Genomic DNA, 55,448 nt, shown 5'->3' on the forward strand with positions numbered 1-55,448 from the left:
TTGCCATCGTATCGAGTGAGGAACTGGCTGTCGCGGCGGGTGTCAATTCCGCCAAGTTGCGCAAGGACCTTTCCTTCCTCGGGCCCAATGGTGTTCGGGGTGTCGGCTATGACGTGGCGAAGCTGCGCAGCAGGATCGAGGATGTGCTCGGGCTGTCGCAGGGACATCGGGTGGTTCTGGTCGGCGCCGGAAATCTGGGCCGGGCCCTGGTCGGTTATGGCGGTTTCCAGCGCCGCGGCTTCACCGTCGTCGGCATGTTCGACAGTCATCCTGAGGTGATCGGCCTGCAGGTCGCCGGTTTGGTAGTGCGTGACGTCGCCGAACTCGCCGACGCCGTCGCCGTGCTGCAGCCGACCATCGCGGTGATCACCGTCCCCGACGACGCGGCGCAGGCGGTGTGCGACTGCCTTGTCGGTGCGGGACTGCCGTCGATCCTGAGCTTCGCCCCGTGCGAGCTGACCGCGCCCGACGGCGTCGAGGTTCGCCGGGTGGATCTGGCCGTCGAGATGCAGATGCTTTCCTTCGACGCTTCGCGCAACGCACCGCCGTTGCCCGAAGTGGCACGTGCCGTTTCGGGCCGCATCACCCATCGCGCGCATCCGGCACTCAAGCATTCGACCTCGCATTCGGCAACGGAGCCAAGCAGCAAGGGATCGGTGGTTACCCCATGAGTGTTCTTTTGGTCGGGATTTCGCATCGGAGCGCTCCCGTCTCGGTGTTGGAGAAGGTTGCCATCACCGATGCCGACCGCCCGAAGCTCGTCGACCGAATGCTCAGTTCCAGCCACGTTTCCGAAGCGATGATCGTCTCCACCTGTAATCGGGTCGAGGTCTACGCCGTAGTCGACGCCTTCCACGGCGGTCTCGCCGAGATCGGCGATCTGCTGACCAAGCATTCCGGACTGCCGCTGCCCGATCTGACCAAGCACGCCTACGTTCGCTACAGCGAGGCCGCCGCCGAGCATCTGTTCGCGGTCGCGAGCGGCCTCGATTCGATGGTGATCGGCGAGCAGCAGGTGCTCAGCCAGATCCGCAGCGCCTACGCCTCCGCCGATTCGCAGCAGGCCGTCGGCCGGACCATGCACGAGCTCGCCCAGCACGCATTGCGGGTCGGCAAGCGGGTGCATTCGGAAACCGGCATCGACAGAGCGGGTGCCTCGGTGGTTTCGGTGGCGCTGGATCGAGCTCAGCAGGTGCTGCGGGCGGCAACAGACGGCCCGCGGGCGTCAGTCCCGGTAACCACGGAGGACTTCGCTGCCGCCGCATCCGATTCCGCGCTCGCGGGCCGGACCGCTGTCGTGGTCGGCGCGGGCGCCATGGGCGGGCTTGCCGTAGCGCATCTTTCGCGTGCGGGCATCGGTCGCATCATCGTGGTGAACCGCACGATCGAGCGGGCGAGCAGGCTCGCGGAGACCGCGGCGTCCTACGGAGTCGAGTCCGCGGCGATGGAGCTGTCGCGGCTGACCGAGGCGATGGCCGCTGCCGATGTCGTGATCACCTGTACCGGCGCGGTCGGCGCTGTGGTGACGTTGGCCGACACCCACCGTGCCCTCGCTGATCGCGAACGCGGCGCCGAATCCGTTTCGGCCGAACGGCCATTGATCTTCTGCGACCTCGGCCTGCCCCGGGATGTCGAGCACGCGGTCGCCGGACTGCCCGGCATCACGGTGATCGACATCGAGACGCTGCAGCGCGACCCCGCGGCCGGAGCTGCTGCCGACGACACCGCTGCCGCCCGCGCGATCGTCGCCGATGAACTCGCGAAATACCTTGCCGGCCAGCGGATGGCCGAGGTGACGCCGACCGTGGCCGCACTGCGGCAGCGCGCGGCCGAGGTGGTCGAGGCCGAACTGCTCCGCCTCGATTCACGGCTGCCGAGCCTTGCCGACCCGGAACGCGACGAGGTGGCGCGCACGGTGCGCCGCGTGGTCGACAAGCTGCTGCACGCGCCGACGGTGCGGGTCAAACAGCTGGCCTCGACACCGGGCGGCGACAGCTACGCCGAGGCACTGCGGGAATTGTTCGAGCTCAAACCTGGTGCGGCGCAAGCGGTTGCCGCGCCGATGGAGATCAACGCGATCGGCGGCGAGCACGGATCCTTCCGGTTCGCGGGCGACGGCGACATTGTGCTGGCCGACGACTTCACGGCAGGCCACCTCGGCGAAGAACGGGGGCAGTCCGCATGACCATCGTGCAGGAAGAGGACAACGTGACCGCAGGCAGCATTCATGCGCCGTGGCGGATCGGCACGCGCGGCAGTCTGCTCGCGCTCACCCAGTCGGGCACTATTCGCGACGCGCTGATCGCGGCTGGGCACGCGGCAGAGCTGGTCGTGATCAAGACCGCAGGCGACAACAACGCGACTGACCCGGTCGCGAAGATCGGCGTCGGTGTGTTCACTTCCGCGCTGCGTGACGAGTTGGCCGCCGGATCCATCGATATCGCGGTGCACTCGTACAAAGATTTGCCGACCGCGTCCGACCCCCGGTTCACCATCGCCGCCATTCCGGTGCGCGAGGATCCGCGTGACGCTCTGGTCGCCCGCGACGGACTCGTGCTCGGTGAGCTGCCCGCCGGTTCCAAGGTCGGCACCTCCGCGCCGCGGCGCGCGGCGCAGTTGCGTGCGCTCGGACTCGGTCTCGACATCGTGCCGCTGCGTGGCAACCTCGACACCAGACTGCGCAAGGTCGCCGAAGGCGAGCTCGACGCGGTCGTTGTCGCTAGAGCGGGGCTCGCCAGAATCGACCGTCTGGACGCCGTCACCGAGGCGCTGGAGCCGGTGCAGATGTTGCCCGCTCCCGCGCAAGGCGCGCTCGCTGTCGAATGCCGTAGCGACGACACCGCATTGCACGCGGTGCTCGCCGGACTCGATGACGCCGCCACCCGGGCGGCCATTATCGCGGAGCGGGCCCTGCTCGCCGAGCTGGAGGCAGGCTGCACCGCGCCGATCGGCGCGCTCGCCGAGGTCGTCGAATCGCTCGACGACGACGGTCGGGTTGTCGACGAACTCTCGCTACGCGGATGCGCGGCCGCCATCGACGGTTCCGAGGTGCTGCGGGCTTCCGTGGTCGGCGCCCCGGAGCGGGCGGCCGAATTGGGGCAAGCACTCGCCCGTGAGCTGTTGGAGCTCGGCGCGCGTGAGTTGCTCACCAGCGTGGAACCGGAGGTGCCCGGTTCCCCCGCACAGGCGGTGAATCCGCCCGCCACAGACTTTGTCGATCCCAGCCCAATGGAGAACAGCCGATGAGCAGCCGAGCTACCAAGAAGCATCCCGGTCGGATCCTTTTCGTCGGGTCGGGTCCCGGCGACCCGGCATTGCTGACAGTGCGCGCCCGTGATGTGCTCGGCCGGGCGACGCTGGCGTTCACCGATCCCGATGTGGACAAGGGCGTACTCGCCCTCATCGGGACCGCCGTCCCGGCGGATCCGGACGGCGAGCGTCCCGTCGACGTGCGTCCGGCGCTCGGCGAACCCGCCGAGGTGGCCAAAACGCTGATCGCCGAGGCCCGCAACGGCCATGACGTGGTCCGCGTCGTCTCCGGCGACCCGCTGACCACCGATGCCGTTATCGCCGAGGTCACCGCGGTGACCAGGTCGCACATGGTCTTCGAAGTGTTGCCCGGTCTGCCCGGCGGCTCGGCGGTGCCGAGCTACGCGGGCATCGCGCTCGGGTCCGGGCACACCGAGGCCGATGTGCGCGGCGAGGTCGACTGGGCCGCACTCGCGGCCGCACCCGGCCCGCTGGTGCTGCACGCGTCCTCGGGACACCTGGCCGAAACCGCCAGTGCCCTTGTCGAACACGGTATGGCGCCGCAGACCCCGGTCGCGGTGACCGTGCGCGGCACCACGCGCCAGCAGCGCACTATCGAGGCGACTCTCGCCACGCTCAACAGCGCCGCCTCCGAGCTGGTCGGCCCGCTGGTGGTGACCATCGGCAAGGTGGTCGCGCAGCGCTCCAAGATGTCGTGGTGGGAGTCGCGCGCGCTGTACGGCTGGACCGTGCTCGTGCCGCGCACCAAGGACCAGGCAGGCGAAATGAGCGAGCGGCTGGTGACGCACGGCGCCATCCCGATGGAGGTGCCGACCATCGCGGTCGAGCCGCCGCGCAGTCCTGCCCAGATGGAGCGGGCGGTCAAGGGTCTCGTCGACGGCCGCTATCAGTGGGTGGTGTTCACCTCCACCAACGCGGTGCGCGCGGTGTGGGAGAAGTTCGCCGAATTCGGCTTGGATGCGCGGGCGTTCTCCGGAGTGAAGATCGCCTGTGTCGGCGAGGCCACCGCGGAGAAGGTGCGCTCGTTCGGCATCAACCCGGAGTTGGTCCCGAGTGGTGAACAGTCCTCCGAGGGCCTGCTCGCCGACTTCCCGCCCTACGACGACGTTTTCGATCCGGTGAACCGCGTGCTGTTGCCCCGCGCGGACATTGCCACCGAAACTCTCGCCGAGGGTCTGCGTGACCGCGGCTGGGAGATCGACGATGTCACCGCCTACCGGACGGTGCGCGCATCGCCGCCGCCGGCCGAGACCCGCGAGATGATCAAGACCGGCGGTTTCGACGCGGTCCTGTTCACCTCGTCCTCGACAGTGCGCAACCTGGTCGGCATCGCGGGTAAGCCGCATGCCCGCACCATCGTCGCCTGCATCGGCCCGAAGACGGCCGAGACCGCCATCGAATTCGGTCTGCGCGTCGATGTGCAACCGGATGTCGCTCAGGTCGGCCCGCTGGTCGAGGCGCTCGCCGAGCATGCCGCACGGCTGCGCGCCGAGGGTCTGCTGCCGCCGCCGCGTAAGAAGAGCCGCCGCAGCCGGTAATCGGATTATCGGACGAAACGCCCACCGCGCTGTGGGCGTTTCGTTTCCACCGGCCGCCGGGCAGCTCGGTGGGATCAGCGGCTGTAGCGCATCAGGGTGCGCACCAGCCTGCAGGTGGTGTCCGAGGGTGGACGAATGTCGATGAGTGCCGCGGTGCGCCGAATGCGCTCGTTGCTCGCCTGACTCGGGAGATAGATGCCCGAGTCGAGCAGTGCGATGGTCAGCCGCATGGCCTTGAGCCTGCGGTTGTGGCGGATGTACCACTTGCGCGGGCGGCCTGCGGGCAGCGGCCGCTTCTGTAGTGGCACATACGGCCGATCGATGATGACGGTCTTCGACTCGGTTGCGGTAGCGGGCATCGCCGGTCCTCCCGTAGTGGTGCGTGTTCGAGTGCGAATCTCTCGAACACTTCTTCGATTCTACCTCTGGGTACCGACAAAAACCGCTGGCCACAAGGACTTTCGCGGTCGGCGCGGTGATGGGAACAGCGCCGCCGAAACACCAGGGAGGCGACAGGCGTATCGTGCGGTTCATGACCGGAATGGACCGCCCGCGGCGGTTGCGCCGTACCCCCGCTCTGCGCCGCCTGGTTGCCGAAACGACTCTGCAGCCACGGCAATTGGTGCTGCCGATGTTCGTGGCCGATGGCCTGGAAGAACCGCGGGAAATCAGTTCGATGCCCGGGGTGATGCAGCATTCGATGGATTCCCTGCGCAAAGCCGCCGTCGAGGCGGTGACCGCGGGTGTCGGTGGGCTCATGCTGTTCGGGGTGCCGCGCTCGGAGGACAAGGACGCCACCGGCAGTAAGGCCAGTGATCCGGACGGCATCCTCAACCGGGGCCTGCGTGCGCTGGCCGATGAGGTCGGCGGTTCGACGGTGCTCATGGCCGATACCTGTCTCGACGAGTTCACCGATCACGGGCACTGCGGTGTGCTCGCTCCCGATGGCGCCGTCGACAACGACGCGACCCTGCACCGCTACGTGGAGATGGCGCTCGCGCAAGCGGAATCCGGTGCCGACCTGCTCGGCACCAGCGGGATGATGGACGGTCAGGTCGGCGCGATCCGGCGCGGGCTCGACGCGGTCGGGCAGACCGACACCGGCATCCTCGCCTACGCCGCCAAGTACGCCTCGGCCTTCTACGGCCCGTTCCGCGAGGCCGTCGGCTCCTCGCTGGAAGGCGACCGACGCACCTACCAGCAGGACCCGGCCAATCGCAAGGAGGCGATCCGGGAGCTCGAGCTGGATCTGGCCGAGGGCGCCGACATCGTGATGGTGAAGCCCGCGATGTCCTACCTGGACATCCTGCGCGATGTCGCCGACCGCGCGTCGGTTCCGGTCGCCGCGTATCAGATCTCCGGCGAGTACGCGATGATCACCGCCGCCGCCCAGCGCGGCTGGATCGACCGCAGGGGCGCGATCATGGAGTCGTTGCTCGGCATCCGGCGGGCGGGTGCGGACATCGTGCTCACCTACTGGGCTACCGAGGCCGCACACTGGCTGTCGTGACGAACCCGATAGGCCCGATGGGCACTGTGCCGCAGCCGTCCCCACCGCCGGAGGACATCCGGACCGCGCGTCAATTGTGGTGGGGCGTTGTCGGTTTCGGCATTGTGCAACTCGCGGGCTCGATGCTGGCCGCGATGCGGAATCGGCACGAATTCGCCAAGCAAATGTTCGACCAGATGCAGGAGAGCGATCCGAAATTCGCCATGGCCACCGCCGATCTGATGGTGTCCTTGGCGTACGTGGTCGCGGTGCTGCTCGGTCTGACCATCGCGGCGGTCGCACTGGTGCTCGCGCACCAACTGTTCCTCGGCAAGCTGTGGGCGCGAACGCTGCTGACCTTCGTCGGCGTCTGGCTGGCGCTCACGGCGGTCGGCACCATATTCGCGCTCGGGTCGGGGTCCGCGGGCGTGGCCTCGCTGGTGGCCGGCGGCGCCGGCATCGTGCAGGGTGTGCTCGCGGCGGGTGCGATCTACCTGAGCCACCGTCCGGACTCGACTGCGTACTTCCAGCTGAACCGCAGGTGAGCGGCCGACCGAGCAGGCGCTGAGTTTGTCGGGGAATCGCCGACATGTATCGTGAGGGTTGTCACAGTGGACTTGGGAACCGGTAGTTGCTTGTCAGGCGTTCGCTTGCGTTTCGTGAGTGCGTTGACCAGATGGCTCCGGGGGATCGGAGGCATAGATGCGTGTGGTTATCCAACAGCCGCAGAGCATTCGGCGAGAATTGCTCGTCCTCAGCCTGCTGATTCTGTTCGGTGTGCTCACCGTCGCTGTACTGCTGATTCCTGGCATCGTCGGCTGAATCGTCCGCGTTCGATGGTCCTGCCCGTCGTCGTGATCGGCGCGACCAGGAGCATGACGTGAGCTATGTGGGGGACGGCTCCGGCATTCTCTTCGCCGAACCGGGTGCGCGTTGGCGCTCGGTGTCCTATGGGCCGGGTCTGTGTTTGATCATTCTTTTCCTCGAAGTAGTGACCGCGAGTGCGGTGCACTGGTTCGCCCTGATTTTCTGTGCGGCGCTGATCGCGGGTTTCGTTGTGCTGCAGGTGATCGCGGGTCGACGTCATGTGAGCGTCGAACTCACCGACAGCATCCTGCGCGAAGGTGCCGAGACGCTCCCGTTGAGCGGCATCGCCGCGGTGCTGCCCGAGCGCGACGAAAACTCCTGGGACGATGAGGACTGGGAGTCGGCGCGCGCGCTCGGCGAGTTGAGCGGGGTGCCGCGCCGCCGTGGCGGGATCGGACTGCGGCTGGTCGACGGTAGCTTCGTGCAGGCCTGGGCCAAGGATCACCCTGGATTGCGGGCCGCGCTCACCGAGGCGCTCGACCGGCAGCGTGGCACCGCAGGCATCGATTCGACCGTAGGCACTACCGATAGCGTCGATGACCCCGACGGCACCGATGGCCGACACAGCGAGAACGGAGTGGAGCGTTGAGGCGAGGAATCGTAGTGTTCGGTGAGGTGGTCATTGCGGTGCTTTGCCTGGTTGTTGCGGTGCTCAGCTGGCAAAACGGGTTGGTCACCACGTCATTCGCCGCCGCGGGCGACCTCCCGGCCCACAGCGCGACCCGCTATGTCGGTCCATGGCTGCTGCTGGCGGCTTTTCTGGTCGCGATAGCCGGTATCGCCGGCATCGACGCAGGCGCACGGGCGCTGCGCGTAGTCGCCGAGCGTCCGTCGACCCGAGGCTGACCGAGCCCGGGCAACCACCGGCGATCGCCGCCGCAGCCGATTCGGCGCGTCGATCGCGGGAAAATCGAAGCCATGAAGCCGACAAGCCACGCGAGGAAGATTGTCCTGGGGTGACAGGCGGCACGATCGGCCTCACCGCGACAACTCCCGCCGCTGCCATCTCCGTCGAGGTCGCGCCGGTGCCGCCCGCCCTTTCGCCACCCCCGCGGGCACTGCACCGGCTACCCGCGTCGCTGATATGGCCGGCGACCACGGGCTCGACCAGGTGCTGCGCCGAGATCACCTGATGCGGCATGCTCTGGCGCGCAACCGCCGACTCGGGTTACCGTGCCAGTGCGGCAACGACTGCTGTGGGCGGGCGGACGGCGCACGACGCTGAATATGGCGAATCTTTGTGTGGCCGTTAAGATTTCGCTGTAATCACCTTGCGTCGATAAAAGGAATTCTTGTGATCGGATTTGTTGGAAAACTGGGTGCCGGGATGGCTATCGCCGCCGCGGTCGGAGTCGGTGCCGCGCCTGCGGGCGCCACCACCTTGCCGCTGGAGCCCGCGGCGGAGACCGCCATGGTCGTACCGGTCTTCGCCCCGGAGACCGGCTCCGCGGGCATCTACAACGAGATCATGTGCCGACTGCACACCCTCTCGGCCTCGGTGCCGTGTATGTACACCTGAGTCGGAGAACCGGCTCGGTGCGCGACCGGCGCTCGTTCAGTTCCACTGCTGGTAGATGTCCAGCACGCGACCGTCGCGGGTGCCGGGGGCGTTGATGTACAGCGTGATGGTGCCGTCCGGGTGACTCGCGGCCTCCGTCATGACCTGGCGCAGCGAGGCATGCACATTGCCGTTGCTGTCATGGTAGATCGCGGTGTCGCTCTTGAGGCCCGCGCCGATCCGGTTCGGTGGCACGAGCATGGAGACCAGTGCCGGCAGCGGCCCGTCGGCGATGGCCGCGGTCTCCTGGTGGCTCAGACGTACGCCGATCCGATCCGGCTGGCCGATCGGTTCCGCGGCAGCGGCGGTTCCCGCGCCGAGCAGTGCGGCAGTGGTGGTGAAGGCGGCGAGAACCGCGGCGGTGAAGACGGCAAACCGCATAGACAGACCCTTCTGACTGGTAGATGGTGCCCGAATGTGGTGTGAGACGCACCGAGATTACGCATCAGCAATCATTTGGCGACCGATTTTCGAGGAAACGTGCCCGGCGTGTTGCGCGGGAGCGCCGCGTCGGTGCGCGGCGCGCGCTGCGGTATCGATCACTCCACTACACCCTGTCGTCGACTCGATCGGATCGGGCTGAGAGACTGGACGTCGTGAGTTCTTCTCCGCGCGCGACCAGGTCATCGGTGCCGGTTTCCGCTCAGCTCTTCGAACGGGCGAGTTCGGTGATCCCCGGTGGGGTGAACTCCCCGGTGCGGGCGTTCCAGTCCGTTGGTGGTACACCGCGATTCATCGCCTCCGCCAACGGCTACACCCTCGTCGACGCCGACGGCAACGAGTACGTCGACCTGGTGTGTTCGTGGGGGCCGATGATTCTCGGCCACGCGCACCCCGCGGTGGTCGAAGCCGTGCAACGCGCCGCGACCGGCGGGCTGTCCTTCGGTGCGCCGACCGAGGCCGAGATCGAACTCGCCGAGTTGATCGCCGAACGGGTCGCGCCGGTGCAGCGGGTTCGGTTGGTGAACTCCGGCACCGAGGCCACCATGAGCGCGGTGCGGCTGGCCCGCGGCTACACCGGTCGCGCGAAGATCATCAAGTTCTCCGGCTGCTACCACGGGCACGTGGACGCGCTGCTCGCCGACGCCGGGTCCGGTGTCGCCACGCTCGGCCTGCCGACCTCGCCGGGCGTCACCGGCGCGCAGGCGGGCGACACCATCGTGCTGCCTTACAACGACATCGACGCCGTCACCGCCGCGTTCGCGGCGAATCCCGGCGAAATCGCCTGTGTGATCACCGAGGCGGCCGCGGGCAATATGGGTGCGGTCGCGCCGCTACCCGGATTCAACGCGGGCCTGCGCGCACTGACCGAAGAGCACGGTGCGCTGCTGATCATGGACGAGGTGATGACCGGGTTCCGGGTCAGCCGCGCGGGCTGGTTCGGCCGCGAGGGCGTCGCCGGTGACCTCTACACCTTCGGCAAGGTGATGAGTGGCGGCCTGCCCGCCGCCGCGTTCGGCGGTCGCGCCGAGATCATGAATCACCTGGCCCCGCTCGGCCCGGTGTACCAGGCGGGCACCCTCTCGGGTAACCCTGTCGCCGTCGCGGCGGGTCTTGCCACGCTGCGCGCCGCCGACGATGCGGTGTACGCCGCGCTCGACCGCAATGCCGAACGGCTCGGCAGTCTGTTCACCGAGGCCCTCACTACGGCGGGGGTCGAGCATCAGGTGCAGTTCGCGGGCAATATGGTGAGCGTGTTCTTCGCCGACCGTCCGGTCATCGACTACGCCACCGCCAAGGCCGCACAGACCTGGCGTTTCCCCGCCTTCTTCCACGCCTTGCTCGACGGCGGCGTGTACGCGCCGCCGAGCGCGTTCGAGGCCTGGTTTGTTTCCGCGGCGCTCGACGAGGACGCGTTCGATCGTATTGCCGCTGCCCTGCCCGCCGCCGCACATGCGGCCGCGGCCGCCACACCCGAAGGATCCCGCGCGTGAGTTCCGACCCCGATCAGCCAGATTCCGAAGAGCGCGAAACACCAGCCGCCGCCGATAGCGATCCCGGCGTCGAGACCATCGTGCACGTGCTGCGCCACGGCGAGGTGCACAACCCGAAGGGCATCCTCTACGGCAGGCTGCCCGGCTTCCAGCTTTCGGTGGCCGGCCGCGCGCAGGCGGGCGCGGTCGCGCGGGCGCTGTCGGATCACGACATCTCGCTGGTGATCGCCTCGCCACTGCAGCGCGCGCAGGAGACTGCCGAGCCGATCGCCGCGCAGCACGACTTGATCGTGCGGACCGACGAGAACCTCATCGAGGCGGGCAACACCTTCGAGGGCCTGCGGGTGTCGGTTGGCGACGGCGCACTGCGCAAGCCGCGGCACTGGTGGAAGCTGCGCGACCCGTTCACGCCGTCCTGGGGTGAGCCGTATCTACAGATCGCGCATCGGATGCTGGCAGCGGTGAACAAGGCGCGGGTCGAGGCGGCTGGACACGAGGCCGTGCTGGTCTCCCACCAGCTGCCGGTGTGGACGCTGCGCCGATTCCTGCAGGGGCAGCGGCTCTGGCACGATCCCCGACACCGGCAGTGCTCGCTCGCTTCACTGACTTCTCTTGTGTACCAGGGCGATACGCTCGTCGACATCGTTTACTCCGAGCCCGCGGGCGGTTCGGACCCCACGGTGCACGGCGCATGAGATCGGCCACCGTGTTCTCCCGGCCCGCGGCCCGGCGCCTCGCGCCGGTCCTGGTCGCCTGCGTGTGCCTTGTCGCCGCGCTGGCAGGCTGCTCGACCGGGACAGACGCGGTGGCCTCCGGCGGCACCTTCGAGTTCGTCTCACCCGGTGGCAAAACCGACATCTTCTACGACCCGCCGAGCGCACGGGGCACCATCGGCACCCTGGCGGGCCCCGATCTGATGACCGCAGGAAAAACCACCTCGGTCGAGGATTTCGCAGGCAAGGCGGTCGTGCTCAATCTCTGGGGGCAGTGGTGCGGGCCGTGCCGCGCCGAGGCTCCTGCCCTGGAAAAGGCCTTCGAGGCGACCAAGGACAAGGGTGTCGTTTTCCTCGGCATCAACGTCCGTGATCCGCAGCAGGACAAGGCCCAAGATTTCGTGGTGGACAACAAGATCGGCTATCGGTCGATCTACGACCCGTCCATGCGCACGTTGCTCGCCCTCGGCGGCAACTTTCCGACCAGCGTCATCCCGACGACGCTCGTTCTGGATCGTCAGCACCGTGTCGCCGCCGTTTTCCTCCGGTCGCTCCTGGCCGAGGATCTCCAGCCCGTACTCGAACGCATCGCCACAGAGGACTCTCAGTGAACCGCACCCGCACCCGCAGCCCGCGCGCCTGTCGCCCGCGGCAGGCCGCCCGACTCATCCGTGGAATATGGACCGTCGACGATCGCTGGGCGGGTGTGGCCTCGGTGCCGCGCAGCGCCGCGGCGGCATCGATGATGGATGTCAACTTGGCCGAGCTCGACCCGGTGCCGTCGGACACCGAACGGCAGGTGCCGGTGCGTCGCGACGCGGAGCAGGCCGAGGAGGTGCAGTCGTGAGCGGCGATCGCCGGATGCGCGGCCGCCGTGCCTGTCGTCCGCGGCAGGCCGCCCGGCTCGTGCGTGGCACCTGGCGGGTGGATGACCGCTGGGCCGGTGTCGCGATGGTGCCGCGCAGTGCGGCGGCGGAATCGTTGCGAGATGTCGCGCGCGACGATGTGCCGACGGTCTCCGCGGTGCCGGCTTCCGAGCATACGGCCGCAGGCGATCCGCGAGGAGCGGAGTCGGCGTGATCGTGCTTGCCGGAGTGGGGGAGTCGTTCCAGCAGACGGCGGCGACCGGACCGCTGCTGCTTGCCCTCGGCGCCTGCATGCTGGCGGGACTCGTGTCGTTCGCTTCACCGTGTGTGGTGCCGTTGGTGCCCGGCTATCTGTCGTATCTGGCGGGGCTGGTCGGTGCCGAAGCGCCGCCTGTCACTCCGGCTGAAGCCGAAGGTCGTGGCGGCAAGCCCGGTTCGGTGGCCGTTGCCCATCGGGCCGTCGTTTCGTCACCGCAGGTGGCGCGCGGTGGCCGGATGCGGGTGGCGGGCGCCGCCGGTTTGTTCGTTGCCGGATTCACCGTCGTATTCGTGCTCGCCACCGCGACGGTTTTCGGCGTGATCCAGACGCTGAACGTGAATCGTGAACTGCTGCAACGCATCGGCGGTGTGGTCACCATCGTGATGGGCCTGGTGTTCATCGGCCTGGTGCCCGCATTGCAGCGCGACACCAGGATGCAGCCGCGCAGGCTGACGAGCATCGCGGGCGCGCCGCTGCTCGGCGCGGTGTTCGCGCTGGGTTGGACACCGTGCCTCGGGCCGACCCTGTCCGGTGTGATGGCGGTGTCCGCGGGCACCGACGGGACGACCGCGGTGCGCGGGGTGGCACTGATCATCGCCTACTGCCTCGGCCTCGGCCTGCCGTTCGTGATTCTGGCCTTCGGTTCGGCAAGCGCGTTGCGCGGCGTCGGGTGGCTGCGCCGCAATTCCCGCACCATCCAGATCGTCGGGGGCATCCTGCTCGTTGCGGTCGGCGTCGCGCTGGTCACCGGCGCGTGGGACCAGTTCGTGGCCTGGGTTCGCGACGCGTTCGTCTCCGAGGTGACGCTACCGATATGACCGTGATCGACAGACCGGAGGCGCCGCACACTCCGCCGCGCCAGTCGCTGCCGGGCCGGGCGTGGGCGCTGATGCGCAATACCTGGCGCGGGCTCACCAGCATGCGCACCGCGTTGGTGCTGCTGTTCCTGCTCGCGTTGGCCGCGATCCCCGGGGCACTGCTGCCGCAGCGCAGCCTCAACGAGCAGAAGGTTGCCCAGTACATCGCCGACCGGCCGACCCTCGGGCCGTGGATGGACCGGTTCGAGCTGTTCGACGTGTTCTCCAGCTTCTGGTTCACGGCCATTTATGTGCTGCTGTTCATTTCGCTGGTCGGCTGCATCCTGCCGCGCGTGTTCGACCACTACCGGGCGCTGCGCACGCCGCCGGTGCGCGCACCGCGCAATCTGGCCAGGCTGCCGCACCACTACACCGGGACGGTCGAGCGGTCCGCCGACGAGGTGATCGCGCATGCCCGGCGGCAGTTGCGCGGCTGGCGCACCGAGGTGCGCGTCGGTGCGAGCGCCAGGCCCGGACGCGGCAGCGGGCCCAACCACGTGGGGTCGGGCGAGCGAAGCATCGAGCAGAGTGGGCGGGACGGGGAGATCACGCTTTCAGCTGAGAAGGGGTACACCCGCGAGCTGGGCAATCTCGTCTTCCATCTGGCTCTGGTCGGGCTGCTGGTCGCCATCGCGGTCGGCAAGCTGTTCGGTTACGAGGGCAGCGTCATCGTCATCGCGAACAACGGTCCCGGCTTCTGCACCACCTCGCCCGCGGTGTTCGACTCGTTCCGTGCGGGCAATGTGAACGACGGCACCGGTATGACCCCGATCTGTGTGCGGGTCAAGGACTTCAAGGCCGACTACCTGCAGAACGGCCAGGCCGAGATGTTCACCTCGAACCTCGAATACCAGGCCGGTGCCGACCTCGAGACCAACACCTGGCGCACCAGCACGATTCAGGTGAACCACCCGCTGCGTGTCGCGGGTGACCGGCTGTACCTGCAAGGTCATGGGTTCGCCCCGACGTTCACCGTCACTTTCCCGAACGGGCAGACCAGGACCGAGACCATCCAGTGGCGTCCCGACGACGCACGGACCTTCCTGTCCAGCGGAGTGCTGCGGATCGATCCGCCCGGCGGCATGTACGCGACCGAAGCCGAGCGTCGCAAGAATCAGATCGCGGTGGAGGGCCTGTTCGCGCCGACGGCCCTGCTCCACGGGAACCTGCTGACCTCGTCGTTCCCGGAAATGAACGATCCGGCCGTCGCGGTGGACGTCTATCGCGGCGACACCGGCCTGGACACCGGAAAGCCGCAGTCGCTGTTCTCGCTCGACGCCGAGCAGATCAAACAGGGCAGGCTGACCAAGGAGGCCAGGGTGAACCTGCGCCCCGGCGAATCCACCACCCTGTCCAACGGCGCCAAGGTGACCTTCGACGGCGCACAGGAATTCGTGAACCTGCAGGTGTCGCACGATCCCGCGCAGCAGTGGGTGCTGGTGAGCGCGCTGGCCATGATGGCGGGGTTGCTCGTTTCGTTGCTGGTGAAGCGGCGGCGCGTCTGGATCCGCGTCTACCCCGCCGATGCCGAAGCGGGTACCGTTGACCAACGACGCACCGTAGTAGAGATGGGCGGGCTCGCACGGACCGATCAGGCCGGCTGGGGTGGCGAGTTCGACACATTGCGTGCGCGCCTGCTGGATCAGCAGTCCGGCACCGAGAACACGGGAGAGTGACCATGCCGATCGACGAGAACATCGCGCACTACAGCGATCTCGCCTTCAAGTCGGCGATCGTGGTGTACGCGCTGGTGCTGGTGCTGCTCATCGTGCAGTACGCCTCGGCGCGGACGCTGAAGGTGGTCGAGCGCGAGCTCGTCACCGCGGGCGGTTCCGGCTCGGAACGGCCCGCTGTCCCCGGCCGCATCGAGACACCGCAGGCCAAACTGCTCTCGGAGCGCGCAGGCAATATGGCGTTCTCGGTGCTCGTCGTCGCGATCGCACTGCACGTGGCCTCGATCGTGTTGCGCGGCTTCGCGACCCACCGGTTCCCGCTCGGCAACATGTACGAGTTCGTCACCATGGCGACGGCGGCGGCCGCCGTTGTCGGCATCCTGTTCCTGCGTGAACAGCGCTACCGGGCCATGTGGGTCTTCCTGCTCGTCCCGATCCTGATCCTGATGTTCCTCGCGGGCACCATGCTCTACGCCGACGCGGCCCCGGTCGTCCCCGCCCTCAAATCGTTCTGGCTGCCCATCCACGTCACCATCGTCAGCATCGGCAGCGGCGTCTTCCTCGTCTCCGGCATAGCCAGCCTGCTGTTCCTGTTCCGCCTGCGCCAGCCCGACGGCCAAGAATCCGCCACCCTCCTCGGCACCATCGCCCGTCGCCTCCCCGACGCCCGTGCCCTCGACCGGCTGGCCTACAAAACCACCATCATCGGCTTTCCCCTCTTCGGTGCTGGGGTCATCCTCGGCGCGATCTGGGCCGAGGCGGCATGGGGGCGGTTCTGGGGCTGGGACCCGAAGGAGACTTGCTCGTTCATCGCTTGGGTTCTCTATGCTGCGTATCTCCACGCCCGAGCGACCTCCGGCTGGCGAGAAACCAAGGCCGCGTGGATCAATATCGCAGGGTTCGTCGCGATGCTGTTCAACCTGTTCATCATCAATATCGTGATCTCGGGGTTGCACTCGTACGCGGGCCTGAACTGAGCGCTTGCGCGGCTGCTTCGGAGGAGGCCGAACTGTACCCTGAGGAGCATGACCGCGGCCTTCGATAACATGAACCTCCGCGACCTCGTCGGCCTATTGACCGAAGAGGAGCAGCAGGATCTGCGACCTGTTGTGCTTCGCTTGGTGGCCAGCCATGGTCAGCCGGTAACCGACCGAGAAGCAGCGACCGAATCCAGACGTCTCTCGTTCGCTGGAACAGTCGAGGCCGAACCCGACTACGCTTCCACATCCCAGGAAGTGTTGTGGCGCGAACTCGGCGGCCGTGAGTGATCATTTGTGACACCGGGCCACTTCTCGCAATCGCCAACAAACACGACAGCGAGCACTCGGCTTGTTACGCCGCCTTGAGCGAGGAGCGGGGTTCGCTTGTTGTTCCCGCGATCATCGTCACCGAAGTCTGCTAGATGCTCGCCAAGCTCGGTGCACAAGCCGAGGCCAGTTTCCTCCGTTCGTTGGCGGCCGAAGAACTTCGGGTCGAACAACTTCTCCCCGCCGACTATGCGCGCATGGCAGACCTTGTAGTCCAGTACGGAAGTTTCCCGCTCGGTGCGGCAGACGCGTCGGTCATTGCCGTCGCGGAACGGTTCGGGATCAAGAGGGTGGCAACACTCGATCACCGTCATTTCCGTCAGGTAGTTCCAAAACACTGTGCCGCTGTGGAACTTGTGCCGGGCGAAGAGAAATTGACCAGGCGTCAACGGTAGTCACGTAGCTGGTCAGCGTTCCCGCATCGATCACGGGGCCAGGTAAAGGTGTTTCACACACGGCCCGCGATTCGGTCGATCCAACTCAGTACGCAGCATTCGCGCGCTAGCGGGTTGACCGGGCCGGATTCGCGCGCCGGCCGGCGCAACCGCGTGAAACCGTGAGGCAACCGCGGTGAAGCCGACGGCTTGCACTCTTTATCTCGACAGCGACCACGGGGTCGCGGATTCGAGGAGAGAGACATGATGACCAGCCCCCGCCCACCAGCCATCACGGCGACCGGACTGCGCAAGTCCTACGGTGATCACCAGGTGCTCGACGGCATCGATCTGAATGTGCCTGCCGGGACCATCTTTTCGTTGCTCGGCCCGAACGGGGCCGGAAAAACCACCACGGTGCAGATCCTTTCGACACTGATCGGCGCTGACGGCGGCGAACTGCGGGTCGCGGGACACGACGTCACCCAGGAACCCGATGCGGTCCGCGCCGCCATCGGCGTCACCGGTCAGTTCGCCGCGGTGGACAACCTCCTCACCGGCGAGGAGAACCTGGCGATGATGGCGACCCTGCACCACCTCGGCCGGGCCGAGCGCAAACGCCGAATCGCCACGCTGATCGAGCAATTCGACCTGATGGACGCCGCGAAGAAACCGGCATCGACCTATTCCGGCGGCATGCGCCGCCGGCTCGACATCGCGATGGGCCTGGTCGGCGACCCGCAGGTGCTCTTCCTCGACGAGCCGACCACCGGGCTCGACCCGCGCAGCCGACGCTCGGTCTGGCGGTTGGTCCGCGAGTTGGTCGCGAGCGGCACCACCGTCTTTCTCACCACGCAGTACCTGGAGGAGGCCGACCAGTTGGCTGACCGGATCGCGCTGATCGATGGCGGCAAGGTGGTCGCCGAAGGCACCCCGGAGGAGCTCAAGCGCCTGGTCCCCGGCGGCCACATCAACCTGCGGTTCACCGAGCCACGTGCCCTCGCCGTCGCCGCACAGATGTTCGGCGAGGTCGCCCGCGACGAGGACGAGCTCACGCTGCAGGTACCGAGCGATGGCGGCGTTGATTCGCTGCACGCCCTGCTGGACAAGCTGAAAGCCGCGTCGATCCACGCGGCTGAACTCTCTGTACACACCCCCGATCTCGATGATGTTTTCCTCGCCCTCACCGGCAAGCCGAAGGAGTCCGTGCGATGAGCACCACCATGAAGTACGCCGTGACCGACTCGATGATGATGGTGCGCCGCAGCCTGTTGCACATCGTGCGCTATCCGTCGATGACCTTGCCGCTGATCATCTCGCCCGTCGTGTTTCTACTGCTGTTCGTCTACGTCTTCGGTGGCACCCTCGGCGCCGGACTCGGCAGCTCGGGCGGTCGCGCCGACTACGTCAACTACGTGACCCCTGGCATCCTGTTGCTGACCGTTGCCGGTGCGGCGACGGCCACCGCGGTGTCGGTCTGCACCGATATGACCCAGGGCATCGTGGCGAGGTTCCGCACCATGGCCATCTTCCGGCCATCCCTGCTGACCGGGCATGTCGTCGGCAGCGTGGTGCAGACCCTGCTCAGCGTCGCGACGGTCATTGCGGTCGCCGTGGTCATCGGTTTCCGTCCCACCGCGAACCCGGCCGAATGGCTTGCCGCAGTGGGCATTCTGTCCCTGCTGATCATGGCGATCACCTGGGTCGCGGTCCTCATGGGCCTGGTCAGCGATAGCGTGGAAACCGCGAGCAACCTGCCGATGCTGCTCATGCTGCTGCCCTTCTTCGGCAGCGGGTTCGTCCCCACCGACTCGATGCCGACTTGGCTGGGCTGGATCGCGGGGCATCAGCCGTTCACCCCGGTCATGGAGTCGCTGCGCGGACTGCTGATGGGCACCGCGATCGGCAACAGCGCATGGATCGCTATCGCCTGGTGCCTGGCCATCACCGCCGCGAGTTACTTCGGCGCTAAGCGGCTGCTGAACCGCGAGCCCGGCCGCTGAGCGGCTGTGCCCATCAGGCCACCCGTTTCCGCAGTGCGGCAAAGGCGGCGGAACGCAAGCCGGGTACGTCCAAGGCGGCGTATGTCGAGACACCCTCGGCATACGCCGCCTCATCTGCGTCTTCGGCGCACTCTCTGGCTCGCTTACTCGACATGGTCGGATGGATCTGCCGCGGTGGATCGAATCGTTCGGCCAGCGCGATCAGGCGGGCGCCATCCGCAACCAGGCCACGGTTGATATCCACCACGGCCAATGCCAAAAGAACCGCGCCACAGGCCGTCAGCTCCGCCAGGTAGCCGCCTGGCTGGGTCGCTGGATGCTCCAGTAGCGCGATCACCTGCCAGGGCAGATCCTCGACGAGATCGGCAATCAGGTCCAGCCTGCCGTGGTAGGCGTGTGCCAGGACCATCGCCGACCGAGCCTCCAACGCCCACACCTGCACACCGCGCGGATCGGGGCGGTAGAAGGGATGTGAGGTGCTCACTACCAGCTCGGCAATCGCCCGCCAGCGCCGCAGACCATTGTCGATATCGCCACGGGCGAGCCGAATCTCGGCATCGGCGATCACCTTGTACGGCTGGGCGAACGGGTCGGCATGGTCGGCAACCTGAGCCAACCATTGTTCGGCGCTCTCGATATCCCCTAGCTGCAGTGACGCCATGACCAGTCCGACGATCAGATCGACGCGATCCGGCCTCGGCCCATGGTCCACGAGCTGCCGCAGCGCTCGTTCCACCTGCTGCCGCGCCAGCTCCCCGTGCTCCGACAACAGCGCGAGTTTACCGATCCGGCAACGCGCCTGGAATTGTATCCAGGTGTTGGACGTGCGCTCGAAGGCTGCGAGCATCCGCCGGGTCGCCGCGAGTGCCTCGTCGCGGTCACCTGTCTGCTCCGCGCGGAAGCTCGCGACGAGGTGGGCAACGCCGGCGAGCAGCGGTTGATCACTGGCGCACAACCGATCCAGAGCCGCGGAGTCCGGACCGAGCAGCTCGGGTCCAGCACGGAAAATCACCGCAACGGCGCGCACCAGGGTGTCCGGCGGCGCTGCGGGCAGGCGGCGCAGCACCAGCATCGATCGCAGCTCGAAACCGCTCTGGGTGACGGCACTCAACGCGCAGACGGTCGCCGCCGTTCGGGTTACCTCCACATAGCCGGGTTCGGGCCGGTAATGCGAGAGCACCCAGGCACATTCGCCCACCAGCTCTACGATCCGCGCGTAGTGCGCTCCGACGTACCACCAGGCACCCAACGCCGCCCAGGTGGCGGCGACGGTCGGCCCGTCCGACCGATCCAGGCCGAGCCGCAGGGCCCGCACCAGGTTGTCCTGCTCGGCGCGCACGGGGTTCTTTTCCCCTTGGTCGGTGAAGGCGGTCTCGTTCGCGCCGAGTCCGAATTCGCGGGCCCAGGCCACGAATCCGGCCAACGCGCGCTCGCCCTCACCCGCATCGGCCCGTCGAGCCGCACTGAAATCTTTGACGGTCTCCAGCATCCGGAACCGAGTGCCCGAGCTGACCTCGGTGATCTGTATCAACGAATGGTCGACGAGATGCTCGAGCATCTCCAATGTCTCCTCCAGGCCACCTGTTTCGCCCGAGTCGCCGTTGAGCAGTCGGTCCGCCGCCGTCGCGGTGAATCCGTTGGGAAAGATCGACAACAACCGCATCGCCGCCTGCGCGTGCTCGTCGAGCAGGTTCCAACTCCATTCGACCACCGCGTACAGCGTCCGATGACGTTGTGGCGCATCGCGGGAGCCGCTGCGCAGCAGTGCGAACCGGTCAACCAATCGACCCGAGATCTCGGCGACCGACATCACCCGCACCCGTGCCGCCGCCAGCTCGATGGCCAATGGCAGCCCGTCCAGCTGGGCACAGAGTGCCGCTACCTCGGCTGTCGGCAGCGCGATGTCCGGCCGCACCGCGCGGGCGCGCTGCCCGAACAACTCGGCCGCCGTCGCAGGGGCCAGTTCCGGAAGCAGATGAACCGCCTCCGAGGTCAATCCCAGCGGCGCCCGGCTGGTGACGAGGACGCGCAGGTCTGCTACCAGTGACACCAGCGGGCCGACCAGTGCGCTGACTCCCTCGAGAACCTGCTCGCAGTTGTCCAGGATCAGCAGGGTGGGACCGGACCCCAACGATTTGGCGATGGCCGAGATGACACTGTTGCCCGTCAATGGCCCGGCCTGCGACGCATCACCTGCCCCCAGCGCACTGGCCACCTCGGTGGTGACCATGCCGTCGTCCTGGACACCGGCGAGCGGGACCAGGTGCACTACCCGCTGTTCGGCCAGCCTGCCGACGGCATGGGCCATGCGAGTCTTGCCGAGACCGCCGGGGCCGATCAGGGAGACGACTCGCGCGGACCGCAGCAGCGCGGTCACCGCCGCGATGTCTGTTTCGCGGCCGAGCAACGGGTTCGGATCGTGCAGGATGCCATGACGAACGACAGGTTCGTTCGCTCTCAGCAGCTGTTTATGAATCGTCTGGAGTGCCGTGCCCGGATCCGCGCCGAGTTCCTCGCGCAACATCCGCCGGTAGGCGTCGTATCGGGCGAGCGCGGCAGCGGGCCCCGCGGTGTCGGCCTCCGCCCGCAACAGCTCGGCCAGCACCTCTTCGTTGCGTGGCTCGCTCGCCGCAGCGTCGGTCAGCGGCCCGACGGCTTCGGCGTACCTGCCCAACCGGGACAACGCCAGCGCGAACACGATCAGCAGCGTTCGGTACGCGGGCTGTGTGGCAATGCGCAACTCGGACAACGGATCCGCGCCCGAGGTGTGCTCGATGACCCCGTTCCACAGCGCGAGTCCGGCCGCTGCTCGATCGAGTGCCGCTGCGTGGTCGGCTGCCCTGGCATGGCGTTGCGCTGCCGCCGAGTGCACCTCCAGCGCTGTCGCGTCGATCTGCTCCGGACTCAGCGTCAGCCGATAGCCGGTAGGCGTGCTCGCGATAAGGTCGGCGCCCAGCTGCGATCGCGTTCGCGACACCAGGACCTGCAATGCCTTGGTCGGATTCTCGGGTGCGTCCTGCGGCCACACCCCGGCGATCAGCCGAGCGGCGCTGGACCCATTGCGTAAATCCATTGCCAGCAGGGCGAGCAACCCGCTCGTCCGCGCGCCGCTGATCTCCTGATCACGCAGCGCCACTCCCGACAGCAAGGTCATCTCGATACCCACCCGCATACCGTAATCGTCGGCGCGCCGGGTGGCGTGTCGAGCAAATCCGGACCCGCGACCAGGACGAACCAGGCTTCGCCTGCGGTATCACGGTGGTGCGGGTTCGCGGCGTGGTGGATCGGCCTACCCGTGTGCTGCTCCCAGCGGTGTCGAACCTGTGGCACCGCTCGGAGTTAACGGGCAGCATCCTCACATGCGGGCGACGCAGACCACGAATTTGCGATCGTGGTAGACGATTCCGCGGTCACCCTTCGAGCAGCGGTTGACATCGACGGTGTTGTGTTTGATCTCCACCACGCGACCACCGTTGGGGGTGCCTCGGGCGGCGCAGTCGATGCGCTTCGATTCGTTGGGGACGAGTTCCATGCAACCGCCCACCACCCAGTCGATGTCCAGGCAGAGGGCGGATTCCGGGGTTTGCTGGAAGGTACGGTCGGCGTCGCTCGGGCACTGGGCGGTCTTGTCGATGACCTTGTAGGTAGAGCTTCCGCCGCCGCAGGCGGCTTTGCCCAGGGTGGTGGTGTCGCCCGCGCCGGTGATTTCCACGCAGTCACCAGGATTGACCTGCAGCCGGATGAGCTGTTTGCCGGTCTCGCCGCGAGCTCCGACGGTGGTGGGCGGTGGTGTCGTCAACGGGAACTCTTCGATGGTCGGTGCCGCCGATGTGACTGCTGTGCTTTTGCTTTCGTTGGCCTGCGCCTGTTCTTTGACGTCGGGATCGTGTTCGTTCATCGACACCGCGATCATCGCGACGAGGGCCGCCGTCAACGCTGTCGCGGCAACGAAGACCGTCAGTACGACGGCGGCACGGATACGTTGGCGCGACACGTGAGATCCTCCAGAGCTGTTGCGCTTCGAACATACCCCGCCGAGGTTCGAAGTTGTGAAACTTGCAGTTTGCAGATCACGCAAATGCATACACCATTCGGCAGGTGCGCGTCGAGTTGTTGTCCGACATCGTATTTCGTCTGGCGCCACAATCTTCGCAAAATCGCCACACTGGTCAAATGATCAGGTCACGATGGGGCAACGATGACCTACGGTATGTATATCTATTGCCATGTATGGCAACAAGATACTGTCGCTGTACACGTCATCCGGCTGCACGAGCCGGAGGTCTCGTGATAAGGAAACACCTGAATGAAGTTCGGCATGTTCGCCGCCACCACTGTTTTAGCCGTCGCTGCGGTGGGAATCGCTGCGGGAACGGTTAATGCGAAGCCTGCGGAAGAAGTCATCCGAGAGGTTTCGGCATCGGGCGTCGAGCAAGGAATCAGCTACCGTACTGTCCTCTCCGATGTCGCGGGTGTGATCACCACTGCCGTCGACGGCGGCGCCTTCGAGCTTGTCGACAACGGTGCGAAGGTTGCGTTGAAAGCCGCAAGCGGCGCGGTTGTCGCCGAGGTGCCGCTGGCCTTCGACATCTCCGGAAGCCGGATGGCGGTGGCACACGAAATCAGTGACAACGGCCGAAAGCTTGCTCTCACACCGCAAGTGAGCGCCAAGAACATCGGCGAGATGCAGTCCATCAGCTCCATGTCCAGGTTCGTCACCGAGCTCAACAAGAATGTCGTCGGCCTCGTCGCGGGCGGGCTGATCGGTGGCCTGATCGGCGCTGTGATCGGCCTCGGTTTCTTCAGCATCATCACCGGCCCGATCGGCCTGCTGGTCGGCGCGATCGCCGGCGGCTACATCATGGGCGGACAGTCGTTCGTCGACGCCATGGGCGCGGTGGTCCGGGGCGAGCCGTGATCCGGAATGGCGTGCCTCATATCTGAGGCCGCTCGGGCTCGTGGTGTCCGAGAGTAGGCGGATTCCGACCGACGACATCCGGTGTGCGGGAGTGTTGGGTTGCCCGCGCAACGGTTGTCGGGTCGATGGCGCCGAGTGACCAATCCCCGGACCGTTGGAATCGCTGACCGGCACGGGCCGGTGGATTCCGAAGCCGTCTCCAGATCGACGCGAGACTTCCGCAGCTCGGGACGGACTCCCGCATGCGATGCTCAGTGCTCGGTGGGACCCGAGTCGCCGTCGCGATGCTGCCGCGACAGTCGCCAAAGGAATTCGGGGTCGTCGTCGGGACCCTTGATGGGCTTGCGCTGTGGTGATCGCGTGGATGGGGTGGTCGGACCCGACCTCTCCGGGCCGAACGCCTTCCAGCACAACACCGCGACAGCCACAACCGCGATGAGTGCCAACAGGTACGTCACGTCGCTCACCTCCTGATATCGAGGGTAGCCGTGTACGTAGTCTTCGGACACCGGGGGCACGAAATTGATGCGACGGCCTTGCACGGGCCCCTGAACAGCGGGCCCGAGCCGGGCCTGCGGGTCAGCGCGCGTTGACCGCGGTGCTGGTGGCCTCTGTGGTCAACGACCTGAGCAGTTGTAGAACTTCGGATTCACGGAACCGGCGATGTCCGCCCGGCGTGCGCAGCGACCCGAGACGCCCGGCGTGGGCCCAGCGGGTGACGGTCTTTGGATCGACGTGGAACATGGCGGCCACTTGGCCCGGCGTCAGCAGGGTGTCCTGGCCGCCGACGGTAAGCGCAGTCATAGCAAACCTCTCCGTTCTCGACAGTTCCCTCATCAGTGGCGCCATCGTCGCACTGCGACCCCTACGTAGTCGAACCACCTACAGTTGGTAAAGGGGAAGTAATAGACAAATCGGATACGCGGACCGCCTTCGGCGCGAGGTCTCGCTGAAGGCGGCCGATAGCTTCGCATAGGCTGATCACCGTGAGTGACGCAACTCCACCGGAAGGTGCAACTGGACAGCAAACCGCTGGCGCTGGTCGGCGGCTGGCCCGCAATCTGGCGTTCTACACCCTCGCGAGGCTGGGCCTGGTCGTCGTCATCACGGTGGCGATCATCGGGATCGCCCGGCTGGTGTCGGTGGACATTCCGCTGGTGGTCGCCGCCCTGTTCGCGCTGCTCATCGCGATGCCGCTGTCGCTGACGCTGTTCAAGAAGCTGCGCACCCGCGTCAACGAGGACATCGCGCTGGTGGACGAGAAGCGCCGCAGGGACAAGGCGCAGTTGCGGGCCAGGCTGCGTGGCGAGAACCCGGACGGGGACGGAGGCACGTCCGCGTGAAGCAGTGCGACCGCAGCACTCCGCGCGACTGGGTCGACAACGCCGTGCGGCTGATCGATGCCGACACCCAGCGCAGCGCCGACACCCACCTGCTGCGCTACCCGCTGCCCGGCGAATGGCGTGTCCAGCTGTACCTGAAGGACGAATCCACCCACATCACCGGCAGCCTCAAGCATCGGCTCGCGAGATCCCTTTTCCTGTATGCGATTTGCAACGGCTGGGTCGGCGAGGGCACCACGGTGGTCGAGGCGTCGTCCGGTTCGACCGCGGTGAGTGAGGCGTATTTCGCGAAGCTGCTCGGCCTGGATTTCGTCGCGGTGATGCCTGCGAGCACGTCGCCGCAGAAGATCGCGCTCATCGAAGCCCAGGGCGGCCGTTGTCATTTCGTGCGGCGACCACCGGATATGTACACCGAGGCGGCCCGCCTCGCGGCCGAATGTGGCGGCCACTACATGGACCAGTTCACCCACGCCGAGCGGGCCACCGACTGGCGCGGCAACAACAACATCGCCGAATCCGTCTTCGAGCAAATGGCTTTGGAGACCAACCCGGTGCCGGACTGGATCGTCGTCGGCGCGGGTACTGGTGGCACCAGTGCCACCATCGGCCGCTACATCCGCTATCGCAGGCATGCGACGAAGCTGGCCGTCGTCGACCCGGAGAACTCCGCGTTCTATGGCGGCTACGAAACCGGTGACGTGGGCTACGAGACCGGAATGTCTTCGCGTATCGAGGGAATCGGCCGTCCTCGGGTGGAGCCGTCGTTTGTCGGTCAGGTGGTCGACCGCATGATCGAGGTTCCCGATGCCGCCTCCATCGCGGCCGCGCGGCACGCCAGTGGTGTCATCGGCCGCCGTGTGGGTGGTTCCACCGGAACGAACCTGTGGGGTGCGTTCGCCCTCATCGCCGAGATGATCTCCGCCGGCCGCTCCGGCAGTGTGGTGACGCTGCTCTGCGACGGCGGAGATCGTTATGCCGGAACCTATTTCAACGACGAGTGGGTTGTGGCGCAGGGGATGAGCCTGGCCGAGCCCGGGGCGATCCTGGATAAGTTCCACAGCACCGGCGTCTGGAACGGATAACGCCGCGTTCGATTCCGGTCTTGTTCTCCCAACCCTGCCACCCGAGGTGCCTCGGCCGGCGGGGTTGTTTGTTTCTCCGGTAGCGAACCGTCGTTGTCCGACGTGGCGGATCGTCAATTTTTGTTGACAAGACTGATGGTCGTCAATAAAAATTGACGACATGACTGAGGCAACCACACTGGCGGCCGCCGCGGGCAGCCCCGACCCCAAGGTCGGGCTGCGCGCGGTGCTCGCACTGCGTCGGCTGCTCGAACGTCTCGAAGCGATCCAAGTGGCCAACGCCAGGGGGCAGGGCTGGTCATGGCAGCAGATCGCGGAGGCACTCGAGGTCAGCAAGCAGGCGGTTCATCACAAACACTCTCGGAGAGGCGGGAACCGCTGATGTTCGAACGGTTCAGTAGAGCGGCGAGAACGGCCATCATCATGGCGCAGGAAGATGCCCGTGAGCTGCGGTCCTCGACAATCGAGGTAGAGCACGTGCTGCTCGGCGTGCTGTCGCAGGGTGAGCCGGAGTTGCGGGAACTGCTGGCCGAGGCCGGCATCACCCACGAAGGGGTACAGCGCAGCCTGGCCCAGACGCACAAGAGTCAGCCGCTCGGTGCAGAGGACGCCGAGGCGTTGCGTTCCATCGGTATCGACCTCGACGCGGTGCGCGAGAGCCTGGAGGCCAACTTCGGCGAGGACGCGCTCGACCGGGCGATGCCGGAGCAGCAGCGGCGCGGACTGTTCGGCCGGAGCCGCGGTGGGAACTTCGGGCATATCCCCTTCGCTCGCGACGGGAAGAAGGTAGTGGAGCTGTCGCTGCGCGAAGCCCTCGCGCGCAAGGACAAGACCATCGAATCCACGCACCTGCTGCTCGGCATCCTGCGTGCCCCCAACGCCACGACCACCCGTCTGCTCGGTGGTTCCGGGGCGATCGACGAACTGCGACCGAAGGTCCACGCCTTGCTCGATCGTGCCGCCTGACCCGATGCGCCGCGGGCGCTGCCATCACGATTCGCGTTGTGGGGCAGCACGCGTGCGCCCGTCGGGCCTAGCATTGGGCCATGCAGCTTCTGATTCGGTTGATCATCAATGGCGTGGCCATCTGGCTTGCCGCGGCCTGGGTCGACAAGATCGAGATCCTAAGTCCCGACAACAGTACGACGCAGAAGGTCGTCACCGTGCTGGTGATCGCCGCGATCTTCACGGTGATCAACGCGCTGGTCAAGCCGATCGTCAAACTATTGTCGCTGCCACTGGTGATCCTGACCCTCGGCCTGTTCCTGCTGGTGATCAACGCACTGATGCTGTGGCTCACCGCGAAGATCACCGAAACCACCGAGTACGGCCTGCGCGTCGACGGTTTCTGGGCCGCCGTCTGGGGCGGCATCATCATCTCGGTGGTCAACTGGGTCCTGGGCATCCTGGTCCCGGACGGCGACGACTAACCCGCCGCGCCGAATGCTCGGGGCGGCTGACGGGTAGTGCCGGAGGGGGCCCGTCGGCGGCCGGGCGCTCGGATGAGCGCGGGCTGGAGCTCCGCTCAGCCCGCAATCCCCAGGGCGAGTGCGCTCGCCGCCGACCAGACCAGCAGCGCAAGCCCCGAATCGCGGAGGGCCGGAATGAGTTCCAGCCCGCCCTTGCCGGAGCGCACCGGCGCGTTGGCGCGGACCGCGAGCGGGATCGCGACCAGTCCGACCAGCGCCCACGGAGTCCTGGCCACCAAGATCAGCGTGGCGAGGAACGGGATCGCCAGCATCGCCAGGTGCAGGGTACGGGTGCGCGGGTCGCCCAGCTTGACCGCAAGGGTCACCTTCCCGGATTCGGTGTCGGTCGGGATATCGCGCAGATTGTTCGCGACCAGGACCGCGCTGGAGAACGAGCCGACTGCGACGGCGAGCACCACACCGGCCCAGTCGATCCGGTCGGCCTGCACGAACTGGGTGCCGAGCACGCCGATCAGACCGAAGAACACGAACACCGCGATCTCGCCGAATCCGCTGTAGCCGTAGGGCTTGCTACCGCCGGTGTAGTACCACGCGCCCGCCAGGCACGCGGCGCCGACGAGAATCAGCCACCAGGCCGACAGCGCGACGAGCACCAGACCGAACACCGCACCGATGGCCAGGCTGATGATCGCGGCGTTGCGGACCGCGGCGGGCGAGGCGAGCTGTTGCCCGACCAACCGCAGCGGGCCGACCCGCACGTCGTCGGTGCCGCGGATACCGTCGGAGTAGTCGTTGGCGTAATTCACGCCGATGATCAGTGCCAGCGAAACCAGCAGCGCGAGAATCGCTTTCCACCAGACCGCGCCATCGATGGACGCGGCGGCGCCGGTACCGGCAATGACAGGGGCGATCGCGTTCGGCAGGGTGCGGGGCCGTGCGCCCTCGATCCATTGCGCTGCTGTAGCCATGTCCGCAGCCTAATAGGTACCGGCGCACCGAGTCCGTCGAGCGCCGCGCGATCGGTTCGGCTACGCCTCGGCGACCGCCTTCAGCCGGCCGAGCCCCTTCTCGAAGTCCTTGCCGATCATGTTGTCGATCGGGAACACCTTCCCGATCAGCCCCATCAGGCCTTGGCGCTGACCGGTCATTCGCCACACCACCTCGGTGCCGCCATTGACCGGGCTCAGCTCGAACGTGGTCCGGTTGACGGCTTTGAACGGCTTCTCGAACGCGAGCCGGATACCGATTTCGTGATCGTCGCTGGAGGTGATCTCCATCGCGCCGCGCCCGGCTTTGCGGTTGCCGTCCCAGGCGTATTTTGCGCCGACACCTGCGTCGGACCCGGTATAGCTCCGCTGCAACTGCGGATCGATGTCCTCCCACGGCGACCATTTCGTCCACTCATGGAAGTCATCGATCAGCCCATGAATACGCGACGGCTCGGCCGTGATGACGGCCTGCCGAACTACCTCGAACTCAGCCATGCGCTCAGCGTAGGCGACCGACCGGCCGGAATGGAGGCGAAAAACCATGACGACCTGGTCGGCGTTGCTCGCTTACGATGACCACGGAATGTTTCCGGATCAGAACGGCCCCGACGGCCGAAGTCGGACTGTGACAACGCCCGCAGGCGCATCGGTCGTAGTGGCCCTGCTGGGCGAAATCGCGCTACGCAGGGACGGTGCGCTCGCGGCGCTGCCCGGCGCCAGGTCGCGGCTGCTGCTGGCCGCCCTTGCCCTGCAGCCCGGCCGCAGCCGCAGCGCGCAGGCCCTCATCGACGACGTCTGGGGTGAACAGCCGCCGCGCGCGCCGATGAACGCGTTGCATACCCAGGTGTCGCGGCTGCGGTCGGCGCTGCCGGACGGTGTGTTGGAGATCGGGCCCGCGGGCTATCGGCTCGTCCTGCGTCCCGATCAGGTCGATCTGACCTTGGCCGATGACTGGATACGCACGGCCCGCCGTCGACAGTCGGCGGGGGACCACGCCGCGTGCTTGGCCGCGGTGGCGCAGGCCAGGTCGTTGTGGCGTGGCGAGCCCGGCGCGGATCTGCCCGTAGGGGAGCTGGCAGACGAGCTGCGTACCGCGGCGGCGCAACGGTTCACCGATCTGGATGCCGTCGAGGCCTCGGCCCTGGTTTCGGGTGGTGACCTCGATGGTGCGGTGGCAATCACCCGCCGGAAGGCCGCAGCCAATCCCGTCGACGAGGCAGCGCACGCGATGTTGATGCGGCTGCTCGCCGCGGCTGGTCGGCCGAACGAGGCGCTCGAGGTGTTCGCGTCGATCCGGGGTCGGCTGGTCGAAGAACTCGGCGCGGATCCGGGGCCCGCGCTTGTCGAATTGAATACCGCGATCCTGCGTGGCGACCCGGTCCCCGGGCTCGCTGCCCCGCGCTCGGATCATGCGCCGCCATCGCCCAGCGATGCCGCGGTGGCCGGTGCTGTGCTCGACGGGCCGATGCGGGACGTGGCCGAACCGGCAGCCATCGGCGGACGAAATTCGGCTGCGCGGTCCGGCGGTTCGGTCCCGAATGCGGTGACCGCGATCGGGCTGCGTGCGGCACCCAACACCTTGCTCGGCAGGGCCGCCGACCTGGACGCCCTCGAGGAGCTGCTGCGGCGGTCGCGGGTGACCACGGTGCTCGGCCCCGGCGGCACCGGAAAGACCAGGGTGGCCAACGAATTGGGCGCTCGGGTGGCGCACGGCATGCCGGTGGTGCTGGTGGAGCTCGCGTCGGTGCGCACCGACGCGGCCGCTGATGCCCGCGCGGAGATCGAAGGCGCGGTCAGCACCACCCTCGGATTGGGCGAGATCGTATTGGAATCGGGTCGCATGCGCCCCGGGCAGCCGGTCGACGCGCGCAGACGGCTTCGGGACGCGCTATCGGCCCGTCCGATGCTGCTGATCCTGGACAACTGCGAGCATCTGATCGACGCGGTCGCCGAGGTCGTCGCCGACTTGGTCGGCAGCTGTGATCAGCTCGCCGTGCTGACCACCAGCCGCGCGCCGCTCGCCATCACCGCCGAGACGGTGTATCCGTTGTTGCCCTTGGCGATCGATGCGGCCGGATCGCCCGCCACCGATCTCTTCATGGCGCGAGCCCGTGCGGTGCGACCGGCGGTGCGACTGGAGCCGGAGGTGGTCGCCCGGCTGTGCGGCACGCTGGACGGTTTGCCGCTCGCCATCGAGTTGGCCGCTGCTCGCGTGCGCACGATGAGTGTGGAGGAGATCGAGTCCAGGCTCGAGCACCGTTTTGCCCTGCTGCGCAGCGGGGATCGTGCCTCACCCGCCCGGCATCGCACCCTGCACGCCGTGATCGCCTGGAGCTGGAACCTGCTCGACGAACCGCAGCAGGTGACGCTGCGCCGAATGTGTCGGATGCCGGGCGGTTTCACACTCGCGGCCGCCGAGACGGTGGCAGGCGGCCCTGAGGTGGATGATGTCGCCGCTGCCGTGGACGGCCTGGTCGGTCAGTCGCTGCTCACGGTGCTCGAGGACGACCACGGCGCGGTCGGCACGCGCTACCGAATGCTGGAGACCGTCCGTGAATTCGGTGAGGAACAGCTCGCGCTCACCAAAACCGAAGCGGCGGCAGGTGTTCCGGGCGCAGTCGACGAGGGCTCGCTCGTCATGCACCGGATGTCACGCTGGGCCCGCGATTTCACGGTTACCGCGGCCGATCGGTATCGGGCAGGCGAGCAGGTACCCACGGTGCTTTCGGTGGCGGCGGACCTGGACAACCTGGTCGCAGTACTGCGTTATGCGGTCGAGCGCCGCGACTCACGCACCGTGTACCGGGTGTTCCCGGTGGTCGCGTTGATGTGGGTGATGCGCGGGGCGCACATGGAGCTGACGGGTTGGGCGCGCAGGATCATGCAGCTGCCGCCGGAAAAGCAGCCGGTGCACGGTACGGTCGCCGATCTGCAGATGCTCGCCCACCTGGTGGTGGCCTTGCACATGTTGTACCTGAGCACCGACCTGCGCCCGATTGCCACCGTGCGAGCGCGCGCACGCCGATTGGCGCACAACGGCACCGATTTCAATGCGGGCATTCGCTATCTCGGCGAGCTCCTGTGTGTGGATCCGTCCGGGGCCAGGGTGGCCAGGCTGCTCGCCGAGGGTGTGCGTTCGCCCGACGACGATGTCCGCGCCTCCGCGCTGATCATGCGGATGAACGCGCAGGAGAATTCTGGACTGGTCTACGGCTCCACCAGAGATGCGCTGAAGGTCCTGAAAATCATGGACGGCCGTGATCTGTGGGGCACCTCGATGGTGAGCCAGCATCTGGGGCAATTGGCCGGGCAGACCGCGCAATACGCCGATTCTGTCCAGTATTACCGCAGGGCTGCAGATATCTTGCGGGAATTGCGTGCTTACGAAGAAATGCTGGAAATGAGTAGCTACCTCGCGATCTCGCTGATCGGCACCGGGCGGCTCGGGCAGGCGCGGCAGGTGCTGGACTCCGCACTCGGATCCGCGGATTCGGATCCTTCCTCTCGGTCCCTGGTCGACGACCCGTCCGTTCGGCGAAATCCGCGCTTGGCGGCCGTGGTCGGGGGGGTCGCGGAACTCGAACTCGCCGAGGGCGATATCGACGCCGGGATGCGCCACTTCTACCGGGCGCTCGACTTGCTCGGCTGGCCGGAGGACTCGCTCGCACCGGGACCCGGTGGATTGATGTTGGCCAGTGGGGCCGTCGATGCCCATATCCTGCACGGCCGTGCGGCGGCGGTGGCCGGATTGGTGCACGAGCTCGCGGGCAGCGCGGCAGTCCGTCTTCCGCAGTTCTTCGATCTGCCGCAGATCGGTGCGGTGGGCTGTGCGGTCGGTTCGTATCACCTCGCGATCGGCGAAGAACCGGACCGTGGTTTGGAGCTGCTCGCGCTGGCCACCAAGGTCGGTGCCAGACAGGACTATCCCTCGATGGAATGGGAGCGCCACATTCGGTTGCATCGAACGGTGACCGGTGACGAGCGAATGAACGCGGCCTTGTCCCGAGCGGCGGCGCGGCGGCGCAGGGACGCGGCGCGGCGCATCATCGAACTGCTGCGCGAACTGCCGGGCGTCGCAGCGGATTGAGCGCACACCCTGACCGATGATCGGCTACTGCTCGGAAGGCGCGCAAGCAGAATGCCGTGGTGAGTGACTTCGCGTCTCTCACCACGGCATTCGGCTCGTGGAGGCCTACCTCCAGTGCCGGGCGCTCACGCCCTGCGCATGTAGGCCTTGATACTCAGCGGGGCGAAGATCGCGATCACGACGACCGAGCCGAGCAGCGACCAGGCGAGGTCACTGCCGTAGTCGTTCCCGTTCATCAGCGCTCGAGCCGTATTCACCATGTAGTACACCGGGTTCGCATGATTGATGGCCTGCAACCAGCCGGGCATGGTGCTCACCTGAGCGAAAGCCCCCGACATGAAGGTAAGCGGGAACATCACCATCATCGAGATACCCTGCACGCCCGCGGCGCTCTTGCCGGTGACGCCGACCAGCGCCCAGATCCAGCTGACCGCGAACGAGCACACCACGATGACCAGACCCGCGACCACCACACCGATCACGCCGCCTTCGGGCCGGTAGCCGAGGCAGAGGCCGACCAGGATGGTCAGGGTGGTGGCGAGGACGTAGCGCACCATATCGGCGATCAACGCGCCGGCCAGCGCCGAAATACGGGCGATGGGTAGCGATTTGAACCGGTCGAAGACACCCTTGTCCATGTCCTCACGCAACTGGGTGCCGGTCACCACCGAGGTCAGGATCACCGTTTGCACCAGAATGCCGGGGATGAGGATCGGCAGGTAGTCGTGCACGTTGTGAGAGATCGCGCCGCCGAAGATGTAGGCGAACAGCGCGGTGAACAGGATCGGCTGCACCGTCACATCGAACAGTTGCTCGGGGTTGTGCTTGATCTTCAGGATGCCGCGATAGGCCATGGTGAACGAGGTCGACGCGGTCTGGCGGAGGCTGATCCGATTACTGGCCTCCGGGATCGAGAGGGGCGCCGCGTGCCGCCCGGCCGCGGCCGTGCTCGGTTCGGTGATGGTGGTCATGCCGCGCTCCGTTCGGAATCGTTGTCGTCGTCGGCCGGGTGGCCGGTAATGGTGAGGAAGACCTCGTCGAGGGTCGGCTTGCTCACGGTGATCTCGTCGACCGCGATCTCCCACTCGCGCAGGCGAATCAGCAGATCGGCGGTCATGCCCGCGTCCGCGAGTGGAGCCGTGAGCTTGCCCGCCTCCGGCGTGATCAGGGCTTCGGCGCCGAGGAAATCGCCGACGATGCGGCGGGCCTCGTCGAGCTGGGCTCGATCGACGAGGGTCAGGTGCAGCGAGGAGCCGCCGACCGAGGCCTTGAGCTCGTCGGCGGTGCCGTCGGCGATCACCCTGCCGTGGTCGATGACGGCGATCCGGTCGGCCAGCTGATCGGCCTCGTCCAGGTACTGCGTGGTGAGCAGCACCGTCGCGCCCGCACGGACCAGCCTGCGGATGGTCTCCCACATCTGGGCGCGGGTGCGCGGGTCGAGGCCGGTGGTCGGCTCGTCGAGGAACAGCAGCGGCGGCGTCGCGATCAGGCTGGCGGCCAGATCGAGGCGGCGGCGCATGCCGCCGGAGAAGTTCTTCAGCGGCTTGTTCGCCGCCTCGGTGAGGTCGAATTCTTCGAGCAGTTCGGCGGCTTTGCGGCGCGAGTCGATCCGGCTCAGACCAAGCAGGCGGGAAAAGATGATCAGGTTCTCGGTGGCCGACAGGTCCTCATCGACCGAGGCGTACTGGCCGGTGACACCGACGAGGGAACGCACGGCCGTCGGTTCGGCGACGACATCACGGCCGAAGATCCGGGCGCTGCCACCGTCCGGCCGCAGCAGAGTGGCCAGCATCTTGATGGTGGTGGTCTTGCCTGCGCCGTTCGGTCCGAGCACGCCGTATACCGAGCCCTGCGGAACCGCCAGGCTCACACCGTCGACGGCGCGCTGTTCCCCGAACACCTTGACCAGGCCGTCCGCCTCTACGGCGAGCGCTGAAGTTGGTGCGAAAGAAGTCATGCAAGCAACTGTGGGGGGCCGATCTTGCACGGTCCTTGCATGACGGTGTCACGGGCACTTGCCTACCTGTCGGGGAGCTCGGCCGGTGTGCCGCCAGCAGCTGGCGCCGCAGACGACCGCCGCATCGGCAGGCCGTTTGGTCGAGGTGGTCATCGGGGCGCGGCATGCACTGCAGGTCGTGAACCTACTGCCGCGTCGACTCGGCCAGCAGGTAGGCCCGCAGTTCGGTGCGATCGGGCTTGCCGGGGCCGATCAGCGGCAGCTCGTCGAGCAGCGCCAATTCCCGGGGGGCGGCAATGGAGTCCAGTTCGCGCACGACGTGCTCGCGCAATTCCTCGAGGGTCGGTGTCGCTCCGGCGGCAGGCACAACCACGACGGCGACGCGCTGCCCCAGTCGTTCGTCGGGCAGTCCGAGCACCACGCATTCGCTGATCGACGGGTGTGTCCCCAGCACGGCCTCGACCACCTGCGGTATCACCAGCAGGCCGCCGGTCGTGATCGCCTCGTCGAGGCGACCGCTGACGCTGAGCACGCCGTCGTCGAAGGTCCCCGCGTCCTCGGTGCGGAACCAACCCGGTTCGGCGAACGCGGGATGATCGGGCTGGTTGCGGTAACCCGCGGCGATCATGGCCCCGCCGAGCAGGACTCGGCCGTCCTCGATGCGCACTTCGGTGCCGGTGAGCGGCACACCGTCGTAGACGCAGCCACCGCAGGTCTCACTCATGCCGTAGGTGCGAACAACGTTGATACCGGCGGCCTTCGCGCGTTCGTAGAGCGGTAGCGGGGTGGCCGCGCCGCCGACGAGCACCGCGTCCAGTTCGGCCAATGCGGCCGCGGCGGTGGGTGCGTCGAGCGCCTTGACCAGCTGGGTCGGCACCAATGCGGTGTACCGGCGTGGCCCGCGCATGCTCGAGACCGCACCCGCCAAGGCTTCGGGCAGAAAACCGCCCGAGACGTCGAGGACGGTGGGTTCGGTGCCTGCCTGGATGCTGCGCAGCAGCACCTGGATGCCTGCGATGTGATGTGTGGGCAGGGCCAGCAGCCAACTGCCCGGACCGCCGAGCCGGTCGTGGGTGGCCGCGCCGCTGGCAAGCAGCGCGGACGCGCCGAGCATCGCGCCCTTGGGCACCCCGGTGGTGCCCGAGGTGGTCACCACCAGCGCGATGCTGTCGTCGATCGGCTCACCGGGCGACAGGGCATCGCTGAGGCGTTGGGCCTCGCGACGATCGGTGGTCGGGATCGGCAACCACGCGGGGCCGTTCCCCTCCAACGCTTCACGCAGATGTGGCAGCACATCGCCGACCCGGGATCCGGTCGGCATCGGCAAAGTACGCAAGGTCGTTGTCACGACTCCCCCTCGCTGACACCGGGCTCCGTCGTGCCCAGAGGCGCTGTGCCCATGGCTCGCTCGCTCCGCTCCCTCACGCGTCTGATCGTGTCATGCCCGCGCCGCCATCTGCGGAACGGGTCGGTTTGCTGGAGCGACGCGCGCGGGGTGCGTGCGCTGTGCGGGAATGGGGTTCAGGTACGCCAGGCATCGAGACTGCGATTCACTCGTCGGACGGGGTACACAGCGGCGGGCCCGGACATCGGCGGTCGAGCAGCCATCCGAGCGTTATCGTCCTCGCCGGGCTGGGCATTGGCAACTCGGGCCACCGGTCGCGGCTCGTGGCTTATCGGGTATTCAGTCCGGTGACCAGCGCGAATCCCGCCGGATCGGATGCTCGGCGGGCACCTCGACCAGCACGATCGGCACACCGTCGGGGTCTTTCACCCACATTTCGATCAGGCCCCAAGGCTCGCGCACCGGCGGTCGGTCGATCGCGATTCCCTGGAGCGCCAGCTCGGCGGCGGCGTCGGAAACATCGCGGACCTGTAGCCAGATCGCGCCATTGAAGGCCGTCGAATGTCCCGTTCCGCCGTGCGCGGCCACCTCGACCAGCGACTGTCCAGCGAAGAAGACCGTGCCGCCCGGATACTCCCTGGCAATGGCAAGCCCGAGTCCATCCCGATAGAAAGCGAGCGTTTTCGCGTGGTCGGCCGGACGCAGGATTATCCGACTGCTCAGAATGTCCATTTCACACCATCTGTCCGATTAGTCCGATAAATGCGACCCGGCGGTGGTCAGAAGTACCAGGGATACGGGGTCCAGTCGGGCTTCCGCTTTTCCAGGAACGCATCGCGACCCTCGACGGCCTCGTCGGTCATGTAGGCCATGCGGGTGGCTTCACCGGCGAAGAGCTGCTGGCCGACCAGCCCGTCATCGAGGAGATTGAACGCGTATTTCAGCATGCGTTGGGCCTGTGGGGATTTGCCATTGATATCGGCAGTCCATTCCAGCGCAACATTTTCCAGCTCGGCGTGATCGACGACCTTGTTCACCGCACCCATCTGATGCATTTCCTCCGCGGTGTACGGGCGGCCGAGAAAGAAGATTTCCCGTGCGAATTTCTGGCCGACCATTTTCGCCAGATAGGCGCTGCCGTAGCCGCCGTCGAAACTGCCGACATCGGCGTCGGTCTGCTTGAACTGGGCGTGTTCGCGACTGGCCAGCGTCAGGTCGCAGACCACGTGCAGGCTGTGCCCGCCGCCCGCGGCCCAGCCGTTGACCAGCGCGATGACCACCTTCGGCATGAAGCGGATCAGGCGCTGCACCTCCAGGATGTGTAGTCGGCCCGCTCGCGCCTGGTCGACTGTGTCGGCGGTCTCGCCGCTGGCGTACTGGTAGCCGTTGCGGCCGCGGATGCGCTGATCGCCGCCGGAGCAGAAGGCCCAGACGCCGTCCTTCGGCGCGGGCCCGTTGCCGGTGATCAGAACCGCACCGACGTCGGGGGTCATCCTGGCGTGGTCGAGCGCGCGATAGAGCTCGTCGACGGTGTTCGGCCGGAACGCATTGCGCACCTCCGGACGATCGAACGCGACACGAACGGTGCCCTGCTCGATATGCCGGTGGTAGGTGATGTCGGTCAGGTTCTCGAACCCGGGTACGGGCCGCCACAGCTTCGGATTGAACGTCACGTCAGTGATTATTGCCCCCGGCCTCGGGTCGGCTGCCAGCGAGTTCCCATGGCCGGTTCCCGATCATCGGATTCTTCGACTTGACGGTGTAAAACTACGCGTTACCGTGCAGGTATGAGCGAGCGAGTGAAACCGGTTATCGACCGGAGCGCGGTGGACGAATCCCGGTACGAGAAGCACGGGGGCTTTCCCAAGGTCTCCCGCGCGCAGATCGGGTCCAATTTCGGGCCGTTCGTCGAGGCGATGCGCACCTTGCAGGATCTGGCCGTCTCCGTCGACGCCACCGACGACGTCTTCGGCGAAGCGCTCGCGCGGGCGCGGCAGCTGATTGATCTGCTGGAGCCCTACCGCGCGCCCGAGCTACAGGGGCCCGCGGGCCGCGCGGTCGAATTGCCAGGGCGCGGCAGCCTTTTGCTGCTGCCGTGGCAGGTGGCCGAGGCCGGTCCCGACGGCATCCGGATGACCGGTGAATTTCGTCGCTTCCATCTCGGTGGCAACGGCGCCGCGCACGGCGGCGTGCTGCCGCTGCTGTTCGATGACCTGCTCGGCATGATCGTGCACTACGCGGGCAGGCCGATAAGCAGAACCGCGTATTTGCACGTCAACTACCGGAAAATCACTCCGCTGGAGACGCCGCTCACGGTGCGGGGGCGGGTCGATCGGATCGAAGGACGCAAAACTTTCATCACCGCGGAGCTGCTCGATGAGCAGGACAATGTGCTCGCGGATTGTGAAGGACTCATGGTGCAGTTGCTGCCATGGCAGCCCTGAGCCGGGTCAGTGCCGTGTGACCTTACGCACCAGTGCGTATAGTTGCCACCGCTCGTTCATCGACATCTATCCGGAGGAACCTGAAAGTGGTTGCAGCACTGTCTGAATCCCTGCTCGACGACGCCAAGCGCACGGCCTTCCTTGCCGACGCCAAGGAGGTTCTGGACGCCGAGGTGTCGGACAAGGGTGGTGCGTCTGGCCTGGCAGTCAAGGGTGGATACGCGGCGGTCAAGAAGATCAGCCCGTCCATCGTGCCTGACGCGCTGGAGTCCTTGGCGCCCAAGCTCGTCGCACAGTTGGAGCCGTTCTGGCAGGAGTACACGGCCAACGGCGCAGGCTCATTCGCCGACCTGCTGGTCGCCAAGTCCGACGAGGTCGCCGAGGCATTGCTCACCGTCACCGACGAGCGGGCCGACTCCTCGACCAGGCCCGCGCTGAAGAAGGTCTACTCCTCGATGCGTTCCTCGGCCAAGAAGAACGTCATCGAGGCCCTGCCGCGGCTGGGCGATCTGGTTCAGAAGCACGCCAACTGATTTCGGCAGCGCGCGTCGCACACCGACCGATATCGGCAGCGCCGATTCGGGGTGTGCGCGCTTCTGCGCCGCCCGCGTCCGGTGGTGGACGCGGGCGGCGAAAACCCACTCGAACACACGTGTGTGAGCAGGGCGACGGAGACGTCGGGGCAACTGTCTGAGAGGCTGGAGTCGTGAATCCGTCTACAGCACAAGCGCAGGTGGTCGTCGACGAACTCGCGCGCGGGGGTGTGCGGGACGTCGTTCTGTGTCCGGGGTCACGCAACGCTCCGTTGGCCTTCGCGCTCCAAGCGGCCGACGCGGCGGGCAGGATCCGGCTGCACATGCGCATCGACGAACGGACGGCCGGATTCCTCGCGGTCGGGCTCGCGGTCGCGAGCAGGCTGCCCGTGCCGGTCGTCATGACGTCGGGGACCGCGGTGGCCAATCTCGGGCCCGCGGTGCTGGAGGCCAACTACGCGCGGGTGCCGCTCGTGGTACTCAGTGCGAACCGGCCTTACGAGATGCTCGGTTCGGGCGCCAACCAGACGGTGGAACAGCTCGGCCTTTTCGGTAGCCAGGTCCGCGCCACCATCAGTCTGGGCCTCGCCGAGGACGAATCCGCCAACGCCGAGTACGCGCCCTACGGGCACCAGAACAGCCTGTGGCGCTCGGCGGTCTGCCGGGTGCTCGCCGCGGCCCGCGGCACCCGCTCCGGCAACGCGGGCCCGGTGCATTTCGATATCCCGCTGCGTGAGCCGCTGGTGCCCGACCTCGCACCGGGCGAATCCGCGCCTGCCGGCCGTGCGGGCGGCCGAGCCTGGACGCTCACCCAGTACGCAACGCTCGATGTGCCGCTGGACATCGACCTGACGCCCGACACCGTCGTTATTTCCGGGCATGGAGCGGGCCTGCGACCCGAGCTGTCGGCACTGCCGACCGTCGCCGAGCCGACGGCCCCCATGCACGGCCCCGCACTACACCCGCTCGCGCTGCCACTGCTGAAGCCGCAGCAGGCCATCATCACCGGCCGCCCCACCCTGCACCGGCAGGTCTCGCGAGTGCTCGCCGATCCGGACGTCACCGTTTTCGCGCTGACCACCGGGCCGCGCTGGCCCGATGTCTCGGGCAATGTCGTCGGGACCGGCACTCGCGCGCTGGTCACCGGCGCACCGAGGCCGGAATGGCTGGCCAATTGTCGGGAACTGAACGCGCGGGCGAACGAGGTGGTGCGCGCCGAACTCGCCGCGCACCCGAAGCCGACCGGCCTGCATGTGGCCGCCGTGGTGATGGATGCGCTGCGCGAGGGCGATCAACTACTGCTCGGCGCGTCGAACCCGGTTCGCGACGCGGCGCTCGTCTCGCCTCCCCGGCCCGGCGTCCGGGTGCTGTCCAACCGCGGCGTCGCGGGCATCGACGGCACGGTGTCGGCCGCGGTCGGTGCGGCACTGCACCACGAGGGCCGCACCATCGCGCTGATGGGCGACCTCACCTTCTTGCACGACGCATCCGGCCTACTGATCGGGCGCGGTGAACCCCGCCCCGCCGACCTCACCATCGTGGTCGCCAACGACGACGGCGGCGGCATCTTCGAACTGCTCGAACAGGGCGACCCGCAGTACGCCGGTGTCTTCGAGCGAGTGTTCGGCACCCCGCACGGAATGGATCTGGCCGCGCTGTGCGCCGCGTACCGCATTCCGCACCGTCAGGTCGATCCCGAGCAGTTGGCCGTCGAGCTGAGCGGACGGGCCCACGGAACACGGGTGCTGGAGGTGGTGACCGAACGGTCCAGCCTGCGCGAGCTGCATGCCACGGTGCGCGCCAAGATCGCGCCCTAGCGCGTCAGTAGGCGGGGCCGGTGTCGTGGTCGTCCTCCAGCGGTACCGCGGTCAATTGCTCGACGATGTCGGCCGGGTCCGCGCTCAACGCGTCCCGATCGACCGCTGCGGCAATCTCCTGTTCATCGGTCTCGTCGACGATTTCGTCCGGATAGGCCGGCACGGATTGTTCGGCGAGATCGGCTTCCGGAACCACGTCCATGGCGCGGGACGTGTTGCGATCGGTCATTCGTTCGCTCCTCTCCGCTGGTGCCTCCGGCGTGGATCACCCATGACGGAGTAGGACAACAGTCGGACACGCATCGAGAATGCTCCGCCGCGCGCGATGCGGCAACCCCGCTACTCGCCCTCGATCGCACCGGTTCCGTTCGCCGGGTACTCCACCAGCGCCAGCGTCCGGTTCGCCATGAACCGCGCGGTGCGCACCGCGCCTCCGGTCCTCGTCACTTCGCTGACTTCGACGACGCCGCGCGCGATCCGAACCTCTACGCGCCTGCCCGCCCTTGTCGCGACCACTTCATAGCTTCGAGACCCGTCGCCGAAGTCGACGACCACCTCTACACGATCACCCTTCATCTCCCAATTATCCGCTTTTCCAGCACTTTTCGTGGCTACGACTTGATTGCGACGGCGGGCGCGAGGAGCGGACACGCCGTGCCGGATCACCGCGCGGCGGCCACGAACAGGCCCGCCGCAGCGGCACTCGTCGCGGCGCGGGCGGCCGTTGTCGCCGCGAGGTCATCGATGGGGTCGCCCGAGGCGAGCAAGCGGTAGTACAGGGGCGCCGAGACCGCGGAGAGGACCGCGCGCGCATCGGTGCCTTCGGGAACCTCACCGCGGGTGATCGCGGCTCGTACACAGGGGGACCATTCGGTGAGGCGGATGTCGTAGAAGCGGTGCAGGGCGGTGGCGGCGGTGTCGTCACAGGTCGCGGCGGAGATGACGGCCTGGAAGAGCCTGCCTTGGCGCGGGTCGGTCAACGTCTTGGCCACCAGCCGGGCATTCGCGGTCAAATCGCCGAGCAGGGAGCCGGTGTCGGCGTGCGGCAGCGACTGTTCGGCCATGTCCGCGAGCAGATCGATGACCAGTCCGGTCGGGGTGCGCCAGCGGCGGTATGCGGTGGTCTTGCCGACCTCGGCCCGTGCGGCGACCTCGGCGAGGTCCAGGTGGGCGAAGCCGCGTTCGGCCAGCAGATCGCCCGCTGCTTGCAGCACGGCCTCGCGGACGCGTGCGGTGCGGCCACCAGGGCGGACCGAGCCGGGGGTGAGCTCTTCGGAGGTCATAACGGGACTCCAGTTTCATTTATGGCGCGTCGGGTGTACTGTTCCACATGTTAACGGAACTATAGACCCTTTAGGAGTCATCATGGAGTACCGGCGGCTCGGCGCATCAGGTTTGCTCGTCCCGGCCTTGAGTTTCGGCGCGGGCACCTTCGGTGGTCGTGGCGAACTCTTCAGCGCCTGGGGCGACACCGATGCCGAACAGGCCCGTCGCATGGTGGACATCAGCCTGGAAGCAGGCGTCACCATGTTCGACACGGCCGATGTCTACTCCGACGGCGCCTCCGAAGAAGTGCTCGGCGCGGCTATCAAGGGGCGCCGCGACCAGCTGCTGCTGTCGACGAAGGCTAGTCTGCCGACTGGTCCAGGCCCTTACGACGCGGGTTCTGGGCGGGCCCGGCTCATCAGAGCGGTCGAGGGATCGCTGCGCAGGTTGGGAACCGACTACATCGACCTGTTCCAGCTGCACGCCTTCGATGCGCACACCCCGGTCGAGGAAGTCCTTGCCGCACTGGACGATCTGGTGCGCGCGGGCAAGATTCGTTACCTCGGCGCCTCCAACTTCGCGGGCTGGCAGCTGATGAAATCCCTGGCCGCGGCCGACCGGAACGGTCTGACCCGCTACGTCGCGCACCAGGTGTACTACTCGCTGGTCGGCCGCGACTACGAGTGGGAGCTGATGCCCCTCGGCCAGGATCAGGGTGTCGGTGCGGTGGTCTGGAGCCCACTGGGCTGGGGCAGGCTGACCGGCAAAATCCGTCGCGGCCAACCGCTTCCGGATGGCAGCCGACTGCATCAGACAGCCGAGGCTGGTCCGCCGGTCGACGACGAGCACCTCTACAACGTGGTCGACGTACTCGACGAGCTCGCCGCGGAAACCGGCAGGACGGTCCCGCAGATCGCACTCAACTGGCTGCTGAGCCGACCCACCGTGGCAACCGTGATCGTCGGCGCCCGCAACGAGCAACAGCTGCGCCAGAATCTCGGCGCCGTCGGCTGGCACCTGTCCGCCGACCAGATCTCCCGGCTCGACAAGGCCAGCGCGACCACACCGCCCTACCCGTACTACCCGTACTACCGGCTGCCCGACTTCGCCCGGCTCAACCCGCCCGCGGTGTAGGAGAAACGGCATCGGGACACCGTCCAACGGTGCCCCGATGCGGTATCAGTAGACGTCGCGAACGTAGCGCTTCTCGGCGACCAATTGCTTCTTGAAGGCCAACGCGCCGTCCTCGTCGAGCTTGCCGTGGATTCGGGCGATGCGCAGCAGGGCGTCGTCGACGTCCTTGGCCATCCGCGCGGCATCGCCGCAGACGTAGAAGTAGGCACCGTCGCGCAGCCAGGACCACAGCTCCGCGCCGTGCTCGATCATCCGGTGCTGCACGTAGATTCGCTCACGCTGGTCGCGGGAGAAGGCGAGATCGAGCCGGGTGAGGAAGCCGGCACGGAACATGTCTTCCCACTCGGCGCGATAGTAGAAGTTCTCGGCGGCATGCTGGTCGCCGAAGAACAGCCAGTTGCGGCCGGTGCAGCCGAGCGCGCGTCGCTCCTGGAGGAAGCCTCGGAACGGGGCGATGCCGGTGCCGGGACCGACCATGATCATCGGCGCAGTCGGGTCCAGTGGCGGCCGGAAATGCGGGGACCGGTGCAGGAAGATCGGGACCGCGGTGCCGCGATCGGCCAGGAATGTCGAGCACACCCCGCCGCGGCGGGCCGCGGATCCGGTCGCCGCCGGATCGCCGTAGCGGACGATCCCGACGGTGAGCTGCACCTCGTCCGGGCTGACCAGCGGGCTGGAGGAGATCGAATACTGACGCGGCTGTAGCTTTTTCACGGCGCCGAGCCATTCGACGAGGTCGGCCCGTACCGGGAAGTCGCGCAGTACGTCGACGGCCTGCCGATCCCAGAGGTATTTGTCGAGCTCGTTGCGATTGTCGCGGCGCAGCAGCTTGGCCAGCTGAATGCTGTGGTTGCGCTCGGCGATGAAACCGAGCAGATCCTGGCCGACCCGGGTGATGTCGTAGTGGGTGCGCAGCGCCTCGGCCAGCGGCAATTCCCTGTTGTCGACCTCGACGACCCTGCGGCCGTCCAGCCCAGTTGTCTCGAGCCACTCCGCGACGAGCGACTCGCAGTTGGCGGGCCACACCCCCAGCGAATCGCCGACCTCGTAAACGGCCTCCAGTTCGCGCAGATCGAACCCGAACTGCCGCACCTCTTTCGAGGATCCGGCGCGCGAGAGTGGTTCGTTGCGCACCAGCGGGGCGGCGACCGGCGCATTGCGGGTGAAGAGTGCGGGCGCGGCGCGCTGGGTGCGATCGAGCACGGGTGTACGGGTCAGCACCAGCGTGCTCGCTCCGCCTGCGCGCACCGCGGTCCGAGCCGGGGCAGGAGCACTCGGCCCCGGCGTCGGTGGGGTGTCCGTCTCGGACAGTCCGTCGGTCGACGAGCCGCCGAGTGCGGCAAGGACATTGTCGAGCCACTGCGCCGCGGGCTCTTCGAAGTCGGGTTCGGTGTCGACGCGTGCAACCAGCCGGGTCGCACCGTGTTCGGCGAATTTCTGGTCCAGTCTGCGTCCATGCCCGCAGAAGTCGTCATAGGAGGAGTCGCCGAGTGCGAGCACCGCGTACCGCACGCCGGTCAGCCGGGCCGCGCTGTTGTCGAGGCGGCTCCAGAAGTCGGTGCCGTTGTCCGGCGGTCCGCCGTCGCCGAAGGTACTGGTAATCAACAACACATCGCCGGTCAGCCCGCTCAGCTCGCACGAATCCATGTCCAGCAGTCTCGGCAGATAGCCGTTGTCGGCGAGGCGTGCGGCCGTGGTCGCCGCGAGTTCCTCGGCGTTGCCGGTTTGCGAGGCCCACAGGATGGTGATCGACGGCTGGGCGGCGAGGTCGTCGGTCGTCGTGGTGGCGGCCGCGGCGCGGGAGTACATGCCTGCGAGCAGTCCGTCGATCCAGAGTCGACTGTGCTGAGACAGTGGTGCGGACTCGGGCAGCACCGGCTGTCCGGTGACCGGGATCGATTGCAACGCCGAGAGGTATCCGGCGAGGTAGATGCGTTCGTGCTCGGAGAGGGTCGGTGTCGTTGCCGCGTCCAGTCCGAGCGCGATGGCCAACGGGTGGATGTCGGGGAAGGCGGCTGCTTGGTTGGACAGGGCGGACGGCGATCCGGAAATATCCGGCATCGCCGGAGATGCGGGCGCGGCAGGCGATGCGGAGCGAGGCACCGGCGCGACCCGGCGCAACGACACCGCGCACGCCTTGAACTCTGGTTGCAGAGATGCCGGGTCGACAGCGTCGTTGGTCACCGCGTTGATGGTCAGATACTCACCCTGCTCGTCGTTCCAGTGGAACGGCGCAAAGCAATCGCCGGGCCGCACCCGGTCGCTGATCTGCGCAGGCAGCACCGCTCGCCCACGTCGCGAGGCTATTTCGAGCTGATCGCCCGCCTGAATGCCGAGCCGTTGCGCATCCGCCGGATGGACTTCGACGAACGGCTGCCCGTTCAACTTGGTCAGCGCGGCGATCTTGCCGGTCTTTGTCATGGAGTGCCATTGATGCTGCAACCGGCCGGTATTGAGGACGAACGGATAGTCGTCGTCGGGCATTTCCGCCGGAGTCAGGTGCGGGCGCGGCCAGAACACCGCGCGACGACTCGGCGTCGCGAACGCCAGTCGTGGCCGATGGCCCGCCTCGTCGACGAAAAGCTCTTGGCTGACACCGTCGTTGAGATACCGGATCGGGTTGCGCCGTGCGCCGGGCTCGGCGCACGGCCACTGCATCGGTCCGGCACGCAGCTGCTCGAAGCTCATCCCGCGCAGGTCGTAGCCGGTTGCGGGGTTGGCGAACCCGCGGATCTCGGCGAAAACCTCGGCACTGGAGGAGAAGTCGAAGCCGTCGAATCCCATCGCGGTGGCCACCTGCGCGATCAGCAGCCAGTCCGGACGTGCCGCGCCGATCGGATCGACCGACCGCTGCAACAGCGTGACGTTGCGTTCGGAATTCACCATCACCGCATCGGCTTCGGCCCACAGGGTCGCGGGTAACAGCAGATCGGCATAGGCATTGGTCGCGGTCTCGGTGTAGGCGTCCTGGGCGATCACCAGTTCGGCGGCCTCGAGTCCCGCGATGACCGTCTTCCGATTGGCGACGGTGGCAACCGGATTGGTGCAGATGATCCACGCGGCCTTGATGCTGCCGTCCGACAGCTGACCGAACATATCGATGGTGCCCGGCCCGGCCTCGGTGCGCAGTGTGCCGGGCTCGATGCCCCACGCGGTCTCCACGAAGGCCCGATCGGCGGGGGCGAGCAAGCTGCGCTGGCCGGGTAAACCCGGACCCATGTACCCCATTTCGCGACCACCCATGGCATTCGGCTGACCGGTGAGGGAGAACGGTCCACTGCCCGGACGGCAGATAGCGCCGGTGGCCAGGTGCAGGTTGCACAGAGCGTTGGTGTTCCAGGTGCCGTGGGTGGATTGGTTGAGTCCCATCGTCCACAGCGACATCCATTCGCCTGCCTCGCCGATCAAGCGTGCGGCGGTGTGGATGTCGGCCACGGCCAGGCCGGTGATCTCGGCGACCTTCTCCGGGGTGTAGTCGGCGAGGAATTCGGGCATCGATGCCCAGCCTTCGGTGTGCTCGGCGATGAATTCCTCGTCGATGTCACCGTTTTCGACGAGCAGATGCAGCAGCCCGTTCAGCAGTGCCAGATCGGTGCCCGGCGCGAGCTGTAAGAACAGGTCGGCGCGTGCCGCGGTGTCGGTGCGCCGCGGATCGACGACGATCAGCTTCGCGCCCGTTTTGATGCGATCGACCATCCGCAGATACAGGATCGGATGGCAGTCGGCCATATTCGCGCCGATCACGAAGAACAGGTCGGCGTGCTCGAAGTCGTCATAGGATCCGGGCGGCCCGTCGGCGCCGAGCGACTGCTTGTACCCGGTCCCGGCGCTGGCCATGCACAGCCGCGAATTGGCCTCGAGGTGGATGGTGCGTAGATATCCCTTGGCGAGCTTCGTCGCCAAGTATTGCGCTTCCAGCGACATCTGCCCGGATACATACAGCGCGATCGCGTCTGGTCCGTGCTCGTCCAGGATGGCCCGCAGCCGTGCCGCGGCCTCGCGCACGGCTTCCTCGACCGACACCGGCACCGGCGCCTGGTCGCGCGCAGGCCGCCGGTAGGCGGTTTCCATCCGTCCCGGCGTCCGCATCAGATCCAGGTGGGTGGCGCCCTTGGTGCACAGCCTGCCTGCGTTCGCGGGATGCAGTTTGTCGCCGCTCACCTTCGCGATCACCGTCGCACCACTCGCGTCGGTTCGTGTCTGCACCGTGATGCCGCAGCCGACACCGCAGTATGAGCACGCCGTCCTGGCTGTGCCCGGCGCGCTCCCTGTCACTGCGTCCGACATGCCTCGATCATGGCGATGACCGGTTGCGGCCTATTTACCCAGCGTTATCGCCAGATGACAATTTTCCTCACAGCGGGGGCCGAGAGCGGTGAGGTGTGCGTCCTGGTGTCTCGTGATGGCCCGTCCGGCCAGGTGAATGCCACATTTGACCGGCGATATCGGCGGTAACCGCACCGTAACCATCTCGGCCGAAACACGGTGTGAGTGCGGTCACCGCACAACCGTCAGAGCTTGTATCCGCGATGCATCGCGACAATGCCGCCGGACAAATTGCGCCATTTCACCGCCGACCAGCCCGCGTCGGCGATCCGCACGGCAAGCTGCCGCTGATTCGGCCAGGCGCGGACGGATTCGGCCAGGTACACATAGGCATCCGGATTGCTGCTGACCGCGCGTGCCACCTTCGGCAGCGCCTTCATCAGGTACTCCATGTACACAGTGCTGAAGACCGGAACGATCGGCGTGGAGAACTCACAGACCAGCAGCCTGCCGCCGGGCTTGGTGACCCGGAGCATCTCGCGCAGCGCCTGCTCGCTTTCGGAAATATTGCGGAGTCCGTAGGAGATCGTCACCGCATCGAAAGAATTGTCGGCGAAGGGCAGCGCGGTGGCATCGGCCGCGACCATCGGCACATCGCGGAACTTGCCCGCGGCGAGCATGCCCTGGGAGAAGTCGGCCGCCAGACACCAGGCGCCGGATTTCGCGAGGTCGAGCGTGGAGATCCCGGTGCCTGCCGCGAGGTCGAGCACACGCTCACCCGGTCGTGCCGCCAGCGCCTTGCGCACCGCCCAGCGCCAGTATCTGTCCTGACCCAGGGAAATGACGGTGTTGGTCAGGTCGTACCGCTTCGCGACCCCGTCGAACATCGACGCGACCTCGCGCGGCTGCTTGTCCAGCGAGGCCCGAACCGATTCCCGCTGCTCTATTTTCGCCACCCCTCGACAGTAACGCGCCGTCCAGTCCGCACCGGCCATGATCCCGGGCACAACTGCCGCGGACCAGGCCCGTACCCGGTTCCCGAGGGTCACGCTCCTGCGCTCGGCCCCGCGCGATCGGTGACGGACTTCGTCGGCGGGTGTTGTCAGGCGGCTGCTTTGCCTACGCTCGGCCCGGCGCGATTGGTGACCGACTTCGTCCGGCCGGTGTCATCAGGCGGTGTGTGGCAGTCGGATCTGCTGTCCCGCCACAGCCGCATAGTGGCCCATCAATTGGGTGCAGATCGCGGGCCAGGTGCGTCGCAGCACCGACTTGCGGGCGGCGGCGGCAAATCGGGTTCGCAACGTCGGATCGTGGAGCGCGCCGATGGCGCTGGGCAGCAGTTCGGTGAAGCGATCGACCGGGAGCAGGTATCCGTTGCGGCAGTGCGCGATGAGGTCACGCGGACCGCCCGCGTCCGGGCCGATCACCGGAACCCCGGCGGCCAGTGCTTCCTGTACGCCCTGACAGAACGTTTCGTGCTCGCCTGCGTGCACCATCACATCCAGGCCGGCGTAGGCCTGCGCCAATTCGTCGCCGCCGAGCTCGCCGGTGAACACCGCGGTCGGCAGCATCCGGGCCAGTCGAGCCCGTTGCGGTCCATCGCCGACGATCACCAGCTGGATATCGGGGTCGCGCTCGAGCACCGCGAGCCGTTCGACATGTTTTTCCGGAGCCAGCCGCCCGACGAACCCGACGATCAGCTTCCGCTGCCCCGACAGCCAGGCTTCGCGCAGTTCTTCCCGGCGCGCCGACGGGGTGAACCGGGCGATATCGACGCCGCGACCCCACCGGTGCACCCGCGGAATACCGTGCCGCGCGAGATCTTCCGCGGCGGCCCGCGAGGGCGCCAACGTGCGGGTGGCGCCCTCGTGGATGCGGCGGGTCCACCCCCAGGCCGCGCGGCTGGCCAATCCGAGCCCATAGCTTGTGGCGAACCCGGCGACGTCGGTCTGATAAACGGCCACTGTGGGCAGGTCCAATCGCAGTGCGGCGGCCAGCCCACCGGCGCCGAGCAGGAACGGCGAGGCCAGGTGCACCACATCCGCGTCGAAATCGGCGATGGCGGCGGTGATGCCCGGCTGCGGCAGGCCGACCGGCAGGGAGCTGATCTTCGGCACCATCACCGCGGGGACTCGGTGCACCGGGAAGCGACCGTAGAACCGCGGGGCGGTCGGCTGCCCGCGCGGAGTATCGGGGGCGACCACGAGCGCCTCGTGGCCGTACTGGTCCAGATGGTCCAGCACCTTCAGCACGGAATTCACGACGCCGTTCATATTCGGCAGGAACGACTCCGCAACGATGGCTACTCGCACCACTCGAGACTGACCGGTACACCGCGCCATGTCGTCACGCCGACGTGACCAGGACGGAAAGTTCCGGCGAAATGTCGGGGCCGGGCCGGTCAGCGAGCCGGCGTCGGTTTCGCTCTGCGCCTGCCGACGCGCAACAGTATCCACAGCGTCGGCAGTGCGATCAACCACACCACCACGATCACCGAGAGCGCGGGCAGTACGGCGACGCTCGCGTCGCGTCCCGCCACGCGGACCAGGTCCGGATCGCTACGGTTGTACTCCACATTGATCCGCTCGCCCGCGGTCAGATTGGTCGGATAGAGCACCCCGACCTTCGGGTTATGCGTCTCACCGTCCGGTGTGACGTACATGACCGCCGAGCGCAATCGGCCCGCGGAGAGCACTTCGGCGGTGGTCACGCCTTTGTCGGAGCTGATCAGATAGTCGTTGCGCCAAGCCGCGAGCACGAGCAGGACAACGAGGGTAGTGAGGACGATCGCGACCGTGAGGATGCTGATCCTGGCCCGCCGTAGGCGGATCGACCGCCTTTCGGACTGGCTGGTTTCCGGCACTGCAACAGGCTACTTGCCACTTCGGATACCGTGTGCGCCCATGTCCCGAAAATTCAGCTTCACCGTGCAATACACAGTCCCGGTCGAAGATCTTCACCGGGCACTCACCACCGATGCCGTCTGGGCAGCGCGCTTCGCGGACGCCCAGACCGCAAGGATCGACCTGTCGCACCCCGGCGGCGAGGGGACGATTCGTATTCACATGACCGAAAAGGCAAGCCAGGACAAGGTTCCCAGCATCGTCGACAAGGTGCTCAAGAGCGAACTGGTGCTTTCGCGCACCGATAACTGGCAGGCGCTCGAGGGCGAGATCGCCAAGGGCACTTTCGAAGGCTCCACCGGTGGCATCACCACGGAGATGTCGGGGAACTACGAGCTGCGCCCGACGGCCGAGGGGTCGGAGATCGAGGTCGTCGGCTCGGTGCAGGTGAAAGTGCCGCTGGTCGGCGGCGCCATCGAGCCGCTTGCCGAGCAGTTGTTCCATCGGGTGCTCAACAGCGAGCGCAAGTTCTGTCAGGAGTGGTTGGCCGCCCAGGCCACCGCCTGATTTGAACCGATCTTCGTCGTCCGTCGCCCCGGCTCCGGCCGGGGCCCGTCGGGTCGGCGCGTCACGTTCACTACGCGAAGGCCTGCGGGTCGAATTCCTTCGGCTCCACCAGTACCAACCAGTTGCCGGAGTTGTCGCGAATGATCGCCTCCGTCCCGTAGGGCCGCTGCGCGGGCGGCTGGATGAACTCGACGCCCTTGGCGGTGAGCTCCTCGAAGGTCTTCTGGCAGTCCTCGGTCTTCAGGCCGAGCGCGCCGTGGGTGCCGTTGGCAAGCGCCCGCCTGATCGCTTCGGCGAGATTGTCGTCCAGCGGCGGGCCGGGAATCATCAGCGTCACTTCGAGTTCGGTGTGATCGGGGTGTGCGACGCTGACCCAGCGAAAGCCGTTTTCGCCCATGGTCACGTCGCTGACCTCGATGAATCCCAACTTATCGAGGTACCACTGCTTGGCGGCGTCCTGGTCGGTGACGTACACGGTGACCAGTGAGACGTTCGAAATGCTTGTCATGAGTACAGGCTATTGCCGCACTACGTGCCCGGGCTTCTCCGAAATTGCGGAGTCGGTCAGCTCGGCGGTGTGCGATCCGACAGCCCGTGCATGAACACGTAGCACCCGGGAATTCGCGGCGCCCCGTCGACGAATTCGGCCTGGTACTGCGACGGCGTCGAACCGACCAGCTGCCGGAACTTGCTGCTGAAGGACCCGAGACTGCTGTAGCCGACCAGCATGCAGACCTCGGTCACCGTCAGATTCGTCGCGCGTAGCAGATCCTGGGCACGCTCGATGCGCCGCTCGGCCAGATAGGCCGCAGGCGTCTTTCCGTACACCGCCGCGAACGCCCGCAGGAAATGGAACTTGGAAACCCCTGCCGTAGCGGCCAATTCATCGAGGTTCAACGGCTCAGCGTAGTGCCGATCCGCAAGGTCCCGCGCCCGCCGCAGGTGCGGTAGTAGATACAGCGCAGGCAGCCCGGTCATGGTGTCAGCTGAACGGTGCGAGCTCGTCGAAGCGCATGGACGCCCGGCCCGCGGCACGCCAGGCCCGCGCCGTCATGTCGAGGTCCTCGTCGGTGACCAGGTTGCCCATCACCCGAACCGCGGTGCGCTGCAGATACTTCGACCGCATCACCGGCGGACCGCCCATCGGAACCATGCGCGGATGGGTGGCCAGGCCGGCGATCCGCCGCGCCACCGAGAAGGTCCGCCCGTAGCGGGCGCGCAGCAGCTCCGGCCAGAGCCTGGTGAGGTCCGGCTCGTCGAGCAGCCCGGCAAGCATGTGCCCGCCTTCGAGGCCATAGTCGATGCCCTCGCCGTTGAGCGGGTTCACGCAGCCCGCCGCATCGCCGATCAGCACCCAGTTGCCTCCGGCCACATTCGAGACCGCGCCGCCCATCGGCAGCAGCGCCGAGGCGACGGCCCGCAGCGAACCTTCGAATCGCCATTCGTCGCGCCGCAGCGAGGTGTAGTGCTCCAGCAGCGGTTTCAGTGCGATATGCGAGGGCCGCTTCTGCGTGGCCAACGATCCGACGCCGATATTCACCTCGCCATTGCCGAGCGGGAATATCCACCCATAACCAGGGACCAGTTCGTTGTTCGCGTCGCGCAGCTCCAGATGTGAGGTGATCCACTGATCGTCGCTGCGCGCGGACTTGATGTAGGCGCGGGCGGCGACGCCGTAGGCGTACTCCCGATGCCAGGTGCGGCCGAGCAGTTTGCCGATCGGCGAACGCACACCGTCGGCCACGATCAGCGTGCGGCAGCCGATCGACTGGGTGCCCTCGGCCGTCTCGACCGTCACCGCGGTGACCCGGTCGCCCTCGCGGGTGACATCGACCACCTTCGTGCCGTCCAGCATCCGTGCGCCGGACTTGACCGCGGTCTCGCGCAGTTTGTCGTCGAGTTCGGTTCGGGGAATAGCACTTCCGTAGGTCGGGAAGGAACCGCTCGGCCACGGCAGCAGTGCCTCGCGACCGAAGCCCGTCATGCGAAGGCCATGATTCACCGTGTGTGCGCGCACCCAGTCGCCGAGGCCGAGATGCTCTAGCTCTGCCGTCGCACGCGGGGTCAGGCCGTCGCCGCAGGTTTTGTCGCGCGGGAAGACGGCGGAGTCGGTGAGCAGCACATCGCGGCCCGCCCGCGCGGCCCACGCCGCTGCCGCGGAACCCGCCGGTCCCGCACCGACGACGAGTATCTCGGTGCTTGCGGGCAGCGCGGCTTGCGTGTCCCCGTCGCGGCCAGCGGGCGTGACATCCGGTGAACCCATGCACTCAATACTCGCAGGGCAGTCTCATCGGTGTGCGGCGACTGGGCATTCGCTTGTTCGAGCGCGTCCGATACTGCCCGTGGGACGGTGGAACTCCAGCGGAGAGCATGCGGTGCTCGCGCGCGGAAGACAATGTGCAAAAGTGTCTGATACACCGCATAGTGACGGTGTTCATGGGGCCATCGGGCGGGGACACGCTAGGTTCTCTACCGTGGGGTCGGACGCATCGCTGGGAGAAGAAATGAGCACATCTGCAATGAGCGAGCGGAGCGAGCGAATCAATGACGCCGCGCGCCTCGCGAACAGCGGATCCGAGCGCCTGCGAGGAGGAACTATGAGCGACGTCAGCACGGTGGTTGCCGGGGTCGATCTCGGTGACACCCAACTCGCGGCGACGGTGCGAAACGGCCTGGAAAACGTCGAGAAACTCCTGATCGACGAGCTGTCCGACGGTGAAACCTTCCTTCAGGAAGCGGCGTTGCATCTGGCCAAGGCGGGCGGCAAGCGGTTCCGTCCGCTGTTCACCATCCTCACCGGCCAGCTCGGCCCGCGCCCGACCGACCCGGCGCTGATCACCGCGGGGACCGTGGTGGAGCTGGTGCACCTGGCGACTCTCTACCACGACGATGTGATGGACGAAGCCTCGATGCGCCGCGGTGCGCCGAGCGTGAATTCGCGCTGGGGCAACAACATCGCGATCCTGGCGGGCGACTATCTCTTCGCGCACGCCTCCCGGCTGACCTCCACCCTCGGCCCCGACGCGGTGCGGATCATCGCCGAAACCTTCGCCGAACTGGTGACCGGCCAAATGCGCGAGACCATGGGCGCACAGGACTCCCAGGACCCGGTCGAGCACTACCTGCGCGTGGTGTGGGAGAAGACCGGCTCGCTGATCGCCGCCGCAGGTCGGTTCGGCGGCACCTTTTCCGGCGCCGACGACGAACACGTCGAGCGGTTGGCCCGACTCGGTGACGCGGTCGGCACCGCCTTCCAGATCTCCGACGACATCATCGACATCTCCTCGGCCTCCGAACAGTCCGGCAAGACGCCGGGGACCGACCTGCGCGAGGGCGTGCACACTCTGCCGGTGCTCTACGCGCTGCGCGACGACGGCTCCGAGGGCGATCGTCTGCGCAAGCTGCTGGCCCGCCCACTGGCGACCGACGATGAGGTCGAGGAGGCACTCGGCCTGCTCGCTCGCTCGCGCGGCATGGTGCTCGCGAAGGAAAAGCTACAGGGGTACGCCGACATCGCACACGCGGAACTGTCGGCCCTGCCCGCCGGCCCTGCCAATGACGCACTCGAGCGCTTGGTCCGCTACACCATCGAACGCGTCGGCTGAGCTGCGCTCCCGCGCCTCTGGCGAGAATTCGGGCCCATGCGTTGTCGTCGGCGGCCGGCGGCTCAGCGAGTTCGTGCCCGGTGTTACCCATGTACATGCGAGTTGCCGGTGAGTATCGCGAATGTGGGCGTGGACTCCCGCTGGAACCCGTGTGGCGCTTATATCGTTGAACTGCTGTAGGGCACTCAATGGACGGGGGAGTGGGCAAGGAGACGTATGCACGGGCACGGGTATGCGAATGGACTCAAGACGTTCGGGCTGATGGTCGGTCTCTCGGCCTTGATCGTGTTCGCAGGCGCGATGTTCCGCAGCCCGATGATTCTGATCGTGGCGATTGTGCTCGCCGTCGGCATGAACGCCTACGCCTACTTCAACAGTGACAAGCTCGCGTTGAAGGCCATGCACGCGCAGCCGGTCAGTGAGCTGGAGGCGCCGTTGATCTACCGCATTGTGCGCGAGCTCGCGACCACCGCGCGTCAGCCGATGCCACGGCTCTACATCAGCCCTACGAACGCTCCGAACGCGTTCGCCACTGGCCGCAGCCCTCGGCACGCGGCAGTCTGCTGTACCAGCGGCATCCTGCAGATCCTCGACGAACGCGAATTGCGCGCGGTGCTCGGCCACGAACTGTCGCACGTCTACAACCGCGACATCCTCATCTCCTCGATCGCGGGCGCACTCGCCGCGGTCATTTCCGGCTTGGCCAACCTGGCCTTCTTCGCGTCGATGTTCGGCGGCAACCGCAATGGCGGCGGCCCCAACATGCTTGGCGTGCTCCTGGTTTCGCTGCTCGGTCCGATCGCGGCGACCCTGGTCAAACTGGCCGTCTCACGCTCACGCGAATATCAGGCCGACCAATCCGGTGCCGAGCTGACCGGCGACCCGTTGGCCCTGGCGTCGGCGCTGCGCAAGCTGGAGCGCGGAGTCCAGGCTGCCCCGCTGCCTCCTGAGCCGCAACTGACCGCCCAGTCGCACTTGATGATCGCCAACCCCTTCCGGGCGGGCGAGAAGGCCGCCCGCTGGTTCTCCACGCACCCTCCGATGGCCGAGCGCATCGCCCGGCTGGAGGAAATGGCGGGCGGCCCGCGCAACTACTAGCTCGGATCCGCTTATC

General features: G+C 67.0%; 60 protein-coding genes (2 of these 60 cut by a window edge). 36 read left to right on the plus strand and 24 right to left on the minus strand.

Translation table 11 applies throughout. The features are described from left to right. The 4 genes in view from AB0M74_RS12525 to AB0M74_RS12540 are tightly spaced (each overlapping or abutting the next) and all read left to right on the plus strand, a layout consistent with a single transcriptional unit that may run on beyond the window. On the plus strand, window positions 1-671 hold the 3' portion of the coding sequence (locus AB0M74_RS12525) for a redox-sensing transcriptional repressor Rex (RefSeq protein WP_364905522.1). 127 nt of this gene lie to the left of the window's left edge; 671 of the gene's 798 nt are visible here — the last part of the coding sequence; its start codon lies off the left edge, out of view; the stop codon is at window positions 669-671. Beyond that, window positions 668-2,185, plus strand: a complete 1,518-nt coding sequence (locus AB0M74_RS12530) for a glutamyl-tRNA reductase (RefSeq protein WP_364905525.1) — start codon at window positions 668-670, stop codon at window positions 2,183-2,185. Before AB0M74_RS12525 ends, AB0M74_RS12530 begins: the two co-directional genes overlap by 4 nt. Beyond that, on the plus strand, window positions 2,182-3,246 hold the full coding sequence (gene hemC / locus AB0M74_RS12535; RefSeq protein ID WP_364905527.1) for a hydroxymethylbilane synthase: 1,065 nt from the start codon (window positions 2,182-2,184) through the stop codon (window positions 3,244-3,246). The genes AB0M74_RS12530 and hemC overlap by 4 nt, the downstream gene beginning before the upstream one ends. After that, window positions 3,243-4,808, plus strand: coding sequence for a bifunctional uroporphyrinogen-III C-methyltransferase/uroporphyrinogen-III synthase (locus tag AB0M74_RS12540; RefSeq protein ID WP_364905530.1), 1,566 nt, complete (start codon window positions 3,243-3,245; stop codon window positions 4,806-4,808). Before hemC ends, AB0M74_RS12540 begins: the two co-directional genes overlap by 4 nt. 74 nt (window positions 4,809-4,882) lie before the next feature. Here AB0M74_RS12540 and AB0M74_RS12545 read toward each other — a convergent pair whose 3' ends face one another. After that, on the minus strand, window positions 4,883-5,167 hold the full coding sequence (locus AB0M74_RS12545; protein WP_364905533.1) for a hypothetical protein: 285 nt from the start codon (window positions 5,165-5,167) through the stop codon (window positions 4,883-4,885). A 173-nt stretch (window positions 5,168-5,340) separates the two neighbouring features. On the opposite strand from AB0M74_RS12545, the gene hemB reads away from it, so the two are divergent. From hemB to AB0M74_RS12575, 6 genes are all read left to right on the plus strand, one after another. Then, window positions 5,341-6,318, plus strand: a complete 978-nt coding sequence (gene hemB, locus AB0M74_RS12550; RefSeq protein WP_364905536.1) for a porphobilinogen synthase — start codon at window positions 5,341-5,343, stop codon at window positions 6,316-6,318. After that, window positions 6,315-6,842, plus strand: a complete 528-nt coding sequence (locus AB0M74_RS12555) for a hypothetical protein (RefSeq protein ID WP_364905538.1) — start codon at window positions 6,315-6,317, stop codon at window positions 6,840-6,842. The genes hemB and AB0M74_RS12555 overlap by 4 nt, the downstream gene beginning before the upstream one ends. Window positions 6,843-7,177: 335 nt before the next feature. After that, window positions 7,178-7,753 carry a hypothetical protein gene (locus AB0M74_RS12560; RefSeq protein WP_364905541.1) on the plus strand — a complete coding sequence of 192 codons (576 nt, stop codon included), beginning with the start codon at window positions 7,178-7,180 and terminating at the stop codon, window positions 7,751-7,753. A 14-nt stretch (window positions 7,754-7,767) separates the two neighbouring features. Continuing rightward, the gene (locus AB0M74_RS12565) at window positions 7,768-8,010 is read left to right on the plus strand and encodes a hypothetical protein (protein WP_364905542.1); all 243 of its coding nucleotides are present in this window, start codon (window positions 7,768-7,770) and stop codon (window positions 8,008-8,010) included. Window positions 8,011-8,120: 110 nt separating this feature from the next. Then, complete coding sequence (locus AB0M74_RS12570; protein ID WP_364905544.1) at window positions 8,121-8,297, plus strand: hypothetical protein; 177 nt, start codon at window positions 8,121-8,123, stop codon at window positions 8,295-8,297. 161 nt (window positions 8,298-8,458) lie between these two features. After that, the gene (locus AB0M74_RS12575) at window positions 8,459-8,683 is read left to right on the plus strand and encodes a hypothetical protein (RefSeq protein WP_364905547.1); all 225 of its coding nucleotides are present in this window, start codon (window positions 8,459-8,461) and stop codon (window positions 8,681-8,683) included. A 36-nt stretch (window positions 8,684-8,719) separates the two neighbouring features. On the opposite strand, the gene AB0M74_RS12580 is transcribed toward AB0M74_RS12575, so the two are convergent. Then, a complete protein-coding gene (locus AB0M74_RS12580) occupies window positions 8,720-9,103 on the minus strand; it encodes a hypothetical protein (RefSeq protein WP_364905550.1) in 384 nt (127 codons plus the stop codon). A gap of 215 nt (window positions 9,104-9,318) precedes the next feature. Between AB0M74_RS12580 and hemL the strand changes: the two genes are divergently transcribed. The 12 genes from hemL to AB0M74_RS12640 all read left to right on the plus strand — a co-directional run bounded on the left by hemL (window position 9,319) and on the right by AB0M74_RS12640 (window position 18,708). Then, a complete protein-coding gene (gene hemL, locus AB0M74_RS12585) occupies window positions 9,319-10,656 on the plus strand; it encodes a glutamate-1-semialdehyde 2,1-aminomutase (protein WP_364905553.1) in 1,338 nt (445 codons plus the stop codon). 77 nt (window positions 10,657-10,733) lie between these two features. Beyond that, window positions 10,734-11,351, plus strand: a complete 618-nt coding sequence (locus AB0M74_RS12590) for a histidine phosphatase family protein (protein ID WP_364905921.1) — start codon at window positions 10,734-10,736, stop codon at window positions 11,349-11,351. Beyond that, window positions 11,348-11,980, plus strand: coding sequence for a TlpA disulfide reductase family protein (locus AB0M74_RS12595; protein WP_364905556.1), 633 nt, complete (start codon window positions 11,348-11,350; stop codon window positions 11,978-11,980). Before AB0M74_RS12590 ends, AB0M74_RS12595 begins: the two co-directional genes overlap by 4 nt. Further along, the gene (locus tag AB0M74_RS12600) at window positions 11,977-12,216 is read left to right on the plus strand and encodes a hypothetical protein (RefSeq protein WP_364905558.1); all 240 of its coding nucleotides are present in this window, start codon (window positions 11,977-11,979) and stop codon (window positions 12,214-12,216) included. Before AB0M74_RS12595 ends, AB0M74_RS12600 begins: the two co-directional genes overlap by 4 nt. Next, window positions 12,213-12,449: a hypothetical protein gene (locus AB0M74_RS12605; protein ID WP_364905561.1), complete on the plus strand. Its 237-nt coding sequence runs from the start codon at window positions 12,213-12,215 to the stop codon at window positions 12,447-12,449. The genes AB0M74_RS12600 and AB0M74_RS12605 overlap by 4 nt, the downstream gene beginning before the upstream one ends. Beyond that, the gene (locus tag AB0M74_RS12610; RefSeq protein ID WP_364905564.1) at window positions 12,446-13,312 is read left to right on the plus strand and encodes a cytochrome c biogenesis CcdA family protein; all 867 of its coding nucleotides are present in this window, start codon (window positions 12,446-12,448) and stop codon (window positions 13,310-13,312) included. Before AB0M74_RS12605 ends, AB0M74_RS12610 begins: the two co-directional genes overlap by 4 nt. After that, window positions 13,309-15,027, plus strand: coding sequence for a cytochrome c biogenesis protein ResB (locus AB0M74_RS12615; protein ID WP_364905566.1), 1,719 nt, complete (start codon window positions 13,309-13,311; stop codon window positions 15,025-15,027). The genes AB0M74_RS12610 and AB0M74_RS12615 overlap by 4 nt, the downstream gene beginning before the upstream one ends. A 2-nt stretch (window positions 15,028-15,029) precedes the next feature. Next, window positions 15,030-16,001, plus strand: a complete 972-nt coding sequence (ccsB, locus tag AB0M74_RS12620; RefSeq protein WP_364905568.1) for a c-type cytochrome biogenesis protein CcsB — start codon at window positions 15,030-15,032, stop codon at window positions 15,999-16,001. A gap of 48 nt (window positions 16,002-16,049) precedes the next feature. Then, complete coding sequence (locus tag AB0M74_RS12625) at window positions 16,050-16,292, plus strand: hypothetical protein (protein WP_364905571.1); 243 nt, start codon at window positions 16,050-16,052, stop codon at window positions 16,290-16,292. Window positions 16,293-16,426: 134 nt separating this feature from the next. Then, complete coding sequence (locus AB0M74_RS12630; RefSeq protein WP_364905573.1) at window positions 16,427-16,726, plus strand: PIN domain-containing protein; 300 nt, start codon at window positions 16,427-16,429, stop codon at window positions 16,724-16,726. 243 nt (window positions 16,727-16,969) lie between these two features. Further along, the gene (locus AB0M74_RS12635) at window positions 16,970-17,920 is read left to right on the plus strand and encodes an ATP-binding cassette domain-containing protein (RefSeq protein ID WP_364905575.1); all 951 of its coding nucleotides are present in this window, start codon (window positions 16,970-16,972) and stop codon (window positions 17,918-17,920) included. After that, a complete protein-coding gene (locus AB0M74_RS12640; RefSeq protein WP_364905578.1) occupies window positions 17,917-18,708 on the plus strand; it encodes an ABC transporter permease in 792 nt (263 codons plus the stop codon). Before AB0M74_RS12635 ends, AB0M74_RS12640 begins: the two co-directional genes overlap by 4 nt. A gap of 13 nt (window positions 18,709-18,721) precedes the next feature. Here the strand turns inward: AB0M74_RS12640 and AB0M74_RS12645 are convergent, their stop codons facing one another. Both AB0M74_RS12645 and AB0M74_RS12650 read right to left on the minus strand, forming a co-directional pair. Continuing rightward, a complete protein-coding gene (locus AB0M74_RS12645; RefSeq protein ID WP_364905581.1) occupies window positions 18,722-21,874 on the minus strand; it encodes a BTAD domain-containing putative transcriptional regulator in 3,153 nt (1,050 codons plus the stop codon). A gap of 189 nt (window positions 21,875-22,063) precedes the next feature. After that, on the minus strand, window positions 22,064-22,702 hold the full coding sequence (locus AB0M74_RS12650; RefSeq protein WP_364905584.1) for a hypothetical protein: 639 nt from the start codon (window positions 22,700-22,702) through the stop codon (window positions 22,064-22,066). A 312-nt stretch (window positions 22,703-23,014) separates the two neighbouring features. On the opposite strand from AB0M74_RS12650, the gene AB0M74_RS12655 reads away from it, so the two are divergent. Continuing rightward, complete coding sequence (locus tag AB0M74_RS12655; protein WP_364905587.1) at window positions 23,015-23,626, plus strand: hypothetical protein; 612 nt, start codon at window positions 23,015-23,017, stop codon at window positions 23,624-23,626. 251 nt (window positions 23,627-23,877) lie between these two features. On the opposite strand, the gene AB0M74_RS12660 is transcribed toward AB0M74_RS12655, so the two are convergent. Together AB0M74_RS12660 and AB0M74_RS12665 are read right to left on the minus strand one after the other, a co-directional pair. After that, a complete protein-coding gene (locus tag AB0M74_RS12660; RefSeq protein ID WP_364905590.1) occupies window positions 23,878-24,084 on the minus strand; it encodes a hypothetical protein in 207 nt (68 codons plus the stop codon). Window positions 24,085-24,205: 121 nt separating this feature from the next. Next, complete coding sequence (locus tag AB0M74_RS12665) at window positions 24,206-24,430, minus strand: BldC family transcriptional regulator (protein WP_328406605.1); 225 nt, start codon at window positions 24,428-24,430, stop codon at window positions 24,206-24,208. A 182-nt stretch (window positions 24,431-24,612) separates the two neighbouring features. On the opposite strand from AB0M74_RS12665, the gene AB0M74_RS12670 reads away from it, so the two are divergent. From AB0M74_RS12670 to AB0M74_RS12690, 5 genes are all read left to right on the plus strand, one after another. Next, on the plus strand, window positions 24,613-24,969 hold the full coding sequence (locus AB0M74_RS12670; protein WP_364905594.1) for a DUF4229 domain-containing protein: 357 nt from the start codon (window positions 24,613-24,615) through the stop codon (window positions 24,967-24,969). Continuing rightward, window positions 24,966-26,051, plus strand: coding sequence for a PLP-dependent cysteine synthase family protein (locus tag AB0M74_RS12675; protein ID WP_364905596.1), 1,086 nt, complete (start codon window positions 24,966-24,968; stop codon window positions 26,049-26,051). The genes AB0M74_RS12670 and AB0M74_RS12675 overlap by 4 nt, the downstream gene beginning before the upstream one ends. A 160-nt stretch (window positions 26,052-26,211) precedes the next feature. Continuing rightward, window positions 26,212-26,433, plus strand: coding sequence for a helix-turn-helix domain-containing protein (locus tag AB0M74_RS12680; RefSeq protein WP_328406601.1), 222 nt, complete (start codon window positions 26,212-26,214; stop codon window positions 26,431-26,433). Continuing rightward, a complete protein-coding gene (locus tag AB0M74_RS12685; protein ID WP_364905598.1) occupies window positions 26,433-27,017 on the plus strand; it encodes a Clp protease N-terminal domain-containing protein in 585 nt (194 codons plus the stop codon). Before AB0M74_RS12680 ends, AB0M74_RS12685 begins: the two co-directional genes overlap by 1 nt. A gap of 80 nt (window positions 27,018-27,097) precedes the next feature. Then, window positions 27,098-27,481, plus strand: coding sequence for a phage holin family protein (locus tag AB0M74_RS12690; protein ID WP_364905600.1), 384 nt, complete (start codon window positions 27,098-27,100; stop codon window positions 27,479-27,481). 95 nt (window positions 27,482-27,576) lie between these two features. Here the strand turns inward: AB0M74_RS12690 and AB0M74_RS12695 are convergent, their stop codons facing one another. Further along, window positions 27,577-28,449, minus strand: a complete 873-nt coding sequence (locus tag AB0M74_RS12695; protein WP_364905603.1) for a 1,4-dihydroxy-2-naphthoate polyprenyltransferase — start codon at window positions 28,447-28,449, stop codon at window positions 27,577-27,579. A 60-nt stretch (window positions 28,450-28,509) separates the two neighbouring features. After that, a complete protein-coding gene (locus AB0M74_RS12700) occupies window positions 28,510-28,965 on the minus strand; it encodes an SRPBCC family protein (protein WP_364905606.1) in 456 nt (151 codons plus the stop codon). Between the two features lie 46 nt (window positions 28,966-29,011). On the opposite strand from AB0M74_RS12700, the gene AB0M74_RS12705 reads away from it, so the two are divergent. Continuing rightward, window positions 29,012-32,557: a BTAD domain-containing putative transcriptional regulator gene (locus tag AB0M74_RS12705; RefSeq protein WP_364905610.1), complete on the plus strand. Its 3,546-nt coding sequence runs from the start codon at window positions 29,012-29,014 to the stop codon at window positions 32,555-32,557. 125 nt (window positions 32,558-32,682) lie between these two features. Here the strand turns inward: AB0M74_RS12705 and AB0M74_RS12710 are convergent, their stop codons facing one another. From AB0M74_RS12710 to AB0M74_RS12730, 5 genes are all read right to left on the minus strand, one after another. Next, entirely contained in the window at window positions 32,683-33,528 is an 846-nt protein-coding gene (locus AB0M74_RS12710) for an ABC transporter permease (protein ID WP_364905612.1), read from the minus strand. Next, window positions 33,525-34,514, minus strand: coding sequence for an ATP-binding cassette domain-containing protein (locus AB0M74_RS12715; RefSeq protein ID WP_364905615.1), 990 nt, complete (start codon window positions 34,512-34,514; stop codon window positions 33,525-33,527). Before AB0M74_RS12715 ends, AB0M74_RS12710 begins: the two co-directional genes overlap by 4 nt. 184 nt (window positions 34,515-34,698) lie before the next feature. Beyond that, the gene (gene menE, locus AB0M74_RS12720; protein WP_364905924.1) at window positions 34,699-35,835 is read right to left on the minus strand and encodes an o-succinylbenzoate--CoA ligase; all 1,137 of its coding nucleotides are present in this window, start codon (window positions 35,833-35,835) and stop codon (window positions 34,699-34,701) included. 363 nt (window positions 35,836-36,198) lie between these two features. Further along, window positions 36,199-36,591, minus strand: coding sequence for a VOC family protein (locus AB0M74_RS12725; protein ID WP_364905618.1), 393 nt, complete (start codon window positions 36,589-36,591; stop codon window positions 36,199-36,201). A gap of 47 nt (window positions 36,592-36,638) precedes the next feature. Next, the gene (locus AB0M74_RS12730) at window positions 36,639-37,532 is read right to left on the minus strand and encodes a 1,4-dihydroxy-2-naphthoyl-CoA synthase (RefSeq protein WP_328406592.1); all 894 of its coding nucleotides are present in this window, start codon (window positions 37,530-37,532) and stop codon (window positions 36,639-36,641) included. Between the two features lie 114 nt (window positions 37,533-37,646). Between AB0M74_RS12730 and AB0M74_RS12735 the strand changes: the two genes are divergently transcribed. The 3 genes from AB0M74_RS12735 (at window position 37,647) to menD (ending at window position 40,653) form a co-directional block, all read left to right on the plus strand. Continuing rightward, on the plus strand, window positions 37,647-38,303 hold the full coding sequence (locus tag AB0M74_RS12735) for a PaaI family thioesterase (protein WP_364905621.1): 657 nt from the start codon (window positions 37,647-37,649) through the stop codon (window positions 38,301-38,303). A gap of 86 nt (window positions 38,304-38,389) precedes the next feature. Then, a complete protein-coding gene (locus AB0M74_RS12740) occupies window positions 38,390-38,836 on the plus strand; it encodes a hypothetical protein (RefSeq protein ID WP_364905624.1) in 447 nt (148 codons plus the stop codon). 173 nt (window positions 38,837-39,009) lie between these two features. After that, entirely contained in the window at window positions 39,010-40,653 is a 1,644-nt protein-coding gene (gene menD, locus AB0M74_RS12745) for a 2-succinyl-5-enolpyruvyl-6-hydroxy-3-cyclohexene-1-carboxylic-acid synthase (RefSeq protein ID WP_364905626.1), read from the plus strand. A gap of 4 nt (window positions 40,654-40,657) precedes the next feature. On the opposite strand, the gene AB0M74_RS12750 is transcribed toward menD, so the two are convergent. From AB0M74_RS12750 to AB0M74_RS12760, 3 genes are all read right to left on the minus strand, one after another. Beyond that, the gene (locus tag AB0M74_RS12750) at window positions 40,658-40,882 is read right to left on the minus strand and encodes a hypothetical protein (RefSeq protein WP_364905628.1); all 225 of its coding nucleotides are present in this window, start codon (window positions 40,880-40,882) and stop codon (window positions 40,658-40,660) included. Window positions 40,883-40,992: 110 nt separating this feature from the next. Further along, window positions 40,993-41,229, minus strand: coding sequence for a hypothetical protein (locus AB0M74_RS12755; protein WP_364905631.1), 237 nt, complete (start codon window positions 41,227-41,229; stop codon window positions 40,993-40,995). A gap of 86 nt (window positions 41,230-41,315) precedes the next feature. Continuing rightward, window positions 41,316-41,936 (minus strand): TetR/AcrR family transcriptional regulator, encoded by a 621-nt coding sequence (locus AB0M74_RS12760; RefSeq protein WP_364905633.1) that lies wholly within the window; start codon window positions 41,934-41,936, stop codon window positions 41,316-41,318. 82 nt (window positions 41,937-42,018) lie between these two features. Between AB0M74_RS12760 and AB0M74_RS12765 the strand changes: the two genes are divergently transcribed. After that, window positions 42,019-43,053, plus strand: a complete 1,035-nt coding sequence (locus AB0M74_RS12765; RefSeq protein WP_364905636.1) for an aldo/keto reductase — start codon at window positions 42,019-42,021, stop codon at window positions 43,051-43,053. Window positions 43,054-43,098: 45 nt separating this feature from the next. On the opposite strand, the gene AB0M74_RS12770 is transcribed toward AB0M74_RS12765, so the two are convergent. The 4 genes from AB0M74_RS12770 to AB0M74_RS12785 form a co-directional block, all read right to left on the minus strand. Next, on the minus strand, window positions 43,099-47,340 hold the full coding sequence (locus AB0M74_RS12770; RefSeq protein WP_364905638.1) for a bifunctional nitrate reductase/sulfite reductase flavoprotein subunit alpha: 4,242 nt from the start codon (window positions 47,338-47,340) through the stop codon (window positions 43,099-43,101). Window positions 47,341-47,564: 224 nt separating this feature from the next. Further along, window positions 47,565-48,275, minus strand: a complete 711-nt coding sequence (locus AB0M74_RS12775; RefSeq protein ID WP_364905641.1) for a demethylmenaquinone methyltransferase — start codon at window positions 48,273-48,275, stop codon at window positions 47,565-47,567. Window positions 48,276-48,488: 213 nt separating this feature from the next. Further along, a complete protein-coding gene (locus AB0M74_RS12780; protein WP_364905644.1) occupies window positions 48,489-49,631 on the minus strand; it encodes a glycosyltransferase family 1 protein in 1,143 nt (380 codons plus the stop codon). 89 nt (window positions 49,632-49,720) lie between these two features. After that, on the minus strand, window positions 49,721-50,182 hold the full coding sequence (locus AB0M74_RS12785; protein WP_364905646.1) for a DUF3592 domain-containing protein: 462 nt from the start codon (window positions 50,180-50,182) through the stop codon (window positions 49,721-49,723). Window positions 50,183-50,222: 40 nt separating this feature from the next. On the opposite strand from AB0M74_RS12785, the gene AB0M74_RS12790 reads away from it, so the two are divergent. Beyond that, window positions 50,223-50,729 (plus strand): DUF2505 domain-containing protein, encoded by a 507-nt coding sequence (locus AB0M74_RS12790; protein ID WP_364905648.1) that lies wholly within the window; start codon window positions 50,223-50,225, stop codon window positions 50,727-50,729. Window positions 50,730-50,799: 70 nt separating this feature from the next. Here the strand turns inward: AB0M74_RS12790 and AB0M74_RS12795 are convergent, their stop codons facing one another. Genes AB0M74_RS12795 through AB0M74_RS12805 form a run of 3 tightly spaced genes read right to left on the minus strand, consistent with a single transcriptional unit; the run spans window position 50,800 to window position 52,992 of the window. Further along, window positions 50,800-51,237, minus strand: a complete 438-nt coding sequence (locus tag AB0M74_RS12795; protein ID WP_364905650.1) for a VOC family protein — start codon at window positions 51,235-51,237, stop codon at window positions 50,800-50,802. Between the two features lie 56 nt (window positions 51,238-51,293). Then, on the minus strand, window positions 51,294-51,707 hold the full coding sequence (locus AB0M74_RS12800) for an AraC family transcriptional regulator (protein ID WP_364905653.1): 414 nt from the start codon (window positions 51,705-51,707) through the stop codon (window positions 51,294-51,296). 4 nt (window positions 51,708-51,711) lie between these two features. Then, window positions 51,712-52,992 (minus strand): geranylgeranyl reductase family protein, encoded by a 1,281-nt coding sequence (locus tag AB0M74_RS12805; protein WP_364905656.1) that lies wholly within the window; start codon window positions 52,990-52,992, stop codon window positions 51,712-51,714. Between the two features lie 334 nt (window positions 52,993-53,326). Between AB0M74_RS12805 and AB0M74_RS12810 the strand changes: the two genes are divergently transcribed. Then, complete coding sequence (locus AB0M74_RS12810; RefSeq protein WP_364905660.1) at window positions 53,327-54,334, plus strand: polyprenyl synthetase family protein; 1,008 nt, start codon at window positions 53,327-53,329, stop codon at window positions 54,332-54,334. A 216-nt stretch (window positions 54,335-54,550) separates the two neighbouring features. Continuing rightward, window positions 54,551-55,432 (plus strand): zinc metalloprotease HtpX, encoded by an 882-nt coding sequence (htpX, locus tag AB0M74_RS12815; RefSeq protein ID WP_364905663.1) that lies wholly within the window; start codon window positions 54,551-54,553, stop codon window positions 55,430-55,432. Window positions 55,433-55,443: 11 nt separating this feature from the next. On the opposite strand, the gene AB0M74_RS12820 is transcribed toward htpX, so the two are convergent. Then, window positions 55,444-55,448: the end of a MarR family transcriptional regulator gene (locus tag AB0M74_RS12820; protein WP_364905666.1), read on the minus strand. The gene runs 481 nt beyond the window's last position; only the last 5 of its 486 coding nucleotides appear in the window; its start codon lies beyond the right edge, outside the window; its stop codon occupies window positions 55,444-55,446.

The organism is Nocardia sp. NPDC051463 (genome assembly GCF_040681975.1).
Taxonomy (GTDB): Bacteria; Actinomycetota; Actinomycetes; order Mycobacteriales; family Mycobacteriaceae; genus Nocardia.

Excerpts from the sequence above, each read along its gene's own strand:
- AB0M74_RS12680 (WP_328406601.1), top strand. The coding sequence starts at position 26,212 with ATGACTGAGGCAACCACACTGGCGGCCGCCGCGGGCAGCCCCGACCCC.
- AB0M74_RS12790 (WP_364905648.1), top strand. The coding sequence starts at position 50,223 with ATGTCCCGAAAATTCAGCTTCACCGTGCAATACACAGTCCCGGTCGAA.
- AB0M74_RS12530 (WP_364905525.1), top strand. The coding sequence starts at position 668 with ATGAGTGTTCTTTTGGTCGGGATTTCGCATCGGAGCGCTCCCGTCTCG.
- hemB (WP_364905536.1), top strand. The coding sequence starts at position 5,341 with ATGACCGGAATGGACCGCCCGCGGCGGTTGCGCCGTACCCCCGCTCTG.
- AB0M74_RS12640 (WP_364905578.1), top strand. The coding sequence starts at position 17,917 with ATGAGCACCACCATGAAGTACGCCGTGACCGACTCGATGATGATGGTG.
- AB0M74_RS12580 (WP_364905550.1), bottom strand. The coding sequence starts at position 9,103 with ATGCGGTTTGCCGTCTTCACCGCCGCGGTTCTCGCCGCCTTCACCACC.
- AB0M74_RS12665 (WP_328406605.1), bottom strand. The coding sequence starts at position 24,430 with ATGACTGCGCTTACCGTCGGCGGCCAGGACACCCTGCTGACGCCGGGC.
- AB0M74_RS12635 (WP_364905575.1), top strand. The coding sequence starts at position 16,970 with ATGATGACCAGCCCCCGCCCACCAGCCATCACGGCGACCGGACTGCGC.
- AB0M74_RS12695 (WP_364905603.1), bottom strand. The coding sequence starts at position 28,449 with ATGGCTACAGCAGCGCAATGGATCGAGGGCGCACGGCCCCGCACCCTG.
- AB0M74_RS12770 (WP_364905638.1), bottom strand. The coding sequence starts at position 47,340 with ATGTCGGACGCAGTGACAGGGAGCGCGCCGGGCACAGCCAGGACGGCG.
- AB0M74_RS12800 (WP_364905653.1), bottom strand. The coding sequence starts at position 51,707 with ATGACCGGGCTGCCTGCGCTGTATCTACTACCGCACCTGCGGCGGGCG.
- AB0M74_RS12725 (WP_364905618.1), bottom strand. The coding sequence starts at position 36,591 with ATGGACATTCTGAGCAGTCGGATAATCCTGCGTCCGGCCGACCACGCG.
- AB0M74_RS12810 (WP_364905660.1), top strand. The coding sequence starts at position 53,327 with ATGAGCGACGTCAGCACGGTGGTTGCCGGGGTCGATCTCGGTGACACC.
- AB0M74_RS12540 (WP_364905530.1), top strand. The coding sequence starts at position 3,243 with ATGAGCAGCCGAGCTACCAAGAAGCATCCCGGTCGGATCCTTTTCGTC.
- AB0M74_RS12755 (WP_364905631.1), bottom strand. The coding sequence starts at position 41,229 with ATGAAGGGTGATCGTGTAGAGGTGGTCGTCGACTTCGGCGACGGGTCT.
- AB0M74_RS12795 (WP_364905650.1), bottom strand. The coding sequence starts at position 51,237 with ATGACAAGCATTTCGAACGTCTCACTGGTCACCGTGTACGTCACCGAC.
- AB0M74_RS12700 (WP_364905606.1), bottom strand. The coding sequence starts at position 28,965 with ATGGCTGAGTTCGAGGTAGTTCGGCAGGCCGTCATCACGGCCGAGCCG.
- ccsB (WP_364905568.1), top strand. The coding sequence starts at position 15,030 with ATGCCGATCGACGAGAACATCGCGCACTACAGCGATCTCGCCTTCAAG.
- AB0M74_RS12765 (WP_364905636.1), top strand. The coding sequence starts at position 42,019 with ATGGAGTACCGGCGGCTCGGCGCATCAGGTTTGCTCGTCCCGGCCTTG.
- AB0M74_RS12545 (WP_364905533.1), bottom strand. The coding sequence starts at position 5,167 with ATGCCCGCTACCGCAACCGAGTCGAAGACCGTCATCATCGATCGGCCG.
- AB0M74_RS12685 (WP_364905598.1), top strand. The coding sequence starts at position 26,433 with ATGTTCGAACGGTTCAGTAGAGCGGCGAGAACGGCCATCATCATGGCG.
- AB0M74_RS12715 (WP_364905615.1), bottom strand. The coding sequence starts at position 34,514 with ATGACTTCTTTCGCACCAACTTCAGCGCTCGCCGTAGAGGCGGACGGC.
- AB0M74_RS12595 (WP_364905556.1), top strand. The coding sequence starts at position 11,348 with ATGAGATCGGCCACCGTGTTCTCCCGGCCCGCGGCCCGGCGCCTCGCG.
- hemC (WP_364905527.1), top strand. The coding sequence starts at position 2,182 with ATGACCATCGTGCAGGAAGAGGACAACGTGACCGCAGGCAGCATTCAT.
- AB0M74_RS12750 (WP_364905628.1), bottom strand. The coding sequence starts at position 40,882 with ATGACCGATCGCAACACGTCCCGCGCCATGGACGTGGTTCCGGAAGCC.
- htpX (WP_364905663.1), top strand. The coding sequence starts at position 54,551 with ATGCACGGGCACGGGTATGCGAATGGACTCAAGACGTTCGGGCTGATG.
- AB0M74_RS12710 (WP_364905612.1), bottom strand. The coding sequence starts at position 33,528 with ATGACCACCATCACCGAACCGAGCACGGCCGCGGCCGGGCGGCACGCG.
- AB0M74_RS12760 (WP_364905633.1), bottom strand. The coding sequence starts at position 41,936 with ATGACCTCCGAAGAGCTCACCCCCGGCTCGGTCCGCCCTGGTGGCCGC.
- AB0M74_RS12735 (WP_364905621.1), top strand. The coding sequence starts at position 37,647 with ATGAGCGAGCGAGTGAAACCGGTTATCGACCGGAGCGCGGTGGACGAA.
- AB0M74_RS12655 (WP_364905587.1), top strand. The coding sequence starts at position 23,015 with ATGAAGTTCGGCATGTTCGCCGCCACCACTGTTTTAGCCGTCGCTGCG.
- AB0M74_RS12805 (WP_364905656.1), bottom strand. The coding sequence starts at position 52,992 with ATGGGTTCACCGGATGTCACGCCCGCTGGCCGCGACGGGGACACGCAA.
- AB0M74_RS12630 (WP_364905573.1), top strand. The coding sequence starts at position 16,427 with ATGCTCGCCAAGCTCGGTGCACAAGCCGAGGCCAGTTTCCTCCGTTCG.
- AB0M74_RS12705 (WP_364905610.1), top strand. The coding sequence starts at position 29,012 with ATGACGACCTGGTCGGCGTTGCTCGCTTACGATGACCACGGAATGTTT.
- menE (WP_364905924.1), bottom strand. The coding sequence starts at position 35,835 with ATGCCGACCGGATCCCGGGTCGGCGATGTGCTGCCACATCTGCGTGAA.
- AB0M74_RS12690 (WP_364905600.1), top strand. The coding sequence starts at position 27,098 with ATGCAGCTTCTGATTCGGTTGATCATCAATGGCGTGGCCATCTGGCTT.
- AB0M74_RS12625 (WP_364905571.1), top strand. The coding sequence starts at position 16,050 with ATGACCGCGGCCTTCGATAACATGAACCTCCGCGACCTCGTCGGCCTA.
- AB0M74_RS12615 (WP_364905566.1), top strand. The coding sequence starts at position 13,309 with ATGACCGTGATCGACAGACCGGAGGCGCCGCACACTCCGCCGCGCCAG.